We start from the raw sequence: 56092 nt of genomic DNA, 5'->3' as shown, positions 1-56092 counted from the left end.
GGTCAGGAACCCGCGCGCGGACAGCTCACCCCACGGCTGCCCCATCAGGACCACATGGCTGCGCCGGTCGCTGCCGGGTTTGAGCAGCACTGGGTTCATCGCCGCCTCGGGTTCGGCGCCGGCCGCGACTGCCTGGATCCACTGCGCGCGGCCGATCTCGGTGCCGTCCGCGCAGACCATCGAGTTGTTCGACATGTTCTGCGCCTTGTACGGCGCGACCCGGACGCCCTGTCGCGCCAGCCACCGGCACAGCCCGGTGACGACGGTCGTCTTCCCGGCGTCGGACGTCGTACCGGCGATCAGCAGCGAACCCACGACGTCATCTTAGGGTTCCTGTTCGCGCCGCCGTTCAGCCCTCGGCAGCCGCGGCGTCGCGCCCTGGAAGCGGGTGCTCCCGCTCGTCGACGACAGCGGTGTCGCGATGTTCTCCAGCGACTTGCCCTCCGCGTCCACGCCGAAGAACCAGGCGATCAGGCCGCCGATCAGCATCACGGCCGCGCCGATGATGTACCCCACCGTCAGCGGCCCGCGCGCCGGGTGGTCGCCCTCACCGATCAGCGAGGCGAACAGGAACGGCGCGATCACACCGCCGGTCAGCTGCGAGATCGCGAAGAAGAACGAGATCGCCTGCCCGCGCAGCTCGATCGGGAAGATCTCGCTCACCGTCAGGTACGCCGACGACGCGCCGGCCGACGCGAAGAAGAACACCACGCACCACAACCCGGTCAGCGACGCGGCGTTCAGGACGCCGGCGTTGAACAGCAGCGCCGTGAAGAACAACACGACGGCGGCCAGCGTGTAGGTGCCGAGGATCATCTTCCGGCGGCCGATGGTGTCGAACAGGCGCCCGAGCAGCAGCGGCCCGGCCAGGTTCCCGATCGCGAACGGGAAGAAGTACAGCGCGACGCTGGAGTCGTTCAGACCGAAGTACGACTTCAGCACCAGCGCGTAGGTGAAGAAGATCGCGTTGTAGAGGAACGCCTGGGTGACCATCATCGAGAAGCCGAGGAACGAGCGGCTGCGATAGTCGCGCAGCATCACCCGGGCGATCTCGCGGTACGTCACCGGCGGGTAGTCGACCACCTCGATCGCCTCGTCGTCGCCGACCTCGCGCAGCTCGCCGCCTTGCTGCCGGACCTTCGCCTCGATGCCGTCGACGGTCCGTTCGGCCTCCTCGACCCGGCCGTGCGTCATCAGCCAGCGCGGGCTCTCCGGGATGTGCCGGCGCAGGTAGATGATGATCAGCCCCAGCACCGGGCCGATCAGGAAGCACAGCCGCCAGCCCCACTCGATCGGGACGATGTCGGTGTTCAGGAACACCAGGCCGACCGCCGAACCGATCAGCGCGCCGGCCCAGTAGGTGCCGTTCACGCCGATGTCGACCCGGCCGCGGTACCGCGACGGGATCAGCTCGTCGATCGCGGAGTTGATCGCGGCGTACTCGCCGCCGATGCCCATCCCGGCGACGAACCGGAAGAACAGCAGCGACCCGAGGTTCCAGGACAGCCCGGCCGCGCCGGAGGCGATCAGGTACACGAGCAGCGTGACGATGAACAGGCTGCGGCGCCCGAGCCTGTCGGTCAGCCGGCCGAACAGCAATGCGCCGACCACCTCGCCGGCCAGGTAGACCGACGCCATCAAACCGACCTCGGAGGTGGTCAGATGCAGCGTCTCGGGCTCCTTCAGCACGTTCCCGACCAGGGAGACGAGCTGGATCTCGAGGCCGTCCAGGATCCAGGAGACGCCCAGACCGACGACGATCATCCAGTGGAACCGTGTCCACGGCAGCCGGTCCATGCGGGCCGGCACGAGACTCGGTATCGCCTTCCCGTGCTCCAACGCGTGCTCGCTCATCCCAGCTCCTCCCGGACCATGACGGTGATTGTCGAAAGCCCAACGGCCGGTACCCCGGCAGTCACGGTCCTCAAACGCTGGGTGACGGTGGCTAGAGTGGCGATCATGCAGAACGACATCACCGTGGTGGATGCCAAGGAGCAGAGCCGCTACGAGGCGCACGACGCCGACGGCACGCTGATGGGCTTCGTCGACTACCGGTTGCACCCGGGCGTCATCGTCTTCCTCCACGCCGAGACGCTGCCGGAGTTCCGCGGCCGCGGCGTGGCCGGCACGATCGCCACCAAGTCCCTCGACGACGCCCGCGCCGGTGGGCTCCGGGTGAAGCCGGCCTGCCCGTTCTACCAGGACTTCCTCGCCGAGCACACGGAGTACGCCGACCTGGTGAAGGCGGCGCAGCAGTGACCGCACCGGTGCTGGGCAAGGTGGATTGGCAGCCGGCCGCCGAGGTGCCGGAGCTGCTGGCGGCGCCGGTGCGGGACGCGCTCGGCGACCTGCCGGCGTACGCGGCCGGTATCGACCCCGGGCTCGCCGACACCGCGGCCTTCTGCGCGGAGTACGACGTACCGATGGCCGCCTCGGCGAACTGCGTGGTCGTGCTCGGCAAGCGCGCCGGCGAGGAGTCGTACGCCGCGGTGCTGGTGCTGGCCACGGACCGCGCCGACGTGAACGGCGTGATCCGCAAGCACCTCGGCGTCCGGAAGATCTCGTTCGCCGCGCAGGACGACGCGGTCGGCACGACCGGCATGGAGTACGGCGGGATCACGCCGATCGGGCTGCCCGCGGACTGGCCGGTGCTCGTCGACGAGGCGGTCGTGCGGGCCGGGCCGGTGGTGATCGGCAGCGGCATCCGCGGCTCGAAGATCCTGATCGACGGCGCGGAGCTGGCCTCGTTGCCGACCGCGGCCGTGCTGGACCTCGCCCAGCACTGACCCCAGACGAGCCCTGCCTGAGCCCCGATGGAGCAGCACGACTGGCCCGCCGAGTACGCCGAACTGACGGCGGCGGGCCGGCGTGCGCCGTTGCCGCCCGCGGACCTCGACCGGCTCGCGGTCGCCGCCTTCGTGCTCGGGCGCGACGACGAGGTCGCGGCGTACCGGGAGCGGGCCTACGAGGAGCATCTCGCCCGCGGTGACGTGGTGGCCGCGATCCGCAGCGGGTTCTGGCTCGGGTTCCACCTGCAGCAGCACGGCGAGCTCGCGCGGGCCGCGGGATGGCAGGCGCGGATCGAGCGGCTGATCCCCGAAGACAGCCCGCAGCTGGCCGGGATGGTCGCCATGGCCGACGCAGCGCTGCGGATGAACTCCGGTGACCCGGCCACCGCACTCCCCCTCTTCGAGCAGAACATGGGCTGGGCGACGGAGCCGGACGCGATCGTGCTGGCCGCTCTCGGCCGCGGGCACTGCCTGAACATGCTCGGGCGCGGCGCCGAGGCGCTCAAGGCGCTGGACGAGGCGATGGTGCACGTGACCGCCAGCCAGGTCGGCCCGGAGGTCGCCGGGATGGCGTACTGCTCGGTGATCGCGCTGTGTATGAACCTGTACGACATCCGTCGCGCCCAGGAGTGGACGCAGGCGCTGACCGGCTGGTGCGACCAGCAGCCCGGTCTCGTCCCGTACCGCGGGGCGTGTCTGGTGCACCGCGCGCAGATCCTGCAGTACCGCGGCGCCTGGTCCGATGCGGCCGACGCGGCCGAGGACGCGTGCCGCCGGCTCTCGGCCGGCACCGTCGGTTCGGCCTGGTACCGGCTCGCGGAGGTCGAACGCCGGCGCGGGCACGCCGAGGCCGCCGAACGCGCGTACCTGTCGGCAGCCGCGGACGGGATGGACGTCCAGCCCGGTCTCGCCCTGCTGCGGGCCGGGCAGGGCCGGGTCGACCTCGCGATCGCGGGCCTCGAGCGGGCCCTGGCCGAGGACTCGTTCTCGGCGAACCGGCCGATGCTGCTCGCCGCTCGGGCCGAGCTCGCGGTCTCCAGCGGCGACCGCGAGACCGCCCGCAAGGCGGCCGCCGAGCTGACCGAGCTCGCGCGCGCGGACTCGCCGTACCTGCAGGCTCTGGCGGCGTCCTGCGAGGGCGCGGTGCGGATCGCGTGCGGCGATCCCCAGGGCGCGATTCCGTTGCTGCGGCGCGCGTGGTCGCTGTGGCAGCAGCTCGACATGCCGTACGAAGGCGCGCACACCCGGTTGCTGGTCGGGCGCGCGTGCCGAGCGCTCGGTGACGTCGACGCCGAGCAGATGGAGATCGACAGCGCGCGGGCCGTGTTCGAGCGACTCGGCGCGGTGGTCGACCTTGCCGCGTTGGAGTCGGACCGCGGCAGCGGGCTCAGTCCGCGAGAGCTCGAAGTACTGCGTCTGCTCGCGACCGGCGCCACGAACCGGGCCGTCGCCGATCAGCTGTTCCTGAGTGAGCGCACGGTCGCCCGGCACGTCAGCAACATCTTCGCGAAGCTCGGTGTGAACAGCCGGGCCGCCGCAACGGCGTACGCCTACGAGAACGGACTGGCTGGGTAGAAATGACCATTGGCCATTCGGAAAGTGGCGTCATCGGTTGATGTGCGGGTTCACATCCGAGCCCTAACTTGAGGGTTATGAACAAGGTCGGAACAGTGGTGATCGGCGCGGGACAGGCCGGGCTGGCGATCGGGTACTACTTGCACAAGGATCGCGAGGATTTCGTCGTCCTCGACGGGAACGAACGCGTCGGCGACTGCTGGCGGCAACGGTACGACTCGCTGCGGCTGTTCAGCCTGCCGCGGTACGCGAGCCTGCCGGGGCTGCGGATCGGCACGCAGGACTGCCCGAGCCGTGACGAGATGGCCGATTACCTCGAGCGGTACGCCGCACATCACGAGCTGCCGGTGCGGACCGGCGTACGGGTGACGCGGTTGTCGCGGGACGCCGAGGGCTTCCTGGTGGAGACGACAGCCGGCGACTGGCGGGCCGGGAACGTCGTCGTGGCGGCCGGCATGCACACCGTGCCGCGGTGGCCGTCGTTCGCGGATCAGCTCGATCCGTCGATCAAGCAGCTGCATTCGATGGAGTACCGGAACCCGTCGCAGCTCGCGGACGGGACCGTGCTGGTCGTTGGTGCGGCCAACTCCGGGACCGACATCGCGCTCGAGGCCGTGAAGACACACCGCACCCTGCTCGCCGGCCGGCACCCGGGGCAGGTGCCCGTCGACATCGACTCCGCGGCAGGGCACTTCTTCACGCCGATCGTGATGTTCCTGTTCAAGTACGTGCTGACCCGTGGTACGCCGATGGGCCGCAAGGCGATCGCGAACGCAGTCCGCAACGGGCTGCCGCTGACCCGCAACAAGCTCGAGCACCTCGACGCGGCCGGGATCGAGCGGATCGGGCGCATCGAAGGGACTCGAGACGGCAGGCCGGTGACCGCGGACGGCGAGGTCCTCGACGACGTCCGGACGGTGGTCTGGTCCACCGGGTCGGATCCGGATCACCGGTGGATCGACCTGCCGGTCTTCGACGACGCCGGCCGGCCGCGGCAGGAGCGCGGCGTGTCCACCGACGTACCGGGGCTGTACTTCCTCGGGCTGGACTTCCAGTACGCGATCGCGTCCGCGAGCATCCAAGGCGTGGACCGGGATGCTCGCTTCCTCGTCAAACATCTCGCCCGCCGGACCGTCGCCCGGGCGATACCTGTGGACAGCCGGTAGCATCTCCCGCTGAAATGGGTGCGTGGCTGGGCGTGGGTCAGGGTGAGTGAGCAGACGGTGAGTGGCGGCGACGGTGGACCGACGGCACTCCGGATCATGCTCGGCGGGCAGTTGCGGCGGATGCGCGAGTCGGCCGGGATCAGCCGCGCCGACGCGGGCTGGCAGATCCGGGCCTCGGAGTCCAAGGTCAGCCGGATGGAGCTCGGCCGCGTCGGATTCAAGGAACGCGACGTCAGCGACCTGCTCGAGCTGTACGGGATGGCCGACGAGCAGGAGCGGTTCCGGTTGATGGAGCTGGCCCGGGCGGCGAACAACCCGGGCTGGTGGTCGCGGTACGGCGACGTGATGCCGAGCTGGTTCGCGAACTACGTCGGGCTCGAGGTCGCCGCGACGCTGATCCGGACGTACGAGGTGATGTTCGTCCCGGGCCTGCTGCAGACCGAGGAGTACGCGCGCGCCGTCGTCCAGATGGGCAAGTCGTTCCTGCCGAACCAGGAGGTCGACCAGCGGGTGGAGCTGCGGGTCACCCGGCAGCAGATCCTGACGCGGCCGAACCCGGCCCGGCTGTGGGTCGTCATCGACGAGTCCGTGCTGCACCGGCCGGTCGGCGGCGAGGAGGTCATGCGGGCCCAGATCGAGCACCTGCTCAAGTGGTCGCAGCAGCCGAACATCACCCTCCAGGTGATGCCGTTCAGCAGTGTCGGCTACCCGGGCGCGGGCGGCGCGTTCAGCCTGCTGCGGTTCGCGGACGGCGACCTGCCGGACATCGTCTACATCGAGCACGCGGCCAGCGCGATGTACCTCGACAAGCTCGAGGAGGTCGACGAGTACGTCGCGATCATGGAAGGGCTGACGATCTCCGCGGCCCCGGTGTCCTCGACCGAGGGCCTGCTGCTGCGGGCCCTCGCGAGGATGTAGCTCAGGCGACCTTGAGGTCGACCTTGATGTTGCCGCGGGTCGCGTTCGAGTACGGGCACACCTGGTGTGCCTTGGCGACCAGGTCCTCGGCAGCGGGGGTGTCCAGGCCGGGCAGGCTGACCACCAGCGCGACCTCGAGGCCGTAGCCGGCGCCGCCGTTGATCGGGCCGATGCCGACCTCGGCGGTGACGGTCGAGCCGTCCACATCCAGACGAGCCTTGCGCGCAACGACCTTCAGCGCGCTGTGGAAGCAGGCCGCGTAGCCCGCCGCGAACAGCTGCTCGGGATTGGTGCCGTTGCCGGTGCCGCCCATCTCGGCCGGCGGCGCGACCACGACGTCGAGCTTGCCGTCATCGGTGGCGACCTTGCCGTCCCGGCCGCCGTTCGCGGTGGCGTGGGCGGTGTACAGAACCTTCTCGACAGCCATTGTCATAGCTGGTGTTCTCCGTTTCAGCGAATGGGGTCGAGCAGGAGCTTGCCGACGGTCCGGCGAGCTCGCATGTCTTCGTGGGCGGTGGCGACCTCGGACAGCGCATACTCGCCGCCGACGATCGGGCGGAGCTTGCCGGCCGCGGTCAGGTCGAACAGCTCGGCGAGTGGCTCGCCGAGCAGCTGCGGGTTCGCGAAGCAGTCGGCCAGCCAGAAACCGGTGATGGTCTTGGAGCCCTTCATCAACCGCCCCGGGTCGATCGGCGCGGCCTGCTGCCGCGATGCGGCGCCGAAGGTGACCAGGCGGCCGAACCGGGCCAGCGCGGCGAACGACTCGTCCAGCGTCGGGCCGCCGACCATCTCGAGCACGATGTCGACGGGCTTGCCGCCGTTCGCCTCGAGGATGCGATCCTTCAGGCCCTCCGGCGCACCGTCGATGGCCGCGTCGGCACCGAGCTCGAGAACCTGCTTGCGCTTCTCCTCGGTCGAGGCGGTCGCGATCACGCGGCCGGCGCCCCACAGCTTGGCCAGCTGGACGGCGAGTGAGCCGACACCGCCGGCACCGGCGTGCACGAGGACGGACTCCCCCGGCTGCAGGTGCGTGGACGTCTTCAGCAGGTGCCACGCCGTGGTGCCCTGCAGGGCGAGCGCGAGCGCCTGGCCGTCGGTCACACCCTTCGGCACGTCCCACGCGTACGGCGCGTGCGCCACCGTCTGCTCGGCGTACCCGCCGGAACCGACCAGGGCGACCACGCGACGACCGTCGGCTGTGTGCCCGACGACCTCTCCGCCCGGGATGAGCGGAAGCTCGGTCTTCGACAGGTAGCTGTTCTCGACCTGGTGGGTGTCCGCGTAGTTGATACCCGCGCGGTCGACCGTGATCAGGACCTGCCCGTCGCCGGCGACCGGCTCCGGGACGTCGCTGACCTTCAGGACCTCGGGGCCGCCGAACTCGGTGATCTGAATGGCTCGCATACACCGTACTATACACTGTACGTTATAGACGTCGAAGGGAGATGGGTCACATGGCGCGGACGCCGCGGAACACGCTGAGCGCGGAGCTGATCGTGCGGACCGCGCTCGAGCTGATGGAGGCGAAGGGCACCGACGCGTTCAGCCTGCGCGGGGTCGCGGCCGAGCTGGGCGTCGGCCCGATGGCGCTCTACACCTACTTCCGGAACAAGGACGATCTGTACGACGCCGTTCGCGATCACCTGATGGGTCTCCTGCCGGACGTCCCGCAGGACGTCCCATGGCCGGACCAGGTGCGCGCGGTCTGCCGGTCACTGCGGCTGCTGATGCTCGAGCACCCTTGCCTTGCGCAACTACTCGCGGGGCGCCCGTTGAGCGGTCACGAGACGGCCCGGGTCGCGGAGGGACTTCTCGGCGTGTTGCGGGCGGCCGGGTTCGCCCCGGAGACAGCGGCGCGGACGCATACGACCTTGTTCACGTACGTGCTGGGGTCGACGTCGTGGGAGATCCAGATGGCCGCCGAGCGCCGTGATCCCGAGGCGTGGCGGCGGTTGCGGGCGTCGATGGAATCGCTGTCCGCACGGGACTTCCCGTCCGTGGTGGAGCTGGCGCCGGAGCTCGCCCGCACGACCGGCGGTGACGAGCAGTTCGACTACGGCCTCGACCTGCTGCTCGCGGGACTCAGAACACCATCGTGACGATGGCCAGGACGCCGATGCAGACGATCAGCGCCCGCAACGCGATCGGCGGCAGCCGGCGGCCGTAGCGGGCGCCGATGAAGCCGCCGATGGTGGAGCCGCCCGCGATCAGCGCGGCGGCGAGCCAGTCGACGTCGGAGACGATCACGAACAGGATCGCGGCGACGGTGTTCACGACCGTGGCCAGGACGTTCTTCAGGCCGTTCATCCGCTGCAGGTTCGAGTCCAGGCCGAGGCCGAGGATCGCCATCAGCAGCACGCCCTGCGCGGCCCCGAAGTACCCGCCGTACACACCGGTCGCGAAGACCGCCGGGATCACCCACCAGGCCCCGCGGTGCAGGTGCGAGGGCGCGTTGATCCATTTCGACAGCCACGGCTGGAACGCGACCAGCAGACAGCCGAGCAGGATCAGCACCGGTACGACGGCGTGGAACGCGGAGTCGGGCAACGTGAGCAGCAGGACTGCCCCGACGATGCCGCCGGCCAGCGACGCCGGCACCAGCCGGAGCATCCGGCCGCGCTGCCCTTCGAGCTCGCGGCGGTAGCCGATCGCGCCGGCCGCCGTACCGGGCGCCAGGCCGACCGTGTTGCTGACGTTCGCCAGCACCGGAGGGATGCCGACGGCAAGCAACGCGGGGAAGGTGAGCAGCGTGCCCGACCCCACCACGGCGTTGATCGTTCCCGCGCCCATCCCCGCCAGCAGGACGAACACCGCCTCGAACCATGTCATCGCTGACTGACTTTACGCACCTGATCGGGGTTCCCGCTCATCGGTCCGTCCGTTGGGCAGACAGTATGCGATCGACCTGTCGTCAATCGACAGCGCAAGGCCCTCCCCGGGCGGTTCCGGAGAGGGCCTTGGGTACTCGTCTCAGCGCTGCGGCGGCTCAGCAGCCGGCGGCTCCTGCGGCGGCAGGTCCTGGGTGGGAGCCGGCGGCGGGACGGCCGGCGCCGACGGCGCGCCCTGGCTGCGGCTGCTGACGGCCGCGGACTCGGCCGCCGCGATCGCCTCGCGGACGGCGTTGTCGGCCTCGGCCACCGCGGCTCCACCCGAGCCGTTGCCGACGCCGGCGGTGTCGAGCTCCGGCACCTGGCCGTTCTCGATCTGCGGTGCCTCCCAGTTGCCCTCGGCCTGCTGCGCGATGCCGGCCACCTGGCCGACCGCGCTGCCGAGACCCTTGAGCGCGTCGCCGATCTCGCTCGGCACGATCCACAGCTTGTTCGCGTCGCCCTGGGCGATCGACGGCAGCATCTGCAGGTACTGGTACGCGAGTAGACCCTGGTCCGGCTTGCCGGCATGGATGGCGTTGAAGACCGTGGTGATGGCCTGCGCCTCACCCTGCGCCTTCAGGATCCGGGCCTGCCGCTCGGCCTCGGCACGGAGGATGCGGGACTGCTTGTCACCTTCGGCGGTGAGGATCGCGGACTGCTTCTGGCCCTCGGCGGACAGCACGGCCGACTGCCGCATACCTTCCGCGGTGAGGATCGCGGCGCGCTTGTCGCGGTCGGCGCGCATCTGCTTCTCCATCGAGTCCTGGATCGACGGCGGCGGGTCGATCGAGCGCAGCTCGACCCGGTTGACCCGGATACCCCACTTGCCGGTCGCCTCGTCCAGCACGTACCGGAGCTTCTCGTTGATCTCCTCGCGCGAGGTCAGCGTCTGCTCCAGGTCCATGCCGCCGATGATGTTGCGCAGTGTCGTCATGGTCAGCTGCTCGATCGCCTGGATGTAGTTGGAGATCTCGTACGTCGCCCGCACCGGGTCGTTCACCTGGAAGTAGATGACGGAGTCGATCGACACCATCAGGTTGTCCTCGGTGATGACGCCCTGCGGCGGGAACGCGACGACCTGCTCGCGCATGTCGATGGTGTAGCGGACCTTGTCGACGAACGGGGTCAGCAGGTTCAGCCCCGGCTGCAGGCCGGTCTTGAACTTACCGAACCGTTCGACGATGCCGACGGTCTGCTGCTGCACCACCCGGACGGACTTGATGAGTGTGACGATCACCAGTAAGGCGACCAATGCCAGCACTACGAGGAACGCGGTCACTCGACCCTCCACTCGACAGAACGCTCAGGACGGACAGTCTTCCGTATGGACGGGCCATCCCGCGTACCGGTTCCCGGCGCGTCGGGTAGGGCCTGCCGCCCTACTTCCGACAGTACTGCGCGGACAGCTCAGACCTGAGGCGGGTCGTTCGGCTTCGGCGGCTCGGTGGCGTCGAGCTGGTGGTGCAGCGGCTCGCCGACCGGGTACACGACCGCCGTCGCGCCGTCGATCGACATCACCTCGACGCGGGTCCCCGGCGCGATCGTCGACACCTCGTCGTACGGCCGGGCCGTCCAGAGCTCACCGCCGAGCCGGATCGAGCCGCCGCCGTCGGGATGGATCTCCTTCACCACGGTGCCGGTGCGGCCGATCACGTGCGCCGAGCCGGTCTTCAGCTCCTGGCCGTGATGGATCTTCCGGACGATCATCGGACGGATCGCGGCGAGCATCGCGGCCGCGGTGACCAGCCCGACGACGATCTGCAGCCAGAGCAGCCCCGGGAAGAACGCCGCCACCCCGGCCGCGGTGAGCGCCCCGGCGGCCAGCATCAGCAACGTGAAGTCGAGCGAGGCCAGCTCGGCCAGACCGAGGACGGCGGCGATCGTCAGCCACGCCGCCCACATGTTGTCCCGCAGCCAATCCATCATTTCCCAAGCCTATCCACGTCGGGGGCCCCCAGCAGATCTTTCGACGCGCCCCGATCCGCCCCCGCTCCCCCGCATTGGGTTCGGTCAGAGGGCGCGGGCGGTGTAGCGGCCGTCTTCCTGCTTGAGGGTGAGGGCGAGGTCGAAGGTCTCGCTGAGGTTCTCGGCGGTGAGGGCCTCGTCCATCGGGCCGGCGGCGACGATGCGGCCCTGCTTGAGCAGCAGGGCGTGGGTGAAGCCGGGCGGGATCTCCTCGACGTGGTGGGTGACCAGCACCATCGCCGGCGCCCCGACCGCGGTGGCGATCGCGCTGAGCGAGCGGACCAGCTGCTCACGCCCGGTCAGGTCGAGACCGGCCGCGGGCTCGTCCATCAGCATCAGCTCGGGGTCGGTCATCAGCGCCCGGGCGATCTGCACCCGCTTCCGCTCCCCCTCGGACAGCGTGCCGAACGTCCGGTCGGCCAGGTGCCCGATCCCGAGCTCGGTCAGCAGCGCCGCGGCCCGCTCGTGATCCAGCTCGTCGTACTCCTCGATCCAGCGGCCGAGCACGGCGTACGACGCCGAGACCACGACGTCGGACACCCGCTCGCCCTTCGGCAACCGGTCCGCGAGCGCGGCGCTGGTCAGGCCGATCCGCGGCCGCAACTCGAAGACATCGACCGCGCCGAGCACCTCACCGAGCAGGCCGGCGACACCGGACGTCGGGTGCAGCTGTGCGGCGAGCACCTGCAGCAGGGTCGTCTTGCCGGCGCCGTTCGGCCCGATCACCACCCACCGGTCGGCCTCGTCGATCGTCCAGTCGATCCCGTCGACCAGCCGCGAGTCACCCCGGACGATCGTCACCCCGGCCAGCTCCACCACTGCAGTCATGCTCAAAACCTAAGGGGTCGCCCTTGCCGATCGGTGATCGGGTGGTGCGAGACTTGCGGGCGTGCTGACGACCTCCGCCTCGCTTCGGTTCACGGTCTGGACGAACGCGATGCTGACCGGTGCCTGCGATCCCGACACCGCCGCGCAGAAGATCCTCGGCGACGACGTCGGTCACCACGTGGCCGGCCTCGCCGGCCACCCCGAGCCGGCCACGCTGCCGGTCGCGCTGAACCTGTTGCGCGCCGCGGGGACGACGCAGGCGCATCTCGCCCTGCCGATCCCCGGCGACCCGATCGGCCTGGCCGGTCCGCCGCCGTTCAACGAGGCCGCGCTGGAGACCGGCGAGGCCGTCGTCCTGACCGGGCCCGAGCTCGGACTGGTTCCGTCGTACGTCGGTCCTGCGGTGCAGTGGACCGTGCTGCCGGCGGTGTCGCCGCTGCCCGCGGACTTCGGCGAGGCGGACCGCGCGCTGCGGATGGCGCTGATCGACGCGGCCGAGTCGCTGGCCGCGCTGGACGTGGCGCGCTGGAAGCCCGAGGTCGCGGACGCGCTGATCGACATCCGCAAGATCGGGCGCGGGCGCGGCGACGATCTGGCGCCGGGGTACGAACCCCGCGCGGTGAAGACCGCCGCGACCGCGCGCCGCTGCCTCGCGATCGCCGACGCGGCCCTCGAGGACGACGGCGCCGCGGTGACGGGCGCGGAGGCCGATGCCCGCCGCCGGGCGCTGCTCGGCCTCGCCGCCGCCGCCCGCCGCGCCCTCGTCGCCGCCTGCGCCCCACCCGCGCCCTAACCCCACCCCACCCCGCGTCCGGGCCACTTTGTGCACAGGCGCCTCGGCGTACGGATCTCGTGCACAAAGTGGCCGGAATTCGGGCGGTGGGGGCGCCCTGCGCGGGGGTTGGGTAGCGTTCGGGTGAGATGACTGAGCTCAGTGAGGTTGAGATGGCGGCGGCCGGTCGGCCGACGGTGCTGGTGACGTTGACGGGCACCGACCGGCCGGGGCTGACGTCCGCGGTGCTGTCCACGCTCGCGACCCGCGGGCTCGAGGTGATCGACGCCGAGCAGGTCGTCCTCCGGGGCCGGCTGATCCTCGGTGTGCTGCTCTCCGCCCCGCGCGACCACAAGGACCTGAAGGACGAGCTGAAGGCGCTCGCGAACGTCCTGGACGTCGACATCTCGGTGAAGAAGGGTGTCGGCGACAACGAGCCGCGGCGCAAGGGCCGCAGCCAGGTGACGGTGATCGGGCACCCGTTGTCCGCCGCCGGGCTGGCGGCGGTCGCCGGGCGGATCGCCGACACCGGCGCCAACATCGACCGGATCAGCCGGATGGCGCGCTACCCGGTGACCGCGATGGAGTTCGCCGTGTCCGGCGCCGATCCGGACGCGCTGCGGACCGTGCTCGCGCAGGAAGGCGTCCGGCAGAAGCTCGACATCGCCGTCCAGGACGGCGGGCTGTACCGGCGGGCCAAGCGGCTGATCGTGATGGACGTCGACTCGACGCTCATCCAGGGCGAGGTCATCGAGATGCTCGCCGCGCACGCCGGCCGGCTCGCCGAGGTCGCCGCGGTCACCGAGCAGGCGATGCGCGGCGAGCTCGACTTCGCCGAGTCGCTGCGGCACCGGGTCGCGGCGCTCGAAGGTCTGCCCGCGACCGCCCTCGACGAGGTGTACGCCGCGATCGAGCTGGCGCCCGGCGCACGCACGCTGGTCCGGACGCTGAAGCGACTCGGGTACCAGTTCGCGATCGTCAGCGGCGGGTTCAGCCAGATCACCGGGAAGCTGGCCGCGGAGCTCGGGATCGACTACGCGAAGGCCAACGAGCTGGAGATCGTCGACGGCACGCTCACCGGCCGTGTCGTCGGCGAGATCGTCGACCGGCCCGGCAAGGCGACCGCGCTGCGCCGGTTCGCCGAGCAGTCCGGTACGCCGCTGACGCAGACCGTAGCGATCGGCGACGGCGCCAACGACCTGGACATGCTGGCCGCCGCCGGCCTCGGCGTCGCGTTCAACGCCAAGCCGATCGTCCGCGCCGCCGCCGACACCCACCTGAGCGTGCCGTACCTGGACACGATCCTCTACCTGCTCGGTATCACCCGCGAAGAGGTCGAGGCGGCCGACGCCGACACCCCCGCCTGACCACGACGATGCGGCAGGATCGGCCGCATGGACTTCACGCACCGCCCCGCAACCCTTGACGACGCGCCCGCGATCCACCGGCTGATCGCCGCCGCCGAGCAGCTCTGGCACGGACAGACCGACCGGGGTCCGGACGCGGTGGCCGCCGATCTGCGGCGTCCGCTCATCACCCTCGAGCTCGACACCCGCGTGATCGAGGCACCGAGCGGTGAGCTGGTCGCCTGGGCGTGGGTCCACGGCGGGCGGCGCGCGCAGGTCGACGTACACCCGTCGTACGTCGGTCGCGGCCTCGGGACCCAGCTGCTCGACTGGGCGGAGGCGCGCGCCCGCGAGCACGGCAGCGACTGGCTGGCGCAGACCGTCGATGACGCGGACACGGCCGGCACCGACCTGCTCCGCTCCCGCGGGTACGACGTACTGGCGACCAACTGGTTGCTCGAACGCCCAGTCACCGGCGACGCCCCGGTCCTGCCCGAGGGCGTGACGCTGCGGCCGTTCGCGCCGGGTGATGCGCGCGCGGTCCACCAGGTCGTGCAGGACGCCTTCGACGAGTGGCAGCCGCGGCGGCACGAGTACGACGAGTGGGCCGGGACGAGCATCGAACGCGCCGGCTTCGACCCCGAGGCGTCACCGGTCGCGGTCGCCGGCGACGAGATCGTCGGCGCCGTCATCAGCCTCGATCTCCCCGACTCCCCCGACGGGTACGTCGACCAGGTCGCCGTTCGGCGGGACTTCCGCGGCCGCGGGCTGGCGCGGGCACTGCTCACGTACGCGGCGACGGCCGCCGGGCGGCGGGGCAAGCAGACGCTGACGCTCTGGACGCACTCCGGCACCGGGGCGCTCGCGATGTACGAGCGGCTCGGGATGTCGGTCCGCCGCAGCACGACGGTTTACCGGACTGCGCTGTGAGCTGTTGACACACTGCCGTGAGAGCGCTCACATTGGCCTCATCCACCGCCCCTGGAGGTCGACATGCGGATCCGCCCCCTCGCACTCGCCCTGGTCGTCCCGCTGCTCGCCGTCGTCTCGATCGGCGTCGCCGCGCAGGCCGACGTACCCACTCCACCCACCGGCTGGTCCACGGTGTGGAGTGACGACTTCAACGGGCCCAGCGGCAGTCTGCCGTCGGGCTCGAACTGGATCATCGACACCGGCCACGGCTACCCGGGCGGCCCCGGGAACTGGGGCACCGGCGAGATCCAGAACTACACCAACAGCCCGAACAACGTGTCCCTGGACGGCGCCGGGAACCTCCGGATCACGCCGCGCCGGGACGCGGCCGGCAACTGGACGTCGGCCCGGATCGAGACCCAGCGCGGCGACTTCAAGCCGCCGTCCGGCGGGGTCCTGGCGATCGAGAGCCGGATCCAGATGCCGAACGTCACCGGCGACGCCGCCCTCGGCTACTGGCCGGCGTTCTGGGCGCTCGGGTCGCCGTACCGCGGGAACTACTGGAACTGGCCGGGCATCGGCGAGTTCGACATCATGGAGAACGTCAACGGGATCAACTCGGTCTGGGGCGTGCTGCACTGCGGCGTGAACCCCGGCGGCCCGTGCAACGAGACCACCGGCCTCGGCGCCAGCCGCGCGTGCCCGGGCTCGACCTGCCAGTCCGCGTTCCACACGTACCGGTTCGAGTGGGACACGTCGGTCTCGCCGAACCAGTTGCGCTGGTACGTCGACGGCCAGCAGTTCCATTCGCTCAGCCAGAGCCAGTTCCCGGCCGACACCTGGTCGAACATGACCTCGCACGCCGGCTACTTCGTGCTGCTGAACGTCGCGATCGGCGGCGCGTTCCCGGACGCGCTGAACGGGCCGACGCCGCGCGCGTCGACCGTCCCCGACCGGCCGATGGTCGTCGACTACGTCGCGGTGACCGCCAAAGGCGGCGGCACGACGACTCCCCCGACGACACCGCCGCCGGGCGGCTCCTCGGCGTACAGCACCTTGCAGGCGGAGTCGTACGCGCAGCAGTCGGGCATGGGCCTGGAGACCACGACCGACACCGGCGGCGGCCAGAACCTGAAGCAGATCGGTAACGGCGACTGGGCGCTGTACCGCGGGATCGACTTCGGCAGTACCGCGGCGACGCAGTTCGTGGCGCGGGTCGCGTCCGGCGCGGCGGGCGGTGTCAGCGGGCTGGTCGAAGTACGGCTGGACAGTCGCAGCAACGCGCCGATCGGCAGCTTCGCGATCGCCAACACCGGCGGCTGGCAGTCCTGGCGCACCGTCCCCGCCAACATGGCGTCGGTGACCGGCACACACGACGTCTACATCACCTTCACCAGCGGCCAGCCGGCCGACTACGTCAACCTGAACTGGTTCACGTTCGGCCACTGAGGTACCTAGCACCTATTCTTCGGCTTATGTCAGAACTGCAGGGTGGGCCGGGTGCCCTGTTCGCCATCGGCGGCGCCGAGGACAAGCTGAAGAAGCGGACTGTGCTGCAGGAGTTCGTCGAGGCGGCAGGCGGGTCCAAGGCGCGGATCGTGGTGGTGCCCACCGCGTCCGCGCTGGGGCCCGACGTCGTCGACGTGTACCGCGCGCTGTTCGCGGCCCTCGGCGCCGAGAGCGTGGTCGGCGTCCGCCCGGAGAATCGGGAGGACGCCGACGACCCGGCCTTCATCGCCCCGCTGAACGACGCGACCGGCATCTTCATGACCGGCGGCAACCAACTCAAGCTCGCTGGTGTCGTCACCGGCACGGCGTTCGGCCGCGCGGTCACCGCCGCCCATGCGCGCGGCGCGGCCGTCGGCGGTACGTCGGCGGGCGCCAGCATCCTGGCCGAGCACATGATCGCGTTCGGCCGCTCCGGCGCCACCCCGCGGCAGCGGATGAGTCAGCTGTCCGGCGGTCTCGGCCTGGTCCAGGGCGCGATCGTCGACCAGCACTTCGCCCAGCGGAACCGGTACGGCCGGCTGCTGTCGCTGGTCGCGCAGTCCCCCGGCCTGCTCGGGATCGGCGTCGACGAGGACACCGCGGCGGTCGTCCGCGGCAGCCACCTGGAGGTCGTCGGCCGCGGCGCCGTGACGATCTTCGACGGCACCCGGATCACCTCGAACGCCCACAACGCGAAGCGGTCCGAGCCGATCCTGGCGTCCGGCGTCGTCCTGCACGTGCTGCCGGCGACCGCGACGTTCGACCTGCAGAACCGGGTGCTGCTGTCGTACGGCCCGCAGCCGGCCGCCTCGGAGTACGCCGAGCTCGCGGCCGCCGAGGCGGACCTGCGCAAGCTCGCGAAGGAGATCGCCGCGGAGGGGGTGTCACCGGCGTACTACGCCGAGCGGAAGCGGCGGGCGGGCCGCCGGGCGAATAGATCTGCCGCGGCCGGGGAATCCAGACCGGAGGCGACCGAGCCCCTGAACAGACCAACACAGGCGGCCGGTGCCGACCCGCTGCACCCTGCGTCCCCCGACCGCTCGCTCCCAGAACAGTGACCCCCCAATGACCGAAACCCAAGGCACGCCCGCCCCCGACCTGAAGATCATCGAGACCCGCGTGTACCGCGGCCCGAACGTCTGGAGCTACGACCCCGCGATCCACCTGGTCGTGGACCTCGGCTCGCTGGAGAACTTCCCGTCGAACACCATCCCCGGCTTCACCGAGCGGCTGCTCACCGACCTGCCCCGCCTCGACCAGCACCACTGCTCGCGCGGCCGCAAGGGCGGATTCATCGAGCGGCTGTACGAAGGCACCTGGCTCGGCCATATCGCCGAGCACGTCTCGCTGCAGCTGCAGCAGGAGGCCGGCCACGACATGCGGCGCGGCAAGACCCGGCAGGTGAAGGGGTCGCCCGGCATCTACAACATCACCTACGCGTACGCCGACGAAGCGGTCGGGCTCGCGGCGGGTGAACTCGCCGTCCGGTTCGTGAACAACCTCGTCCAGCCGGACCTGGCGTTCGACTTCACCACCGAGCTGGAGAAGTTCATCAAGCAGGCCGAGCGGACCGCGTTCGGCCCGTCCACGCAGGCGATCGTGGACGAGGCGGTGTCCCGCGACATCCCGTGGATCCGGCTCAACAAGGCCAGCCTGGTGCAGCTCGGGCAGGGCGTGCACGCGAAGCGGATCCGGGCCACGATGACGTCGGAGACCGGCTCGATCGCGGTCGACGTCGCCAGCGACAAGGACCTGACCACCCGGCTGCTCGCGTCGGCCGGCCTGCCGGTGCCGCGCTCGGAGTCGGTGCGGACGGTCGAGGAGGCGGTCTCGGTCGCGCACAAGATCGGGTACCCGGTGGTGTGCAAGCCGCTCGACGGCAACCACGGCCGCGGCGTCTGCCTGAACCTGCAGGACGCGGACGCCGTCCGCGAGGCGTTCCCGATCGCCGCCGAGCAGTCCCGGCGCGGATTCGTCATCGTGGAGAACTTCGTCACCGGCAAGGACTACCGGTGCCTGATCATCAACGGCCGGATGGAGGCGATCGCCGAGCGCGTGCCCGCGCACGTCGTCGGCGACGGCATCCACACCGTGGCCGAGCTGGTCGACATCACCAACGCCGACCCGCGCCGCGGGGTCGGCCACGAGAAGATCCTCACCCGGATCACGATCAACAACGCGGCCCGCCAGCTGGTCCGCGACCAGGGGTTCGAGCTCGACGACGTACCGCCCGAGGACGTGATGGTGAAGCTGACGCTCACCGGCAACATGTCCACCGGGGGGATCTCGATCGACCGGACCTGGGAGGCGCACCCGGAGAACGTCGAGATCGCCGAGGAGGCAGCCCGGATGATCGGGCTCGACATCGCCGGGATCGACTTCATCTGCCCCGACATCACCCAGCCGGTCCGCGAGACCGGCGGCGCGATCTGCGAGGTGAACGCGGCGCCCGGGTTCCGGATGCACACCAACCCGACCGTCGGCGAACCGCAGTACATCGCCAAGCCCGTGGTGGACATGCTGTTCCCGCCCGGTGCGGTCAGCCGGATCCCGATCGTCGCCGTGACCGGGACGAACGGGAAGACGACGACCTCGCGGATGATCAGCCACGTCTTCAAGGGCATGGGCCGCAAGGTCGGGATGACTTCCACCGACGGCATCGTGATCGACGAGCGGCTGGTGATCCGGCAGGACGCGTCCGGCCCGAAGTCCGCGCGGATGGTGCTGCAGAACCCGCGCGTCGACTTCGCGGTATTCGAGGTGGCGCGCGGTGGCATCCTGCGCGAGGGCCTCGGGTACGAGCGCAACGACGTCGCCGTCGTGCTGAACGTCCAGCCCGACCACCTCGGGCTGCGCGGCATCGAGACGCTCGAGCAGCTCGCCGACGTGAAGGCCGTGCTCGTCGAGGCCGTGCCGCGGACCGGGTACGCCGTACTGAACGCCGACGACCCGCTGGTGCGGAAGATGCGGCGCAAGTGCTCGGGGCAGGTCGTGTGGTTCAGCATGGCCGAGCAGGGCAGCGAGATCCGCGACTACATCGAGGGCCACTGCCGCCGCGGCGGGCGCGCCGTGGTGCTGGAGCGGTCGGACCTCGGCGACATGATCGTCGTCAAGCACGGCCGCCGGTCGATGCAGCTCGCGTGGACCCACTTGCTGCCGGCAACGTTCGGCGGCCGGGCGATGATGAACGTGCAGAACGCGATGGCGGCCGCGGCGGCGGCGTTCGCGGCGGGTGCTCCGCTGCACGACATCCGGCAGGGCCTGCGGACGTTCAACACGTCGTACTACCTGTCGCCGGGCCGGCTGAACGAGATCGACGTCGACGGGCGCAGCGTGATCGTCGACTACTGCCACAACGCGCCCGCGATGCGGATGCTCGGTGACTTCGTCGACCGGCTCGGCGAGAGCCTGAGCGCGTCGTCCGAGGTCGGGCGGCCGTCGCGGATCGGCGTGATCGCGACCGCGGGCGACCGGCGCGACGACGACATCCGCGAGCTCGGCGAGGTCGCGGCCCAGCACTTCGACGTGGTCGTGGTCCGCGAGGACGCCCGGCTGCGGGGCCGCAAGCGCGGCGAGTCGGCGGAGCTGGTCACGGCCGGGGTACGGGCCGCGATGGACAGCGGCGCGCGGTGCCGGCGGGTGGACGTCGTCCTCGACGAGCTCGAGGCCGTCCGTTTCGCGCTGGAGCGGTCGAACCCGGGTGATCTCGTGGTGTTGTGCGTCGATCAGCACCAGTCCGTGCTCGCCGAGCTCGAATCGGTGTCCCATCTCGCGCAGGCCGGGGCCCGGTCGGGTGACGAGGGCGGCGACCCGGACTTCGTGCAACCCGACGAAGAGATCACCGAGGACCCCGCACGGGAACTTGCCTAGGGCAAGTCTCGTTGGCCGTTGCGTGAAGACGAGGCTATTGCTGTTGTTCGTGCCCTTCCTGCTCGCCGGTTGCGGATCGAATGCGACGCAGGAGGTCGCGGCCGGCACTCCCGGCGTACTCGTGCAGGACGCGTGGGTGCGGGCGACAACCGGCGCCAAGGACACCACGATGACGGCCGCGTTCATGGCGCTGACCAACCCCGGCGACACCGACGTGAAGTTGACCTCGGCAACTTCACCGGTGGCCGGCGTCGTGCAGCTGCACGAGATGGCGACCCAGGACGGCAAGATGGTGATGCGTGAGAAGACCGGCGGGGTCACCGTGCCCGCCGGATCCCACGCCCACCTCTCCCCCGGCGGCGACCACATCATGCTGATGTCGCTGAAGCACCCCCTGAACCCCGGCGACGAGGTGCCACTCACCCTGACGTTCTCCGACAACACCACTCACGACCTCAAAGTCCCCGTCAAAGCCTTCACCGAAGAAGAAGAGCACTACCACCCCACTCCCCGATGACCACTCCCACCGACGGCCCCTCGCGGCGGCGGGTGCTCGGCTTCGGCGGGGTGGCTGCCGCTGGGGTCGTGGCCGGCGCGACAGGTGTTGTTGCCGTTGGCGCCGATCGGACTGCGGTGCAGCCTCCGGCGCGGGCGATCTCGCCGTACGGAACGCATCAGGCGGGGATCGCCCGCGCGGCGCCGGCGTCGGCCGAGCTGGTGGCGTTCAAGCTGTCCACGGATCGGTCCGGGCTGGGACGGCTGATGCGGCTGTGGACCAATGACATCGTCGCGCTGGCGGACGGACGTCCGGCGCCCGGCGACACCGCGCCGGAGTTGGCCGCCGCGAACAAGGGGCTGACCGTGACGGTCGGGTTCGGGCCGCGGGTGTTCGACCTGACCGGACAGCGGCCGGCCGGGCTGGACGATCTGCCGGTGATGCGGCACGACCGGCTGGAAGCCGGCTGGTCGGGCGGGGATCTGCTGGTGATGGTCGGCGCGGACGACGCGGTGAGCGTGGTGCATGCCGTCCGGCGGCTGGTCGCGGACTCGAAGCCGTTCGCGACCCCGGTCTGGCGGCAGACCGGCTTCTGGGACAGCACCGGCCGGAACGGTGAACCGGTCACCGGCCGCAACCTCTTCGGCCAGGTCGACGGCACCGGAAACCCCGCCTTCGGTACGCCGGAGTTCGACCGGACCGTCTGGTCGGCCGACGGCCCCGACTGGTTCCGCGACGGTACGACGCTCGTCGTCCGGCGGATCCGGATGAACCTCGACACCTGGGACGAGCTGACCCGCTCCGAGCAGGAACGCGCCGTCGGCCGCAATCTGTCCACCGGCGCACCGCTGACCGGCACCGCCGAGCACGACGAACTCGACCTCGAGGCCCGCGACGCCGACGGCCGCCCGGTCATCGCGCAGAACGCCCACGCCCGGCTCTCCCATCATTCCGAGAACGACGGCCGGCGGATCTTCCGCAAGGGCCTCAACTACGTCCACGACACCGGCGCGACCCGTGAGTCCGGCCTGATCTTCCTCAGCCACCAGGCCGACATCGCCGGCCAGTTCCTCCCGCTGCTGACCCGGCTGGACGCCGTCGACGCCCTCAACGAGTGGACGACCACCATCGGCTCCGCCGTCTTCGCCCTCCCACCCGGTTTCCGGCCCGGCGAGTGGCTCGGCCAGACGCTGCTGAGCTGACCACCGGCGCCTAACTGACGGTTGAGCCCTCGTCGAGAGAGGGCCCTTCGGCGTGTTGGCGGCGGGCGAGCAGGCGGCGGGGTGGCTCGATCTCGTCGATCCAGTCGAGGTCGTCGGAGAGGACGGCGTCGTTCGACCTGTTGGCGTACGGGTCGACCGGTGGCGGTGGTGGCGGGAGGGCGCGCAGCTTCAGCGCCACCATCGGGATCGCCAGCAGGACGCCGACCACCATCCACGGCCAGTACTCGCGCAGCAGCGGCTCGAAGGACTGGAAGAAGGCCTCGGTCGAGGCGTTGCCGACGGTGTCCATCGGCTTCCCGGTCGACCGGCTGACCAGCCGGACCGACGCCACGATACCGAAGCAGACCAGGTAGAACCCGGCCAGCGGGAGCCAGGCCCCCACCGACCGCCAACCGCGCTTCCAGCACGCGACGTACAGCAGGAGCGCGAGCCCGGCCCCGACCAGCAGCCCGTTGAGCTGCCACAGCCACCGCCAGTCGGCCAGCTGCTCGGCCGGGCGCAGCGCGCTCCAGGCCACCGGCAGCGCCAGGGCGAACGCGGCGACCACCGAGCTCCGGGCGCCGAGGGCGCCGAAGAACCCGCCGAGAGCGCTTGCCACCAGCAACGTGATCAGCAGGTCGCGCTCGCCGAAGGAGTTCCCGGTCAGCCACCACATGCCCGCGGCAACGACCAGCACCACCGGTACGGCGATCCGGATCCGCCCGATCAGCAGCCCCGCCAGCACCCCGCCGGCGAAGCCGCCGAGCACCACGAGGTCGATCCGCGGCGGCACGAAGGACGTCGTACCCTCCGGCAGACCCTTCAGGTAGGTCGCGGAGAAGCCGCCCACGAACCAGGCGACCACCGCGGCCGGGATCGACCACAGGTAGCGCATCACAACCCCGTTCCCACCCCGACAGTCCCGTTGCGGGGCGGAAGGGGCTAGCGCTGGGCTCTCTCGACCTTGCTCTTCAAGGTCTCCGGTGTGTCGACAGTAGCCCCCTCGGACCGCAACCAGTCGTCAAGACTCGCCCGATGCTGCAGAGACATCACCGCCACCACGTCGCCGGGCCGGGCCTCCGCGACCAGCGCCTGCGCCGCCGCCAGCTCGGTCGGGAACGCCGGTACGTCGGTCACGCCGACCGAGGCGGCCCCCTCGCGGAACACCGCCTCGAGCTCCTCCGGCGGCCGTCCGCGCAGGTAGTCGCTCTTGTGGCCGATCGCCACCCGGTCGGTGGCCCGCGCGCCCATGGCGCCGAGCGCCGCGACCATGTCGTCGGCCCGGTCCCCCGGCGATCCGAGCGCCAGCATCAGCCGGCCGCCTTCCGGCCGGACGCCGTTCATGATCTCGAGCAGCGCCTCCAGTCCGGCCTCGTTGTGCGCCAGGTCGATGACGACGGTGAAGCCGCGCAGCGAGTACATGTTCATCCGGCCGGGGTTGTTCTCGTTCGGCGCGAACGTGCTCAGTCCCTCGATCACGGCGGCCCGCGGCAACCCGAGACCGAGCGCCGCCGACGCCGCGGCCAGCGTGTTCTCGACGTTGTAGTGCGACAGCCCGGACAGCGTCATCGGTACGTCGACCACCTTGAGCAGCGGCTCCGGGTCGCGGGCGTTGTCGAGCACCGTGACGAACCCGTCCAGCACGGTCGTCGCGCGGCCGCCCTCGTCGAGCACGGTCCGGATCGACGGCGAGTCGGGGTCGCGGGAGAACACCCAGCACTTGGCCGGCGAGCCCAGCCGCATCGCGAACGTCCGCGGGTCGTCGCCGTTCACCACGCACCAGCCGCGCGGCCGGGTGATCTGGGTGATCACGGCCTTCACCTCCGCGAGCTGGTCGACGGTGTCGATCCCGCCCAGGCCGAGGTGGTCCGCGGTGACGTTGGTCACCACCGACACGTCGTTGTACGCGACGCCGATGCCGCGGCGCAGGATCCCGCCGCGGGCCGTCTCGGTGACCGCGAGCTGGATGCCCGGCTGCGACAGCACCTGTCCCGCGCCGCTCGGGCCCGAGAAGTCGCCGTACTTCACCAGTTCGCCGTCGAAGTACACGCCGTCGGTGCTCGACCAGCCGACGTGCAGCCCGGCGGCCCGCCCGATGTGCGCGATCATCCGCGACGTGGTGGTCTTGCCGTTCGTCCCGGTGACCGCGACCACCGGCACCTTCGGCCGCAGCGTCGGCGGCGGGTTGCCCGGCGGCTCGTCCCGGACCCGTTCCCCGACAGCTGTGATCAGGTCGGTCAGGTCATCGGCCCCGAACGCGTCGAGCACCTCGACGATCGCGGTGCCGAGCGCCCGCGCGCGGCCCTCGTGCGCCCACGGGAACGCCACCACGAGCCGCCGTACGTCGGCCTCCGGCCGGACCCGGACACCGATCCGGCCGATCCCGGCCTCGCGGGCGATCCGCCGGACGACGTGGCCGACGACCCGGATCGCGAACCGCTGCCGGAAGCCGGACCCGATCCGGCCCGGACGGGTGGCGCCGAGACCGATCGCCTGTGCGTACGCCTTCGCCGCTGGTGCGGGCGCGTCCGCGATCGCCGACACGTCCAGCGTCAGCTTGATCGCGGCGCGGCTGAAGTAGAGGTTGGCGCCGTCGAGAACGCGGAGCTCCACCAAGGACGTTGCCACTACGCTCCCATCGCGTGGTAACCGCCGTCGACGTGCACGATCTCGCCGGTCGTCGCGGGGAAGAAGTCACTGAGCAGGGCGACGATGGTCCGCCCGGTGGGCTCGAGGTCCGACGGGTCCCAGCCCAGCGGGGCCCGGTCCAGCCACGGCTCCTCGAACTTCTCGAAGCCCGGGATCGCCTTCGCGGCCAGGGTCTTCAGCGGACCGGCCGAGACCAGGTTGCAGCGGATGCCCCGGGCGCCGAGGTCACGCGCCAGGTACCGGTTGGTGGATTCGAGGGCCGCCTTGGCCACGCCCATCCAGTCGTACCCGGGCCAGGCCACGGTCGCGTCGAAGGTCATCCCGACGACGCTGCCGCCGCGGCTCATCAGCGGCGCGCAGGTGACGGCGAGCGCCTTCAGGCTGTACGCCGACACGTGCACGGCCTGCGCCACGTCGTCCCACGGGCCGTCCAGGAACTTGCCGCCGAGGATCGTCTCCGGGTTGCCGTACGCGATCGAGTGCACGACCCCGTCCAGCCCGTCGACGTGCTCGCGGACGGCGTCCGGCAGCGCGGCCAGGTGCTCGGCGTTCGTGACGTCGAGCTCCAGGACCGGCGGCTCGGTCGGCAGCCGCTTCGCGATCCGCTTGGTGATGCTCAGCGCGCGGCCGAAGTTCGAGATCAGCACGGTCGCGCCCTGTTCCTGCGCGACCTTGGCCGTGGCGAAGCCGATCGACGAGTCGAGGGTGACTCCGGCGACCAGGATCCGCTTGCCGTCGAGGATGCCCACCGGCATGCCCTTTCTAGATGATGAAGTGAGTTAGTTGCCCATGCCGATGCCGCCGTCGACCGGGATCACCGCGCCGGTGATGTAGCCGGCCTCCTCCGACGACAGCCAGCGGACCGCGTTCGCGATCTCTTCGGTCAGGCCGAAGCGGCCGAGCGGGATCTGGCTCAGGTACTGCTTCTGGGTCTCCTCCGGCAGCACCGCGGTCATGTCGGTCTCGACGAAGCCGGGGGCGACCACGTTCGCGGTGATGCCGCGGCTGCCCAGCTCGCGGGCGATCGAGCGGGCCATTCCGATCAGGCCGGACTTGCTGGCCGCGTAGTTCACCTGGCCGGGCGAGCCGAGCAGGCCGACCACCGACGAGATGAACACGATCCGGCCCTTGCGCAGCCGCAGCATGCCCTTCGCGGCCCGGCGGGCGACCCGGAACGAGCCGGTCAGGTTGGTCTGCAGGACCGCGTCCCAGTCGTCGTCGGACATCCGCAGCAGCAGCGTGTCGCGGGTGATGCCGGCGTTGGCCACCAGCACCTCGACCGGCCCGTGCTGCTCCGCGATCGTGTCGAACGCGGCGTCGACCTGCTCCTGGTCGGTGATGTCGCACTTGACCCCGAGGAAGCCCTCCGGCGGCGGGCTGGTGTTGTACGTGACCGCGACCTGGTCGCCCGCTTCCTTGAACGCGGTCGCGATCGCCAGCCCGATCCCGCGGCTACCGCCGGTCACCAACACTGACCTACCCACAAGCCCTCCTCACATCGCCGGACGGAGGAACGCTATCCCACCGGGGCGGGTGCTCCCGACCCCGCGGGACCTGTCAGGAGTCTTCGAGCCGGAAGCCGACCTTCATCGTCACCTGGTAGTGGTCGATCTGGTTGTCGGCGAGGTGGCCGCGGATGTCGGTCACCTCGAACCAGTCGAGGTGCCGCAGCGTCTCCCCGGCGCGGGTGATCCCGTTGGTGATCGCCTGGTTCAGACCCTCTTTCGAGGTGCCGACGATCTCGGTGACCCGGTAGGTGCGGTTACTCATCGCCGTCCTCGCTTCGCTGCGGGCGGCGCTGAGGCACGATCGGACTGCGTTGAATGATTCCCTCGCTTCGCTCGGTCATGACGAACCTCTCTCCAGCCTGGCCACGCCCGGGCTCGGTTGCCGAACCGGCGCGGCGTACCGTTGTTGTGAGGAGGATAGATGTCGAAACGCCACGAGCGGAGCGACGCCACGGTCATCTCGGTGACGAGCGCGCAGCCCGGCCGGTCCGAGGACTTGGACAGCCGGATCGTGCGCTACGCGTGGATGATGTCGATCCGCATCGTCTGCTTCGTGCTCGCCGTCGTCACGCCGTCGCCGTGGCGCTGGCTGTTCGTCGTCGGTGCGATCGCCCTGCCGTACTTCGCGGTGGTGCTGGCGAACGCCCACCGGTCCTCGACCCAGCCCGCCGCGGACCCGTACGTGGCGCCCGCCCGGCCCGCGATCGGGGACCGTCCGACGGTCGTCGTACGGGCCGACAACGACACGTCCGACGCGCCTTCCGGCGACCCTTCCGAGGACCGTCCGGCCGACACCGAAAAGTGATGTCGGCCGGGACTGGAAAACTTGGACTGATCCGTGTCAGAATCTCCCGCGTGCTCTGAAGTTCACCAGTGAAATTCAGGGACTTGATGCGGCGTCGGACGGCTCCCCCCGTGGCTGTCCGACGTCGCTTCATTTTGCCCAGGCTATTGATTATTGAGACATCAGGAATGCAGAGGAATGGCACCCGCGGATGACTGAAGAAGGCACACCTGCGGTCTGCTCCGCCAAGGGCTGCGGGAACCCGGCGACCTGGGCCTTGCTGTGGAACAACCCGAAGATCCACACCCCCGACCGGCGCAAGACCTGGCTGGCGTGCGACGAACACAAGGACAGCTTGTCCGACTTCCTCGAACGCCGGTCATTCCTGCGCGAGGTCGAGCCATTCGTCAGGTGAATATCCGGTACCGAAAAAGTACATTTCCGGATTGGGCCGGTATGACCGTCAACCGCCGATCGCGGACATCGGCCGCGCGGGTTGCAGGAAGCTCGGGTCGTTGATGCCGTGACCCGGCAGTTTGTTGAGCATCGCACGACGCCAGCGATCGGCCAGCTCGGCGTCGTCGGCGCCGGCCCGCAGCGCGCTCCGCAGGTCCGACTCGGTGCGCGCGAACAGGCAGTCCCGGACCTGACCGTCGGCGGTCAGCCGGACCCGGTCGCAGTCCCCGCAGAACGGGCGCGTCACCGAGGCGATGATGCCGACGGTTCGCGGCCCGCCGTCGACCAGGAACGTCTCCGCCGGCGCACTGCCGCGCTTCGACGCGTCGTCCGGTGTCAGGTGGAACCGCTCGGTGAGCATGCCGAGGATCTCGTCCGCGGTGATCATCGTCGTCCGGTCCCAGCCGTGCTGGGCGTCCAGCGGCATCTGCTCGATGAACCGCAGTTCGTAGCCGCGTTCGAGGCAGAACTCCAGCAGCTGCGGCGCATCCGCGTCGTTCACGCCGCGCATGAGGACCGCATTCACCTTCACCGGCGTCAGGCCGGCGTCGTGCGCGGCCTGCAGGCCCGCGAGCACGTCCTTCAGCCGGTCCCGCCGGGTGAGCTTCTGGAACGTCTCCGCGTCGACCGTGTCGAGGCTCACGTTCACGCGGTCCAGACCGGCGTCCTTCAGCGCGGCCGCCGAGCGCGCCAGACCGATCCCGTTCGTGGTCAGCGACACCTCGGGGCGCGGGTCGAGGCTCGTCGTCCGGGCGACGATGTCGACCAGGCCGCGGCGCAGCAGCGGTTCGCCGCCGGTGAAGCGGATCTCGTGCACACCCAGGTGGGTGACGGCGATCGACACCAGGCGGACGATCTCGTCGTCGGTGAGCAGCTCGGGCTTCGCCAGCCAGTCCAGGCCCTCTTCCGGCATGCAGTACGTGCACCGCAGGTTGCACCGGTCCGTGAGCGAGACGCGCAGGTCGGTCGCGACCCGGCCGTACCGGTCCGCCAGCCCTGTTCGCGTCACTTCCGGGGTCACCGTCACGCCCCCAGCGTACGTGCCGCGCGCCGGTCGTTTCAGGGCATGGCTTAAGTTCGAGACGTGGGTCGCTTGATGAACGTCCGCTGGATCGCCGCCGCGCTCGGCGTGCTCCTCCTCGCCGGCGTGTGTGTGCAGCTCGGTCGCTGGCAGCTGCACCGCCTCGACGAACGCAAGGCGCGCAACGAGGTGACCCGGACCAACCTCGCCGCGCCCGCGGCGCCGATCGACCAGATTGTCGGCCCGCCGGGTGTCGTGGGTGACCAGCACGCGTGGCGGACCGCTGTCGTCACCGGGCGGTACGACGCCTCGAAGCAGGTGGTGCTGAAGTACCGCAACGTGCAGGACAAGCCCGGCTTCGAGATCGTCACGCCGCTGGTCCTCGCCGACGGCAAGGCGGTGCTCGTCGACCGCGGGTTCCTGGCCCGGCAGAGCTCGGAGCTGATGCCGCTGCACGTTCCCCCGGTGCCTGCCGGTGAGGTGACCGTCACCGGCCGCCTGCAACGCAGCGAGCGCGGCGGCCGCACGAACGGCGGCACCCCGGACGACGGCACGGCGCGGCTCATCAACGGGCCCGACTACGCGAAGGTGCTCGGGCTGGACCTGTACGACGGCTACCTCACGATCGACAAGCAGGAACCGGCCAACGACCCGGCGTTCAGCGGGTTCCCCGGTCCGGAGATCGACGACGGGCCGCACTTCTTCTACGCGCTGCAGTGGTTCTTCTTCGCGCTGCTGGCGCTCGGCGGCCTGGTGTACTTCTCCCGCCAGCAGACCCGGGACGCCGGTCCGCAACCGCCAGTTGTTGCTGCGCGCAACGAAACCCCGGAACCCGTGAAGCACGGCGACTGACGCGCTGTTTGCCGTCGGCCACGAACGGTCGAGGTGCGCGGCCGGGGGCGGTGCGGCAGGATGGTGGTGTGGACCTTGGACTACGCGACCGCACCTACATCGTCACCGGCGCCAGCGCCGGGCTCGGTTTCGCCACCGCGAAGGCGCTGGCCGCCGAAGGTGCCCGGCTGGTCATCTCCAGCCGCAACGAGGAATCGATCGCGCGCGCGGCCGCCGAGTTCGGCGAGAACGTCGTCGGCATCCCGGTCGACAACGCGTCCCCGGACAGCGCGGAGCGGCTGGCCGCGACCGCGATCGCCAAGTGGGGCGCGCTGCACGGCGCGCTGATCAGCGTCGGCGGTCCGCGCGCCGGGACGGCGCTGGACACCGATGAGGAGGACTGGCGGGCGGCGTTCGACAGCGTGTTCCTCGGCGGCCTGCGGATCGCTCGCGCGGTCGCCCGGGCGGGTGCGGAGGACACCTCGATCGCGTTCGTGCTGTCGTCGTCGGTGAAGTCCCCGATCAACGGGCTGGCGATCTCGAACGGCCTGCGGCCCGGGCTCGCCATGGTGGCCAAGACACTGGCCGACGAGCTCGGGCCGAACGGGATCCGGGTGAACGGGCTGATGCCGGGCCGGATCGCCACCGACCGGCTGAAGGAGCTGGACGGCAGGTCCGCTGACCCCGACGCCGCCCGGCGCGCCGCCGAGAAGACCATCCCGCTGCGCCGCTACGGCTCCCCCGACGAGTTCGGCCGGGTCGCCGCGTTCGTCCTGTCCCCCGCCGCTTCCTACGTCACCGGCGCGATCATCCCGATCGACGGCGGCGCCCTCCGCGCTCTTTGAGAGCCTCCATCACCCCCACTGGCCGGGGACGTAGTCGCCGGCCGGCTGCTGGGTGATGACGTTGAGGCGGTTCCAGGTGTTGATGCCGGCGATGGCCGCGACCAGGGCGCCGAGCTGCTCCTCGTCGTAGTGCTTGGTGGCGTTCAGCCAGACGTCGTCGGGAACGCCGCCGGCGGCGTCGGCGATCCGGGTGCCGGCTTCGGCCAGCGCGAGCGCGGCGCGCTCCGCCTCGGTGTAGACGGTGGCTTCGCGCCAGGTCGCGACCAGGTTGATCCGGACCGCGGTCTCGCCGTGGTGCGCGAGATCCTTCGAGTGCATGTCGACGCAGTAGGCGCAGCCGTTGATCTGGCTGACCCGCAGCTCGACCAGCTCCAGTGTGGCCAGCGGTACGCCGGCGTCCATCGCGCCCCGGGCCGCGGTGTTGAGGTGCTTGACGAACTTGCCGAGGACAGGGTTGGTGAACAGGTCCAGACGAGCGTCCATAACAGGTGTCTCCTAGCGAATGAGCAGGTTGCTGACACCTGTTCCGACAGGGTAGGCCCGCCGGTTGTGAGGTGACGTCAGTCACCTATCCGGTTGCCCTGCTCGTCCCAGTGCTCGGCGACCTTCTTGCTCGGTTGGACCCGCGGCGGCTCCCCCGGCATCTTCGGGTAGTCGGGCGGGAAGTTCAGCTCGCCGCCGGGGAGCTCCTCCCAGAGCCGTAGCAGCGCGTCCAGCGGGTACGCCGTCTCGTCCATGCCGGCCCACGGGTCGCCGTCGGCGAGATACTCCGGGACCGTGTGCAGGTTGAACGCGCGCGGATCATCGGTTTCAGCGAGCTGCTCCCACGTCATCGGCGTACTGACCGGGGCGCCCGGCCGGGGCCGCAGTGACCAGGCGCCCGCGACGGTACGGTCGCGGAGGTTCTGGTTGAAGTCGAGGAAGATCGAGGCCTCGCCGCGCTCCTCCTTCCACCAGGCGGTGGTGACGCCGTCGTCGCGGCGCTCGAGCTCGCGTCCGAGGCCGATCGCGGCGTGCCGGACCTCGTCGAAGGTCCACTCCGGCCGGATCCGCACGTAGATGTGGATGCCCCGGTTGCCGCTGGTCTTCGCGTACCCGCGCAGGCCCAGCTCCTCCAGGAGCTCCCGCGCGACGCCCGCCACCCGGCGCGCGTCGGCGAAGGTCGCCCCCGGCTGCGGGTCGAGGTCGATGCGCAGCTCGTCGGGATGCTCGAGGTCACGGCTGCGGACGGCCCACGGATGGAAGGTCAGCGTGCCCATCTGAGCCGCCCACACGGCCGCGGCGGGCTCGGTCAGGCACAGCTCGTCGATCGGGCGGCCGTTCGGGGTCAGCACCCTGCAGGTCACGAGCCAGTCCGGCGCGCCCTTCGGCAGTCGCTTGGAGTAGAAGCCGTCCCCGGTCTGCCGGCCGATCGCGTCCACCGACAGCGTCATCCCCTCGCGCCACCCGCCGGGCCAGCGCTCCAGCGCGACCGGCCGATCGCCGGACGCGTGCATGAACGCGGGAGCGACGCTGATGAAGTACTCGCAGACCTGCAGCTTCGTGACCTCCGGAGCCCACTCGGTCGCCTCGTAGACCACCCGCTCGGGACTGGACACCCGGACCTCACGGTCCCCCACGGTGAGCATCACCGGTGTGCTCTTCGCCATGCAGCGACCGTATCGCCCCGGCCGGACACAACGGCCGGATTTGCGTGCGCCGCACGGGAAAGGCAACTTTTCTCGACCTCTGGCCACGGTAGGTGACCGAGCGGTAACGTTCCAGCACCTCGTTCCTGGGGCGTGAGGCCCCCGGGACACCTGACAAGGAGCGCGAGGATGAACAGATCCGCCCTGTTCGCCGCTGCGACTGCAGTGGCGACCACCACCGCCCTCGGACTGACCAGCGCCACCACAGCAACAGGAGCGCCGACGGCAACCCCTGTCCCCAGCCCCGCCGCGGCCGTCGCCAAGGCCAAAGAGGCGATCAGCAGCAACCTGACCGCACTGCGGGCCACCACGGCCGACGCGTTCGTGGTCAAGGACGTGATCGTCGACCAGGACGGCTCCAGCCATGTCCGGATGGATCGCACCATCGGCGGCCTCCCGGTCCTCGGCGGTGACGTCGTCGTCCACCAGTCGAAGGACGGCGCCTTCGAGGGCGCCAGCCTGACGCTCAGCAAGAGCGCGAACGTCGGCCGCACGCCGAAGCTCGGCAGCGCGACCGCGACCGCGAAGGCGGTTGCCAAGGGCCTCAAGGCCGACGGCAAACCGAGTCTGGTGATCGAGGCCCGCAAGGGCGCGCCACGGCTCGCCTACCTGGTCACGGCGGTCGGCACCCAGGCCGACGGCACGCCGAGCCGCATCACCACGACTGTCGACGCCCTGACCGGCGCGAAGCTCGTGAGCGAGCAGCACATCGAGACCGCGACCGGCGACGGCAAGAGCCTGTACAGCGGGACCGTGCCGCTGCAGACCTCCACGGCGACCGGCGGCTACACGCTGACCGACGCCACCCGCGGCGGCGGCTACACCGCCGACGCGAACAACAAGACCGACTCGCTGCTGTGCCAGCTGTTCGGGTTCGGCTGCACGGCTCCGACCCGGTTCACCGACGCGGACAACCACTGGGGCACCGGGGTCAACACCGACCGCGCCACGGCGGCCGTCGACGCGCACTACGGCGCCGCGACGACGTTCGACTACTACAAGAACGTGCACGGCCGCAACGGCATCTTCGGCGACGGCAAGGGCGTCCCGAGCCGAGTGCACTACGGCTCGAACTACGTGAACGCGTTCTGGGACGGCAAGCAGATGACGTACGGCGACGGCGACAACGTCGTCGCGGGTCCGCTGGTCTCGATCGACGTGGCCGGCCACGAGATGTCCCACGGCGTCACCGAGCACACCGCGAACCTGACCTACTCGGGTGAGTCCGGCGGTCTGAACGAGGCCACCAGCGACATCTTCGGCACCCTGGTCGAGTTCTACTCCAACAACGCCTCCGACCCCGGTGACTACTACATCGGCGAGGAGATCATGAAGGACCGCCCGGCGCTGCGGTTCATGGACAAGCCGAGCAAGGACGGCAACTCCGCGGACTGCTGGTCGTCCGGGGTCGGCAACCTCGACGTGCACTACTCCTCGGGTGTGGCGAACCACTTCGCCTACCTGCTCGCCGAGGGCACCGGTGCGAAGACGATCGGCGGCCTGCCGCACAACGCGTCGACCTGCAACGGCACGACCCTGGCCGGCATCGGGCGCGACAAGCTCGGCAAGATCTGGTTCCGCGCGCTGTCGACGTACATGACCAGCGGTACGACGTACGCGCAGGCCCGGACCGCGACGCTGAACGCGGCCACCGACCTGTACGGCGCCAGCAGCCCGGAGCGGGCCGCGGTCGCCGCCACCTGGTCGGCTGTGAGCGTCAACTGACGCACTAGGTCTCGTCGGGTCCTGTCCCACTGGGGCGGACAGGACCCGACGAACAAACGCTTTGTCCCTCTTATCGCATTGCCCTCTGCTGTGTGCCGACCTACCGTCACAGACATGGGTGGGGACCCCGGGGAGGGGCCGCGACTACGGACCGCGCGGCCGTTACTGCTCGTCGTCGACGCTGACCCGGAGCGTCTGGAGCGGTGCGAGACAGAGCTGGATCGTGGTTTCGGCGCGGACTTCCGGGTCCGCGGCGAAGTGACGGCCGCGGCCGCGCTCGACTGCCTGCGGCGGGCGCGCGACTGGGAGCAACGGGTCGCGGTCGTGATGGTCGACCATTCGCTGCCCGATGACGAGCGGGCGGAGATCCTCGCGGCGTCGCGGACGCTGCATCCCGACGCCCGCCGCGCGCTGCTGATCGAGTGGGGTGCCTGGGCGGAGCGGACGACGGCGTCGGCGATCCTGTCCGCGATGGCGGTCGGCGACATCAACTACTACGTGCTGAAGCCGTGGATCGCGCACGACGAACTGTTCCACCGGACAGTGGCGGAGTTCGTCCAGGAGTGGTCGCGGTACGAGGTCGCCAACTGGCGCGAGGTGGTCGTGATCGCGGCCCCGAACTCGGTCCGCGGTCAGGCGATCCGCAGCCTGCTGGCCCGCAACGGGATCCCGAGCGCGTTCCGGGAGAGCGGCTCGGCGCTCGCGAACGACGCGCTGGCGTTCATCGGCGAGCCCGATCCCGGCGACGGTGTGCTGGTGTGGATGCCGGCGGTGGGCGGTCCGGTGCTGCACGATCCGACCGACGTGGAGATCGCCGAGGCGTGGGGCGTGCCGACCACACTCGCGCCCGACGCGGACCGGTCCTTCGACCTGCTGGTCGTCGGCGCCGGACCGGGTGGACTGGCCGCGGCCGTGTACGGGTCGTCGGAAGGGCTGCAGACGCTGGTCGTCGAGCGCGAGTCGATCGGCGGGCAGGCGGGCACCAGCTCACTGATCCGCAACTATCTGGGGTTCTCGCGGGGCATCCGCGGCTCGGAGCTGGCCCAGCGCGGCTACCAGCAGGCGTGGGTGTTCGGGGCGCATTTCCTGCTGATGCGCACGGTGGAGCGGCTGGAGAAGCGGGGTGACGTGTTCGTCGCCACCGTCGGCGAGGTGGGCGAGGTCACGGCGCGGGCCGTGGTCCTGGCCAGCGGAGTGTCCTACCGGCGCCTCGGCGTACCGTCGCTGGAGAAGCTCGTCGGGGCCGGGGTGTACTACGGCGCGAGCGTCTCGGAGGCGCACGGCCTGAAGGACCGGGACGCGTGCGTGGTCGGTGGCGGGAACTCGGCGGGCCAGGCGGTTCTGCACCTCGCGCGGTACTGCCGCCGGGTGCTGCTGGTGATCCGTGGCGAGGACCTGTCCGCGAGCATGTCGCGGTACCTCATCGATGCGATCGACGCCGCGGACAACGTCACCGTCCGGGCGTCGAGCGAGGTGGTCGGCGGGGGCGGCGAGGGCCGGCTGCAGGAGATCGTGCTGCGGGACCGGCCGACCGGTGCCGAGGAGACGATCCCGGTCGACGGGTTGTTCGTGATGATCGGTGCGGTTCCCGGGACCGACTGGCTGCCGGAGCAGGTGGGACGGGATCCGCACGGGTTCGTGCTGACCGGGTCGGACGCCGCGGCGGATCCCCGGTGGCACGAGGACCGGCCACCGCAGCCGTACGAGACGACGGTGCCAGGGCTGTTCGCGGTCGGGGACGTGCGGAGCGCGTCGGTGAAGCGGGTGGCGTCCGCGGTCGGTGAGGGATCGGTAGTGGTCTCGCAGATCCACACCCATCTCAAGGTTCGTTCGGATGCTTGAGCGCCGGTTCGTGTACTCGCCGGCGATGGTCGGCCTGACCGCGCTCGTGCTGATGATCCCGCTCGCGGGCCTGATACTGCTCCTGCAAAGGCCACAGCTCGACATGCACTTCGAGCACCACCCCACACACTTCTGGCTGGTGCTGCTGACCGCCGCGCTCAGCGCCGTCCTCGCCTACACGACCGGAGCGGCCGCCGTACGACGGGGTGACGCGCGGGTGCTGTTCGTGTCGCTGGCATTCCTGTCGGCCGCCGGGTTCCTGGGACTGCACGCGCTCGCGACGCCCAAGGTGCTCCTGGACACGCCGAACGCCGGCTTCACGCTCGCCACACCGGTAGGCGTGGCGCTGGCGTCGGTGTTCGCGTTCCTGTCGAGCCTGACCGTCTCCGGCATCGCGTTGGGGCGAAGGCTGCGGGTCGCTCTGCTCGTGCTGATGGCGTTGTGGGCACTGGCGTCGGTGTTGCGGTTGTGGCCGCTGCACGGCCGGGCCGTTCCCGAGGTTGCCGACGGCATCCTCGCCGCGCTCGCCGTACCGACCATCCTGCTGTACGGCGTCGCCGCGGCCCGGTACCTGCGGACGTGGTGGGCGCGGCCCTCGCTCATGCTGCTGTCGATGATCTCCGCGTTCGTGCTGCTCGGCGAGGCGATGGTCGCGCTGGTGTTCGCCCGCAACTGGGCGCTGTCGTGGTGGGAGTGGCACGTGCTGCTGCTCTCCGCCTTCGTGCTGGTCGTGGTGGGCGTCCGGATCCAGTGGTACGAGGAGCGGTTCGCCGACCTGTACCAGGAGGACACGGTGTCCGGGCAGCGCGAGCTGAGCGTGCTGTTCGCGGATCTGCAGGGGTTCACCGCGTTCTCCGAGCAGCACGAGCCGGCCGAGGTCACGGCGATGCTCAACACGTACTTCGAGGTCGTCGTACCGCCGGTGGTCCGGCGGCACGGCGGCGACGTGGACCGGATCATCGGGGACGCGCTGATGGTCACGTTCAACAAGCGCGGGGATCAGCCTGACCACGCGCGGCGGGCGGCCGAGGCCGGTCTGGCGCTGCAGGAGGCGGCCACCGCCGTCCGGGCGGCGCACCCGAACTGGCCGCAGTTCCGGGTGGGGGTCAACAGCGGGATCGCGTCCGTCAGCCTGCTCGGGACGGAGGGCGGACGGACCCACACGGTCATCGGCGACACGGTGAACGTGGCGTCGCGGATCGAGGGCAAGGCTCCGGGCGGGGCGGTCGCGATCGGGGCGGCCACGAAGGCGCTGCTGCCGCAGGCCCGCACCGAATCGCTCGGACTGGTGAGCTTGAAGGGCAAGGCCGAGCCCGTCGAGGTATTCCGGCTGGACGCGCTCGGGTGAATGATCACCCGTGCCTTTCGGACGGGCACCGGGTGTTCACGTGTTGGACCTTGGAACGGCCGCGTGCCGGTGTGAGAATCCGGGCCATGTCTGCCCTGTACCTACCACGGCGCCGCGTGGGCGCTCTCGTGGTCGCTTCAAGTCTTGCCTTAGCCGGCGCCGCCGCACTGGTCGCCCGGCCTGCCGACGCCGCGTCCACCGACGTGGTCGTCACCGAGGTGTACGGCGGTGGCGGCAACAGCGGTGCGCCGTACACGAACGACTTCGTGGAGCTGACCAACAACAGCTCGGCCCCGGTCGACGTGAGCGGCTGGTCGATCCAGTACGCGTCCTCGACCGGCTCGTCGTGGCAGGTCACCAAGCTGACCGGCACCATCGCGCCGGGTGCGGCGTACCTGGTCCAGGAGGGTGGCGGCGCCAACGGCCAGCCGATGCCGACGCCGAACGTGACCGGGACGATCCCGATGTCCGCGAGCGCCGGCAAGATCGCCCTGGTCACCAACCAGACCGCGCTCGCCTGCGGCGCCACCTGCCACGCGGACCCGGCCGTCAAGGACTACGTCGGCTACGGCACCGCGACCGACTCCGAGACCGCGCCGGCGCCGGGCCTGTCGAACACCACCTCGGCCGCGCGGGTCGACCCGAAGCAGGACACCGACAACAACAGCGCCGACTTCGCCGCGGGCAACCCGTCGCCGGGGACGCTCACCGGCGGTCCCGCCGAGCCGCCCGTCGACGCGAAGATCCACGACATCCAGGGTGCCGCGCACCGCTCCCCGCTGGAGGGCAAGAAGGTCGCGAACGTCACCGGTGTGGTGACGGTCAAGGGCAGCAACGGCTTCTGGTTCCAGGACCCGCAGCCGGACGCAGACCCGGCCACCAGCGAGGGCCTGTTCGTGTTCACGAGCTCCGCGCCGACGGTCTCCGTCGGTGACGCCGTCACGGTCGAGGGCTCGGTCGCCGAGTTCCGCCCGGGCGGTTCCGGCGGTACGACGAACCTGACGACCACCGAGCTGACCAACACGAAGGTCACCGTGACCGGTACCGCCGCGGTCCCGGCGCCAACCATCGTCGGCCCGGGCGGCCGGGTGCCGCCGTCGACGGTGATCGAGGACGACGCGTCCGGCGACGTCGAGACGACGAGCACCGCCTTCGACCCGGCCACCGACGGCCTCGACTTCTGGGAGTCGCTGGAGGGCATGTGGCTGGGCATCGACCAGCCCCAGGTCACCGGGCCGACGAGCTCGTTCCGTGAGCTGTCCGTCGTGGCGGCCGGCGCGGGTGTGCGTACGGTGCGCGGCGGCATCCTTCTGCAGAAGACCGACAGCAACCCGGAGCGGGTGCTGCTGGACGATGTCCTGACGCCGATCCCGGACGCCAAGACCGGCGACAAGCTGGCTGGTGTGGTGACGGGTGTCCTGGACTACTCGTTCGGCAACTTCAAGCTGCTGCCGACCACGACGCCGACCGTGATCGACGGCGGCGTCACGCGGGAGACGACCAACGCCTCGTCTCCGGTGCAGCTGTCGGTAGCGACGTTCAACGTGGAGAACCTGGACCCGTCCGACGGTGAGGCCAAGTTCGACGGGCTCGCGCAGGCCGTCGTCCACAACCTCGCGTCGCCGGACATCCTCGGCCTCGAGGAGGTGCAGGACGACGACGGCGCCGTCAACTCCGGCACGACGACCGCGGACAAGACGCTCGGTCTGCTCGCCGCGGCGATCGTGAAGGCGGGCGGCCCGCAGTACGCCTGGCGGCAGATCGACCCGGTGAACAACGCCGAGGGCGGTGAGCCGGGCGGCAACATCCGGGTCGCCTTCCTGTACCGGACGGACAAGCCGTTGAAGTTCGTGGACCGGCCGGGCGGCGGCTCGACGGTCGCCACCACGATCGTCACCGACGCCGCGGGCCGGCCGCACCTGAGCTCGTCGCCGGGCCGCGTCGACCCGGCGAACCCGGCCTGGGCCGCCACCCGGGTGCCACTCGCGGGCGAGTTCAAGTGGCACGGGCAGACCGTGTTCGTGGTCGTGAACCACTTCAGCTCCAAGGGCGGTGACAACCCGCTGTGGGGCCGTTTCCAGCCGCCGGTGCAGGTCACCGCGGAGAAGCGGCACCAGCAGGCCGCGGTGGTGCGCGGGTTCGTGGACCAGATCCTGGCCAAGGACACGGGCGCGAACGTCGTCGTGCTGGGTGACCTGAACGACTTCGACTGGTCCGAGACCGCGGACATCCTGGTCGGCTCGGGCAAGACCGCGCTGATCGACCTGCCGCGGACCCTGCCGCTGCCGGAGCGGTACAGCTATGTGTTCGAGGGGAACAGCCAGATCCTCGACCAGATCCTGATCTCGCAGAACCTGCGGCCGGCGTCGGCGTACGACGTCGTGCACATGAACGCGGAGTTCCCGGACCAGATCTCCGACCACGACCCGCAGGTGGTGAAGCTGATCCCGCTGCCGTCCTGGGTGCGGTAACCGGAGTCTTACGTCGGTCGTCCGGGCGGGGTTTTCTTGCCCGGGCGACCGATACTGGTGTCGTGACTGATGACACCAAGCAGTACGCCGTACAGAAGTCCGACGCGGAGTGGAAGGCGCAGCTGTCCCCCGCCGAGTTCCACGTGCTGCGGCAGGCCGGCACCGAGCGGCCGTTCGTCGGCGAGTACACCGACACCAAGACGGTCGGCGTCTACAAGTGCCGGGCCTGTGACGCCGAGCTGTTCCGGAGCGAGACCAAGTTCGACTCGCACTGCGGGTGGCCGTCGTTCTTCGCGCCGCTGGCCGAGGACCGTGTCGAGTACATCGAGGACAGCACTCTCGGCATGAAGCGCGTCGAGGTCCGCTGCGCCAACTGCGGCTCCCACCTCGGCCACGTCTTCGAGGGCGAGGGCTACGGTACGCCCACCGATCTCCGCTACTGCATCAACAGCATCAGCCTGACCCTCACCCCGGCCTGACCTGCGCTCCGTTCGCCCGGTCGGGTCCTAGACTGGGTCGGCTGGTGGACGCAGGGGAAGGAAATCGGTGGCTGACGACGTCCGTGGACCGCGGGTTCTCGATGTGCTGGCGGCGGAGGAACCGTGGGAGGTGCCGGGCGCGTGGCTGTCCCAGGTCCGGGCGCAGCTGAAGACCTGGGCCGACGATCCCGAGGCGTTGCGGCCGTTGCGGCCGGAGGCGTTCCCGGACTTCGTGAAGGGCACACCGGCGGCGGTCTGGTTCACCCACCAGGCCGCGCCGCTGCTGACCGGGTGGCTCCCGGTCCTGCACGGTGAGTACGCCGACCTGCCGACCGAGCTGACCCGCGAGTTCTACCGGCCGTCGTCGCGGCTCGGCGGCAACGGCCACGTCATCTATGTGGCGCCGACGGACTGGCACCTGCAGGCGATCGCCGGCGCCCGCGGGTTCCGCGAGAACGGCCGCCGGCACGCGCTCCAGCTGTCCCGCAACGTCGTCGGGATGTTCGTCGACGCTCCCCCGATGGCGGCCCGCGCCACCGCCCTGACCGCCGCGTTCGACCGGGTGCTGGCCGACCGCGAGCTGACCGAACTGCACGTCACCGGCGAGTACGACGAGATCGCGAAGTACTGGCGCACCGACGCACTCAAGGACTCCGAGCGCGCCGTGCTGCCGGAGCTCGCCGGCCCCACCGCGGCGCTGCGCTACTCGCTCAACTCGGTCCGCGACACGCACGCGCGGATGCTGATGGCCAGCCCGGACGAGTACGCCGGCGACTTCGCCCAGGTGCTGGCCGAGCTGATCCTGGCCACCGGCCTGCGCGGTATCCCGCAGTCGGTGGCGAACATCCTCGGCGACGCCACGCTCGACGTCCACAAGGCGCTCGAGGACATCCACGAGGCCTTCACGCTGCCGATCTGGCACGGCCATGTCAACCAGTGGATGTCCCGTGCGATCCGCGGCGGGCAGTCGGCGCTCGCCCGGTCCTGGGGCGCCGCCGCGGCCCGCGTCGGCGTGCACCTGTCCGGCGTGCTGGCCAAGGGCCCGTGGCCGGAGGCCGAGGTCCCGGATCTGACCACGCTGTTCCGGATGCTCGACCGCGAGCGCTGGAGCATCATCGAGAACGCGGCCGCGGCCGACCAGGAGGCGTCGCTGTCGGCCGCCTGGAAGACCGTCAAGGACGACGAGGAGCCGAAGGCGCGTCCCAGCAGCAGCGGTGGCACCCTCGACGATCCGATGCCCGAGGTCGTCGACTTCAGCGACGATCCGCTGGCCGAGCTGGACTCGCTGATCGGCCTGGAGTCGGTGAAGGACGCGGTCCGCCGGATGGTCGCCGAGGTGAAGACCAACCTGCGCCGCACCGAGCTCGGCCTGCCGAGTCACGAACGCGCGCGGCACATGGTGTTCGTCGGGAAGCCCGGTACGGCGAAGACCACGATCGCCCGGCTGCTCAGCCGGATCTACCACCAGCTCGGCGTCCTGGAGAAGGGCCATGTGGTCGAGGTCGACCGCTCCGACCTGGTCGGCGCCGCCGTCGGCTCGACCGCGCCGATGACCGCGGCCAAGTTCCGTGAGGCGCTCGGCGGCGTGCTGTTCATCGACGAGGCGTACAGCCTGACGCCGGAGAACACCCCCGGCGACTACGGCCTGGAAGCGGTCTCGACGATCCTGAAGATGATGGAGGACCACCGCAACGACTGCATCGTGATCGTCGCCGGGTACCACCGCGAGATGCAGCGCTTCATGGAGTCGAACACCGGTCTGCAGTCGCGGTTCCCGAAGCTGCTGTCGTTCAGCGAGTACGACACCGACCAGCTGGTCGCGATCTTCGAGCTGCAGGCGCGGCAGAAGGGCATGATCTACGGCGAGGAGGTGCTGGACAAGGTCCGCACCGTCATCCCGCCGGCGCCGCGCGGCCACAGCTTCGGTAACGGCCGGTTCATCCGGAACGTGCTCGAGGAGGCCGTCTCGAACCAGGCGACGCGGCTGTCCGCGAGCGACCCGGACACGCTCACCGAGCGGGACCTGCGCGAGCTGATCCCGTCCGACGTCCGGCCGCCCACGTCGATGCGCGCCGAGGACTACCTGCTGCAGAAGCCGGGCACCTAGACCGGCCTCAGATCGGCATGGCGAGTGCCACCGGGTTGCCGTCGGGGTCGGCGAGGTACGCCTGGCGTTCGCCCCACGGCATCGTGGCCGGCTCCTGCAGGACCGGGTGGCCGGCCGCGCGGAAGCGTTCCACCTCGGCCTCGACGTCGTCGACGTACACGAACAGCTCGAAGCGCGGCGCCGTCCCGACCGTGATGCCGAGCTGCGCCTCGGGCCAGTTCGCGTCGGACAGGCCGAGGGACGACTCGCCGCGCTCCAGGCCGACGTAGTGCGGGTCGCCCTCCAGCGGGAACTGGTACGTCGGCTCGTACCCGAGGAGCGTGTAGAACCCGACGGCCCGGCGGACGTCGCTGACGTAGAGCACCGGGAACGCCTTGCGGTGCATCCCTAGACCAGGTTGGCGATCAGGTCGCCGAGCTCGGTCCGCTTGCCGGTGAAGAACGGGACCTCCTCGCGCACGTGCCGGCGCGCCGTCGACGCCCGCAGGTCGCGCATCAGGTCGACGATCCGGTGCAGCTCGTCGGCCTCGAAGGCCAGCATCCACTCGTAGTCGCCGAGCGCGAACGACGCCACCGTGTTCGCCCGTACGTCGGGGTAGCCGCGGGCCATCTTGCCGTGCTCGGCGAGCATCGCGCGGCGCTCCTCGTCGGGCAGCAGATACCACTCGTAGGACCGGACGAACGGGTACACGCAGATGTAGGGCCGCGGCTCCTCGTCGGCGAGGAAGGCCGGGATGTGGCTCTTGTTGAACTCGGCCGGCCGGTGCAGCGCGAACTGCGACCAGACCGGGACCAGGTGCCGCCCCAGCCGTGACCGGCGCAGCGCGTGGTAGGCCTGCTGCAGCGCGTCCGACGTCGGCGCGTGCCACCAGATCATGAAGTCCGCGTCCGCCCGGAACCCCTCGACGTCGTAGATCCCGCGAATCACCACGTCGTCGGCCGCCAGCTTCCCGATCAGGTCGTTGAGCTCGGCGGTCAGCTCGTCGCGGTCCGCGTCGCCGAGCGGCGTCTCGACCTTGAACACCGACCACAAGGTGTAGCGGATGACGTTGTTGAGCTCGCGGGCCTTCGGCTTACCAGTCACGGTTTCATTGTCTCCGATGCGTCCAGGTGCTCCCGCACCCGGGTGGCCGCGTTGCCACCCGATGCCACACACGCGGCGATCCCGACACCCCGGTACGCCGCTCCGCACACCGCCAGGCCGGGGACGCCGGCCACCGCGGCCTCGACCCGATCGACCCGGTCGAGGTGCCCCACGGCGTACTGCGGGAGGCCGCCGCCCCAGCGCGTCACCAGCGAGCCGACGACCGGCGCATCGAGCCCGATGGCCTGCTTCAGGTCGGACACCGCGAGCTGGACCAGCTCCTCGTCGGACCGCTGCAGCACGTATTCCTCGCCGAGGCGGCCGACCGAGGCACGCAGTACGGCGAGCTCTCCCCCGGCCTCCGCCGACCACGCCCACTTGGCGTGCGAGTACGTCGAAGCCTTGATCGTCCGGTCCTCCACCGACGGGACGAGGAACCCGGAGCCGGTCGCGCCGGCAGGCCAGTCACGCTTGCGGACCGCGAGTGTGACGATCGCCATACTCGCGTACTCGATCGCCGCCAGCTCGGCCGACGCCGCCGGCGCCAGCTCCGCCAGCATCCGGCCCGCCGGAGCAGCCGGTACGGCGACCACGACCGCGTCGGCGGTGAACAGCGTCGGCGCGGGCACCGGTCCCGCCTCCAGCTCGAACCCGTCGGCGGTCCGCGAGATCCGGCGGACGGCGAGCTTGGTCCGGATCTCCACGCCGCGGGCGGCCAGGTCCTGTTCGAGGGCGCCGATCAGCCGGTTGATGCCGCCGACGAGGCCCGCGAACACCGGCTGGCCGGCCCGCTTCTGACCCAGTGCGCGCAGCTCGGCCGTGGCCGCGAGCAGGCTCGGCGCGGTCCGCAGCTTCGCGTACAGATCGGGTATTGCCGCGGCGAGCGAGATCTCCTCGGCCTTCCCGGCGTACACCCCGCCGAGCAGCGGGTCGATCAGCTTGTCGGTGACCGCGGAGCCCATGCGCTCGGCAACGAACCGGCCGATCGCCACATCCCTGGTCAGCGCGGGAGCCGGCAGTTCGGCCTCGTGCGCGACCTGCTCGGCGGCCGCGGCCCCGAGCACGTCGGCGGTCGCCGCCGGGTCCACCGGAACGCCCATCACGGTCGGCGGGAGGGCCCGGATCCGGTCGCCGACCCACAGGCCGGCCGAGGTCGTCGCCGGGTGCACGAGATCGTCCCCGAGGCCGACGGCGCGGATCAGGTCGACCGCCTCCGGCCGCCGCGCCAGCACGGACTCGGCGCCGAGATCGACCGGCACGCCCTCGATCGCGTCCCCGGCCAGCTTCCCGCCGAGCCGCGGCGAGCCCTCCAGCACCGTGATGTGCGGCGGGTTCGGCCCGGTCGCCAGCGCGTGCGCGGCCGCGAGCCCGCTGATCCCGCCGCCGACGACCACGACCCGGTTCATACCAAGCTCATTTCGTACTTCTTCCCCGGTCCCAGATCGGTGCTGCTGCTCCCGACCGCCCGGAACCCGACACGCGTCAGCACCGTCTGCGAGGCAGGGTTGTGATTCGAGGCCCCGGCCCGGAGCGCGGTCAGTCCGTACGTCGGCGCGAGCTCGATCACCGCGCGCACCGCGGCCGTCGCCAGCCCCTTGCCCGCCCACTTCTCCGCGATCCGGTAGCCCAGCTCGGCCGATCCGTGCTCCAGATCGATGAGGTTCACCCGCCCGACCACGGCGCCGGTGCCGTCGACCAGCACGTGGAAGCGGCAGATCCCGGCCTCCTGCTCGGCGAGCAGGGCCGCGTGACGGGTCGCGAAGTCGGCGAAGTACTCGTCGCCGCGGTCCCAGATCCAGGCCGCGAAGTACGCCCGGTTCTCGCGCTCGAAGGCGAGGACTGCGTCCGCGTGGTCCGCGCGCAGCGGCTCCAGCGTGACGCCCTGGTCAGGCAGGTACATGGGCCGCCTGCACGTACTTGGTGATCCGGCGCAGCACCTCGGGGTCGGCGTCCGGCGGGACACCGTGGCCGAGGTTGAAGATGTGACCGGGCGCGGCCCGGCCCTCGGCGAGGATCCGGTCGATCTCGGGCTCGATCGCGTCCCAGCCGGCGAACAGCAGGGCCGGGTCGAGGTTGCCCTGGACCGGTTTCGGCGCGCCGCCGGCGGCCGTGATCCGGCGGACGGCCTCGTCGAGCGGGACCCGCCAGTCGACGCCGACGACGTCCGCGCCGACCTCGCTCATCAGCCCGAGCAGCTCGCCGGTGTTCACGCCGAAGTGCACCCGCGGGACGCCGTACCCCGCCATCGCGTCGAACACCTTCGCGGAGTGCGGCAGCACGAACCGCTCGTAGTCCCGAGGCGACAACCCGCCGGCCCAGGAGTCGAACAGCTGGATCGCCGACGCGCCCGCCTCGACCTGCACCGCCAGGTACGCGATCGCGACGTCGGCCAGCCGGTCCGCGAGCGCGTGCCACAGCGCCGGGTCGCCGTGCATCATCGCCTTGGTCTTCGCGAAGTCCTTGCTCGGCCCGCCCTCGACCAGGTACGACGCGACGGTGAACGGCGCGCCGGCGAACCCGATCAGCGGCGTACCGCCGAGCTCGGAGACCAACTGCTGCACGGACTCCGTGGTGAACGACACATCGGCCGGCGTGACCGGACGGACCCGGGCGAGCCCGGCGGCGTCCCGGATCGGGTCGGCGACGACCGGACCGACGCCCGGCTTGATCTCGATGTCGAACCCGGCCGCCTTCAGCGGGAGCACGATGTCGGAGTAGAAGATCGCCGCGTCGACGCCGTAACGGCGGACCGGCTGCAGCGTTATCTCGACGACGAGGTCGGGCCGCATACACGACTCCAGCATCGAGATTCCCTCCCGCACCGCACGGTACTCGGGCAGCGCCCGGCCGGCCTGCCGCATGAACCACACCGGCGTGTGCGGCACCCGCTCACCCCGGGCAGCGAGCAGATAGGCGGAATCGTCCAGAGCGGAGGGTCGCGTCACACAGCGATGATCCCACGCGCTCCCGAACGCCCGGACAGCCCCCGACCACGCCGCGCCGCACGCGCGGCCACACACAGCTACCGGCGCGTCTTGACGCGCGGCGGTGAGTAATCGGTCGTAGGCTGCCGATATGGGTGCCCGCAAGCAGGTCGACGCGCCACCCGCGGAGTTCACCGAGGCAGTCTCGCAGTTACGAGGTGCCCGGTTCCGGCCCGAGGTTTTCGTCGAGGAGATGCCCGCACCGCAGCGGATCGCACCGCATGCGGCGGCGGTCAGCGCCGACGTGACGGTCGACGGTGACGATGTCGCCACCGGCCGTCTGGTCGTCCTCTACGACCCGGCCGGGAACGACGCCTGGCAGTCGACCTTCCGTTGTGTCGCGTACGTGCGTGCCGCCGTCGAACCGGAGATGGTGACCGACGCGCTGCTCGGCGGCGTGGGCTGGACGTGGCTGATGGAGGCCTTGGCGGACCGGGGTGCCGACTTCCTGGCGCCGAGCGGTACCGTCACCAGGGTGGTATCGGAAAGCTTCGGCGGCATGGCCGACGACGACGCGACGGCGGAGATCGAGATCCGCGCGTCCTGGAGTCCCGTGCCCGGCCCCGGCGGCCTCGTCGACGTGACCCGCCACGCCGAGGCGTGGGGCGAGGTGCTGTGTACGGCGGCCGGACTGCCGCCCGTTCCGCCGGGGGTAGTCGCGATGCCGACCCGGCGCGGACAGCGGGGCCGATGAGCCCAGCCACCCAACAGCCGTCCGTCCCCGACGACCCGACCGCGCATCTGCCCCTCCTGGAGCTGAGGGACGGACTCTCCGACGTCATCGACACCGACTCTGCCCTGACCGGCACGGTCGAGGCGTTCGGGTCCGGCAGCGGCCCGGTCGCGGTCGACGCCGAGCGCGCCTCCGGCTACCGCTACTCGCACCGGGCGTACCTGGTCCAGCTGCGCCGTGAGGGCTCCGGCTCCGCGCTCGTCGACCCGATCCCGTTCGGGGACCTGTCGGCGCTCGGCGACGCGATCGTCGACGCCGAGTGGATCATCCACGCCGCGAACCAGGACCTGGCCTGCCTGGCCGAGGTCGGCATGGTGCCGCGCCAGGTGTTCGACACCGAGCTGGCCGGCCGCCTGCTCGGCTACCCGAAGGTCGGGCTCGCCTCGCTCGTCAGCGAAGTGCTCGGCTACCGGATGCGCAAGGAGCACTCGGCCGCCGACTGGTCGACCCGGCCGCTGCCGGCGCCCTGGCTGGTGTACGCCGCGCTCGACGTCGAGATGCTGATCGAGCTGCGGAACGCGATCGAGCAGGAGCTGCTCCGCGAGGGCAAGTGGGAGTGGGCGGCGCAGGAGTTCGCCGCGATCCTCGACGCGCCGCCGCGGGAGCCGAAGCCGGACCCCTGGCGCCGTACGTCGGGCATGCACCGGGTCCGGAACCGCCGCAGCCTGGCCGTCGTCCGGGCGCTGTGGGAGGCCCGGGACCAGATCGCCGAGTCCGCCGACATCTCCCCCGGCCGGGTGCTGCCGGACGCCGCGATCGTCGAGGCGGCGTCCGCGATGCCGACCGACCGCGACACGCTCCAGCGGCTGACCGCGTTCAAGGGCCGCGGCGCGCACCGCCACATGCGGACCTGGTGGGAGGCGATCGACCACGCCCGCCGGCTCCCCGACTCCGAGCTCCCCAAGCAGGGCCCGCGGTACGACGGCCCGCCGCCGGCCCGCGCCTGGGCCGACCGCGACCCCGACGCGGCCGCCCGGCTGTCGGCCGCCCGCGCCGCGGTCGCCGAGATCGCCGAGGCGCACCGCCTCCCGACCGAGAACCTGCTCGCGCCCGACACGATCCGCCGGCTCGCCTGGTCCCCGCCCAAGGAGGTGAACCTCGAGGTGGTCACGACCTTCCTCCGCGACCACCACGCCCGCGCCTGGCAGATCGCCCTCACCGCGGAGGTCCTCACCGACGCGATGGCATCCGAAGCCACGGTCAAACCGCTGGACTGACCACGTCCTCCGCCGTCGTCAGATCCCGCCGGATCTCGGGGTGGAGGGTGAGGACGATCTGGAGTGCGCCGAGCAGGATCACCGTCGCGATGACGACAAAGATCTGGCGGTAGCTGAGCAGGCTCACCAGCAGGCTGCCGAGGGCCAGTGAGATCGCCTGCGGCGTCGCCACGAGGACCTCGACGGCGGTCGACACGCGCCCGATCAGGTGACCCGGCGAACGGCGCTGCATCAACGTCGTGAACGAGACGAACGTCCACGGCAGGCCGACACCGCAGATCGCGGCGCCGGCGAGCACCACGACGATGCTGGGGGCGACCACACAGACGACGGTCGACGCGGCGAGCACGACCAGTCCGAGGGCGCAGGTGGCGATCTCGCCGAGACGGCGTACGGCGCGGCTCGCGGTCAGGCCGCCGACGACCGCGCCGACGCCCTGACACGTCACGAAGACGCCGGAGAACGTCGGCGGCTTGCCGAAGGCGTCCATCAGCGCGTAGATCGACGACTCGAAGAAGCCGATGACGAGGATCGAGATCGCCAGCCCGGCCAGCACGTGGCGGAGCACCCGGTCGCCGGCGAGGAAACGGACACCGCCGAGCAGGTCCTCGCGGAAGGTGCTCTTCGACGGCGCCGTTGTCTCGGAGACCTTGATCGTCGCGATCAGCAGGCCGGCCAGCACGAAGGTGGCCGCGTCGACGATCGCGACGAGCCAGCCGCCCGCGGTGGCGAAGATCGCGGCGCCGGCCAGCGGGCCGAACAGCCGGTAGCCCTCCTTGATGGTGGCCAGGCTGGAGTTCGCCTCGACGAGCAGTTCGTCCGGCAGCAGGTCCTTCAGCAGTCCGTTCAGCGCCGCGGGCAGCACGACGAACGAGACGCCGTACAGGAAGGCGACCAACCAGATCAGCCACACGTCGCCGGAGTCCCGAACGAGTACGAGCGGGAGTACGGCGGCGCCGCTGGCGACGTTGCCCCAGACCAGGATCGGCTTGCGCGGCAGCCGATCCACCCAGACGCCGAGCACCGGAGCAGCCAGCGCCGGCAGCACCATGAAGAAGAACGTCAGGCCGGCCAGTGCGTTCGAGCCGGTGAGGGTCTTCACCCACATACTCAGCACCAGCAGCATCACCGAGTCGCCGAGCATCGACGTACTCAGGCCACCGAACAGGCGCGGGAACCCGGGCTGCGCGAACAGTCTCCTCATGAGGTCTCCACCCCCGGGAAGTACGTCGGCACGCCCCAGGCGACGAACTCGCACAGCCGCGCGTTCGCCGGGCGTTGGGACGGATCGGTCAGCCGCTCGGCATGGCGGTCGAGCACCGCGTTGATCGCGTCGTTCATCTCCTCGAGCTCGTCCGCGGTCAGCCAGGCGACCATCTCGGTGTTGCTCCGCGCGGCACGCCACTCCTCGGTGTCCTCCGGGGCGCGCTGCTGCGACTCCCGCAGCCGGTCGATCGCCCGCCCCATCATCACGTCGGACAGTGCCTGCGCCGCGCGGCGTTCCTCGAGCGACGGCGATGCATGCTCCTCGTCCCAACGGAACCCGAGTCCGGGCACCTTCCAGGGGCGTTGCCGGCCCTTCCCGCCCTCGGCCTCCTCGACGAACCCGTGCTGCGCCAGCTTGCGGAGGTGCCACGAGCAGTTCGCCGGGGTCTCGTCCAGCCGGTCGGCCAGCTCGGTCGCGGTCAGTGGCCCGCTGAGCGACAGCAGCTCGATGATCGCCATCCGCACAGGGTGCGCCAGGGCGTTCAGTTCCCGCGGGTCGCTGAGTCGGCGGTGAGGATTCGGCATCCATCGAAAGTACGCTTTCGAAAGAGTTGTTGCAATGCCGCTCAGAAAAGATCCCCGCCGCGCGCCTGCGGCGGGGATCTCCGGTGGTCAGGCTGGGAGCTGGGCCTCGATGGCGGTGACGATCTCGTCGGACTCCGGCTCGGTGCGGGGGCGGAAGCGGGCGGCGACGGTGCCCTCGGGGCTGAGGAGGAACTTCTCGAAGTTCCACTGGATGTCGCCGGCTTCGCCGTCGGCGTCGGGGGTCTGGGTGAGTTCGGCGTACAGCGGGTGCCGGTGGTCGCCGTTCACCTCGAGCTTGCCGAGCATCGGGAACGTCACGCCGTACGTCGTCGAGCAGAAGGTCTCGATCTCCTCGGCCGACCCGGGCTCCTGACCGCCGAACTGGTTGCACGGGGCGCCGAGCACGGTGAAGCCGCGGGACGCGTACTTCTCCTGCAGGTTCTCCAGGCCCTCGTACTGCGGCGTCAGACCGCACTTCGACGCCACGTTCACGACCAGAACGGCCTTGCCCTTGTACTCGCCGAGGGAGGTCGGCGCACCGGACAGAGTGGTCAGCGGAATGTCGTACAGGCTCATGCTCATCCTTGGGAGGTTGGGAGGTGACAGGCAAGGAAGTCTTCGGTACGGCGCCAGGCCAGCGCGGACGCCTCGGCGTGGTGGAACATCGGCAGGGGGTTGTCGAACGCGTGACCGGCGCCGTCGTAGCGGTGGATCTCGGCGTCACCCAACCCCGGCACCACCGCATCGACGTCCAGGTAGGCGTCGTTGTTGCCGAAGTGGTGCAGGCTCGCCGCCCGCACCTTCGGCGCGAGCTCGAGCAACCCAGGCAGGGCAGAGCCGTAGTAGCTGACCAGGACGTCGGGCGACGACACCGCGGCCACGTTGAAGCCCAGTCCGCCGCCGAAGCAGAAGCCGACCACCCCGGTGCCCCGGCCGCGCGCCCGCAGCCGGTCCAGCACCGCAACAGCGTCCTTGACCGCCAGGTCCCAGTCGAGGCGCCCGACGATGCCCATCGCCCGTGGCAGCAGGTCCGGCGAGGACTCGTCCAGGTCGGTGTCGTCGAGGCGCCAGTAGATCTCGGGCGCGATCACGTAGTACCCGAGGGCGTGCAGATCCGCCGCGCGGCGCCTGATGTAGTCGGAGACTCCGAAGATCTCCTGCAGCACAAGGATTCCAGGCGCCCCGGAATCAGCGGATCCCCACTCGTGGACTGGTATCTCCGACGTCACACAGTGAAGCGTACGACCTCAGGAGTAACCGGCTCCGTTGCGGGCTCGGGCGCGGGCTCGGGTACGGGCGCCGGCATCCACGCCGTCGTCTCCGCGATCGCGTCGACGAGCAGCTTGTAGAGCCGGTCGTCCGGATCCGTCACGCACGCCTGCGAGATGCCCTCGACCGCGCACGACACCGCGCGTGGCGCCGTCCGGCGGGCGAAGTCCGGGGTCGCACGGCGCGCGCGGGCGGTGAACGACCGCGCCCACTTGGTCGCCGACGGCACCGATTCCAGCACAGCGAGCGAATCCGGCTCGACGTCGTCGAGCGGCCTCCCGTCGAGCGCGGCCAGTTGCTTCTCCCCCACCAGCAGCGCGACGGCCAGGATGTACTGCCGTTCCTGCGAGACGACCGGCAGCGCGTGCTGGATGCAGCGCGCGGTCACCCGCGGTACGACGTGCGGGTCGTCCGGGGTCAGCCCGATCACCGACGGGATCAGCGGAGCCAGGCGGGAGCGCCCGGCGTCCGTGGTGCAGTCGTTGACGTCGCGGGCGACGCCCGCGAGCAACGGATGCGTGCAGGACGGATGGTCCGACCACGGCTCACCGGCCAGGTAGGACGCGAACTCCATGAAGCAGGCACCCTTGCGTGGGTTCCGATGTTTCCCCCGGCTCAGGACCGGCACGGACAGATCAAAATTGTTCATGGAACAACTCCAGTAACGCGGACCTTGAACACAGCATGCGCTCATTCGCGTCGCTTTTCCACGGGTCACGCTTTTGTGAGCGGACCCACACGCGCGGCTACTTTGGCGGTTCTGTTACTCACGGGTAGCATCGGGGTAGCTTTCCCGACCCCAGAGGAGGGCCCTCGTGCCCCGTGAGATCCGCGATGTCGTGTACGTCGACGGCGTTCGCACCCCGTTCGGCAAGGCCAAGGGCCAGTACGCCGAGACCCGCGCCGACGACCTGGTGATCAAGTGCATCCGGGAGCTGCTGCGGCGCAACCCGGGCCTCCCGCCGGAGCGGGTGGACGAGGTCGCGATCGCGGCCACCACCCAGATCGGCGACCAGGGCCTGACCATCGGCCGGACCGCCGCGCTGCTGGCCGGCCTGCCGAACACCACGCCCGGCTACGCCATCGACCGGATGTGCGCCGGCGCGATGACCGCCGTCACCACCACCGCCGCCGGGATCGCCTTCGGCGCGTACGACGTGGTCGTGGCCGGCGGTGTCGAGCACATGGGCCGGCACCCGATGGGCGAGGGCGTCGACCCGAACCCGCGGATCATCGCCGAGAAGCTCGTCGACACGTCCGCGCTGGTGATGGGCTCCACCGCCGAGAACCTGCACGACCGGTACCCGGGCATCACCAAGGAGCGTGCCGACGCGTACGCCGTGGCGTCCCAGGAGAAGGCCGCCAAGGCCTACGCGAACGACCTGATCCAGCCGGACCTGGTGCCGGTCGCGACCCGGTCCGCCGAGCAGGGCTGGGGTTACGCCAGTACCGACGAGCCGATGCGCCCGGGCACCTCGCTCGAGGACCTGGCGGGCCTGAAGACGCCGTTCCGTCCGCACGGGCGGGTCACCGCCGGCAACTCGGCCGGTATCAACGACGGCGCGACCGCCTGTGTGCTGACGTCGGCGGAGACCGCCGAGGAGCTCGGCCTCACCCCGAAGATGAAGCTGGTCTCGTACGCCTTCGCCGGTGTCGAGCCCGAGGTGATGGGCGAAGGCCCGATCCCCGCCACCGAGAAGGCGCTGCGGCTGGCCGGCCTGACCATCGACGACATCCAGGCCTTCGAGGTGAACGAGGCGTTCGCCGTGCAGGTGCTGGCGTTCCTGGAGCACTACGGCATCGCCGACGACGACCCGCGGGTGAACCCGTACGGCGGCGCGATCGCGTTCGGCCACCCGCTGGCGTCGTCCGGGGTCCGGCTGATGAACCAGCTGGCCAAGCAGTTCGAGCAGCGCCCCGAGGTCCGCTACGGCCTCACCACCATGTGCGTCGGCCTCGGCATGGGCGGCACGGTCATCTGGGAGAACCCGAACTGGGAAGGTGCGGTCGCATGAGCCTGCAGGAACTGATCGACAGCGCTTCTGCTTTGTCGACCGACGAGGTCGTCACGCTCGCACATTCCCGGGACGTCGTACTGCCCGGCAAGGCCGGCACGATGGCGCTCATCACGCTGGACAACGGGCACGACCACACCAAGCCGAACACCTTTGGGCCCAAGGGTCTGGGGTCGTTGAACGCGGCTCTGGACGCGGCGCTCGCCCGCGACGAGATCGTCGCGATCGGCGTCACCGGCAAGCCGTTCATCCTGGCCGCGGGCGCCGACCTGACCGGCGTACCGAAGCTCACCGACCGGGAGCAGGCGCTCGCGCTCGGCAAGATCGGACACGGCGTGATGCGCAAGCTCGTGGACGGCGGCAAGCCGTCGTTCGCGTTCGTGAACGGCGTCGCGCTCGGCGGCGGACTCGAGGTCGCGCTGCACGCCACCTACCGGACCGTCTCGACGGCCGCGGGCATGCTGTCGACGCCCGAGGTCTTCCTCGGGCTGATCCCGGGCTGGGGCGGCAACTTCCTGCTGCCGAACCTGATCGGCGCGGACAACGCGGTGAAGGTCGTCGTCGAGAACGCCCTCAACCAGAACAAGATGCTCAGCGGGCCGGAAGCGGTGAAACTCGGCATCGGCGACGTGCTGCTGGAGTCGGCGGACTTCCTCGAGCAGTCGCTGCTGTGGGCTTCGAAGGTCCTCACCGGTGCTGTCACCGTCGAGCGGCCTTCGGTGGACCGCGGCGACGCGTGGGACGCTGCCGTTGCCCGGGGCAAGGCCTTCGCCGACGTCAAGGTGAGCGGCGCGGCGCCCGCGCCGTACCGGGCACTGGAGCTGATCGCGGCCGCTCGCGACAACGATCGGGACCGTGGGTTCGCGGCCGAGGACGAGGCGCTCGCCGACCTCATCATGAGCGAGGAGCTGCGCAGCGGGCTGTACGCGTTCGACCTGGTGAACAAGCGGGCCAAGCGGCCGGCCGGTGCGCCGGACAAGTCGCTCGCGCGGCCTGTTTCCAAGGTCGGCGTCGTCGGTGCGGGCCTGATGGCGGGTCAGCTCGCGCTGCTGTTCGCGCGGCGGCTCGAGGTTCCCGTCGTACTCACCGATCTCGACCAGGAGCGGGTGGACCGCGGCGTCGGGTACGTGCACGGTGAGATCGACAAGCTGCTCGCGAAGGGCCGGGTGCGCCCGGACAAGGCGAACCAGCTGAAGGCGCTCGTCACCGGGTCGGTGGACAAGGGCGTGTTCGCGGACGCCGACTTCGTGATCGAGGCCGTGTTCGAGGAACTGCAGCTGAAGAAGGCGATCTTCGCCGACCTGGAGAAAATCGTCCGGCCGGACGCGATCCTGGCGACCAACACGTCGTCGTTGTCCGTGACCGAGATGGCCGCCGACCTGGAGCACCCGGAGCGGGTCGTCGGGTTCCACTTCTTCAACCCGGTGGCGGTGCTGCCGCTGCTGGAGATCGTCCGCGCGGACCGGACCGACGACGCGTCGCTCGCGACCGCGTTCGCCGTCGGCAAGCAGCTGAAGAAGTCCTGCGTGCTGGTGAAGGACGCGCCGGCCTTCGTGGTGAACCGGCTGCTGACCCGCTTCCTCGGCGAGGTCAGCGCGGCGGTCGACGAGGGCACGCCGATCCCGGAAGCCGACCGCGCCCTGTCTGCGCTCGGGCTGCCGATGCCGCCGTTCGTCCTGCTGCAGCTGGTCGGGCTGCCGGTCGCGCTGCACGTCGCCGAGACGATGAACCGGGCGTACCCGGACCGGTTCGCGGTGTCGGAGAACCTGGCCAAGGTAGTTGCCGCCGGCAAGAGCTCGTTCTACGTGTGGCCGGAGGGCAAGCCGGTCGTGGACCCGGAGGTCGAGGCGCTGGTGACGGTCGGCGACACCCCGTCCACCGCCGACGAACTGCGCACCCGGGTGCTGACCGCACTCGCCGAGGAGATCAAGATCATGCTCGACGAGGGCGTGGTCGCGGAAGCCCAGGACATCGACCTGTGCCTGCTCCTCGGCGCCGGCTGGCCCTTCCACCTCGGCGGCATCACGCCGTACCTGGACCGCACCGGCATCGCCGAGAAGGTCAACGGCACCCGCTTCCTCCCCCGAGGCGCAGCCAGCCTCGCCTGACAGACCTGCTGGGGGGCGGTACGGAGCCGGAAGCCCGCTCCGTCCCCCAGCAGCAATACAGCAGAGATCTGGGTGGCTGGGTGCTCTGTTCGCCCTCCAAGCAGCTAGCCGGGACTGGGGCTCACGGGTTGATACACACCAAGCCGCCGACGGCGTCGCAGTCCGAGAATGCCAAGCCCCCAGGGCTGTTGCGCGTTCACATCCGAGCGGTGCCACATCACCAACGGACACCTGAACGCTCCTCGCCGCCTCCAGAAGAACACCCCACGGCTTCGGCGCCCCGTTGCGCGGCACCCGCCCGCACAACCCCGAACGCCGGCAACGCCGGGGCACCGCAGGTACGCCGGGGCACCGCAGGTACGCCGGGCACCACAGGTACGCCGGGCACCACAGATACGCCCGGGCAGCGGCGGGTGCGGCGGGTGCGGCGGGAACGCCGCACGTCGGGCACGTCGGGCACGTCGGGCACCTCGGGTACGTCAGACCGGCAGCTACCGCGGGCCCCGGCACGGCAGGTACCCCGGCCCGGGCACCTCGGGTATGGCAGGCACCTCGGGTACGGCAGGCACCTCGGGTACGGCGGGGCACGGCGGGCGCTCCCCGGCACGGCAGCAACGCCCGGCACGGGTACCTCGGGTACGGCGGGTACCTCGGGTACGCCGGGGCACCGTAGGTACGCCGGGCACCGCAGGTACGCCGGTACCACTCGAACGGCAGGAACCGCGGGCTCGCCGGCTACACCGGGCACCGCAGGCATGGTAGGCACGGCACGCACGTCGGGCACCTCGGGCACGTCAGACCCGGCAGGTACAGCGGGCGCCACCCCGGCACGGCAGCAACGCCCGACACGGGCATCTCCAGTACGGCAGGCACCTCGAGTACGGCGGGGTTCGGCGGGGCACGGCGGGCGCCACCGCAACAAAGCAGCGACGCCCGGCACG

54 protein-coding genes (1 of these 54 running past the window's edge) are annotated in these 56092 nt (G+C 70.7%); 28 read left to right on the top strand and 26 right to left on the bottom strand.

The window, feature by feature from the left end:
* Both AB0L64_RS16655 and AB0L64_RS16650 read right to left on the bottom strand, forming a co-directional pair.
* Positions 1 to 315, bottom strand: partial view of a cobyric acid synthase gene (locus AB0L64_RS16655; RefSeq protein WP_363710972.1) — the 5' end (the start) only. It extends 1137 nt beyond the left edge of the window; only the first 315 of its 1452 coding nucleotides appear in the window; it begins with the start codon at positions 313 to 315; the stop codon falls past the left edge of the window.
* Positions 316 to 324: 9 nt separating this feature from the next.
* A complete protein-coding gene (locus AB0L64_RS16650) occupies positions 325 to 1854 on the bottom strand; it encodes an MFS transporter (protein WP_363710971.1) in 1530 nt (509 codons plus the stop codon).
* A gap of 105 nt (positions 1855 to 1959) precedes the next feature.
* On the opposite strand from AB0L64_RS16650, the gene AB0L64_RS16645 reads away from it, so the two are divergent.
* The 5 genes from AB0L64_RS16645 to AB0L64_RS16625 all read left to right on the top strand — a co-directional run bounded on the left by AB0L64_RS16645 (position 1960) and on the right by AB0L64_RS16625 (position 6448).
* A complete protein-coding gene (locus tag AB0L64_RS16645) occupies positions 1960 to 2259 on the top strand; it encodes a GNAT family N-acetyltransferase (protein ID WP_355690603.1) in 300 nt (99 codons plus the stop codon).
* Entirely contained in the window at positions 2256 to 2786 is a 531-nt protein-coding gene (locus AB0L64_RS16640; RefSeq protein ID WP_363710970.1) for a YbaK/EbsC family protein, read from the top strand. Before AB0L64_RS16645 ends, AB0L64_RS16640 begins: the two co-directional genes overlap by 4 nt.
* Before the next feature lie 27 nt (positions 2787 to 2813).
* Complete coding sequence (locus AB0L64_RS16635; protein ID WP_363710969.1) at positions 2814 to 4364, top strand: LuxR C-terminal-related transcriptional regulator; 1551 nt, start codon at positions 2814 to 2816, stop codon at positions 4362 to 4364.
* Between the two features lie 77 nt (positions 4365 to 4441).
* The gene (locus AB0L64_RS16630) at positions 4442 to 5530 is read left to right on the top strand and encodes an NAD(P)/FAD-dependent oxidoreductase (protein ID WP_363710968.1); all 1089 of its coding nucleotides are present in this window, start codon (positions 4442 to 4444) and stop codon (positions 5528 to 5530) included.
* 96 nt (positions 5531 to 5626) lie between these two features.
* Positions 5627 to 6448, top strand: a complete 822-nt coding sequence (locus AB0L64_RS16625) for a helix-turn-helix transcriptional regulator (protein ID WP_363711144.1) — start codon at positions 5627 to 5629, stop codon at positions 6446 to 6448.
* Between the two features lies 1 nt (position 6449).
* Here AB0L64_RS16625 and AB0L64_RS16620 read toward each other — a convergent pair whose 3' ends face one another.
* A complete protein-coding gene (locus tag AB0L64_RS16620; protein WP_363711143.1) occupies positions 6450 to 6875 on the bottom strand; it encodes an organic hydroperoxide resistance protein in 426 nt (141 codons plus the stop codon).
* Between the two features lie 23 nt (positions 6876 to 6898).
* The gene (locus AB0L64_RS16615) at positions 6899 to 7852 is read right to left on the bottom strand and encodes a zinc-binding dehydrogenase (RefSeq protein WP_363710967.1); all 954 of its coding nucleotides are present in this window, start codon (positions 7850 to 7852) and stop codon (positions 6899 to 6901) included.
* A gap of 50 nt (positions 7853 to 7902) precedes the next feature.
* On the opposite strand from AB0L64_RS16615, the gene AB0L64_RS16610 reads away from it, so the two are divergent.
* On the top strand, positions 7903 to 8547 hold the full coding sequence (locus tag AB0L64_RS16610) for a TetR/AcrR family transcriptional regulator (RefSeq protein ID WP_359929374.1): 645 nt from the start codon (positions 7903 to 7905) through the stop codon (positions 8545 to 8547).
* On the opposite strand, the gene AB0L64_RS16605 is transcribed toward AB0L64_RS16610, so the two are convergent.
* The 4 genes from AB0L64_RS16605 to AB0L64_RS16590 form a co-directional block, all read right to left on the bottom strand.
* Positions 8531 to 9277 (bottom strand): sulfite exporter TauE/SafE family protein, encoded by a 747-nt coding sequence (locus tag AB0L64_RS16605; RefSeq protein WP_363710966.1) that lies wholly within the window; start codon positions 9275 to 9277, stop codon positions 8531 to 8533. The two genes, AB0L64_RS16610 and AB0L64_RS16605, sit on opposite strands and share 17 nt — an antisense overlap.
* Positions 9278 to 9418: 141 nt before the next feature.
* Positions 9419 to 10597: an SPFH domain-containing protein gene (locus AB0L64_RS16600; protein ID WP_363710965.1), complete on the bottom strand. Its 1179-nt coding sequence runs from the start codon at positions 10595 to 10597 to the stop codon at positions 9419 to 9421.
* Positions 10598 to 10725: 128 nt separating this feature from the next.
* Complete coding sequence (locus AB0L64_RS16595; RefSeq protein ID WP_355690588.1) at positions 10726 to 11244, bottom strand: NfeD family protein; 519 nt, start codon at positions 11242 to 11244, stop codon at positions 10726 to 10728.
* Between the two features lie 84 nt (positions 11245 to 11328).
* Positions 11329 to 12111: an ABC transporter ATP-binding protein gene (locus AB0L64_RS16590; protein ID WP_355479411.1), complete on the bottom strand. Its 783-nt coding sequence runs from the start codon at positions 12109 to 12111 to the stop codon at positions 11329 to 11331.
* Between the two features lie 61 nt (positions 12112 to 12172).
* Here AB0L64_RS16590 and AB0L64_RS16585 point away from each other — a divergent pair, with 61 nt between their 5' ends.
* The 8 genes from AB0L64_RS16585 (at position 12173) to AB0L64_RS16550 (ending at position 22197) form a co-directional block, all read left to right on the top strand.
* Complete coding sequence (locus tag AB0L64_RS16585) at positions 12173 to 12904, top strand: hypothetical protein (protein WP_363710964.1); 732 nt, start codon at positions 12173 to 12175, stop codon at positions 12902 to 12904.
* A gap of 128 nt (positions 12905 to 13032) precedes the next feature.
* Positions 13033 to 14250, top strand: coding sequence for a phosphoserine phosphatase SerB (gene serB, locus AB0L64_RS16580; RefSeq protein WP_363710963.1), 1218 nt, complete (start codon positions 13033 to 13035; stop codon positions 14248 to 14250).
* Between the two features lie 27 nt (positions 14251 to 14277).
* A complete protein-coding gene (locus AB0L64_RS16575; RefSeq protein WP_363710962.1) occupies positions 14278 to 15159 on the top strand; it encodes a GNAT family N-acetyltransferase in 882 nt (293 codons plus the stop codon).
* A gap of 63 nt (positions 15160 to 15222) precedes the next feature.
* Positions 15223 to 16590 carry a glycoside hydrolase family 16 protein gene (locus tag AB0L64_RS16570; protein ID WP_363710961.1) on the top strand — a complete coding sequence of 456 codons (1368 nt, stop codon included), beginning with the start codon at positions 15223 to 15225 and terminating at the stop codon, positions 16588 to 16590.
* A 26-nt stretch (positions 16591 to 16616) separates the two neighbouring features.
* The gene (locus AB0L64_RS16565) at positions 16617 to 17687 is read left to right on the top strand and encodes a cyanophycinase (protein WP_363710960.1); all 1071 of its coding nucleotides are present in this window, start codon (positions 16617 to 16619) and stop codon (positions 17685 to 17687) included.
* A gap of 7 nt (positions 17688 to 17694) precedes the next feature.
* Positions 17695 to 20499, top strand: a complete 2805-nt coding sequence (gene cphA / locus AB0L64_RS16560) for a cyanophycin synthetase (protein ID WP_363710959.1) — start codon at positions 17695 to 17697, stop codon at positions 20497 to 20499.
* Between the two features lie 49 nt (positions 20500 to 20548).
* Positions 20549 to 21016, top strand: a complete 468-nt coding sequence (locus tag AB0L64_RS16555; protein ID WP_363711142.1) for a copper chaperone PCu(A)C — start codon at positions 20549 to 20551, stop codon at positions 21014 to 21016.
* The gene (locus AB0L64_RS16550; protein ID WP_363710958.1) at positions 21013 to 22197 is read left to right on the top strand and encodes a Dyp-type peroxidase; all 1185 of its coding nucleotides are present in this window, start codon (positions 21013 to 21015) and stop codon (positions 22195 to 22197) included. Before AB0L64_RS16555 ends, AB0L64_RS16550 begins: the two co-directional genes overlap by 4 nt.
* A gap of 10 nt (positions 22198 to 22207) precedes the next feature.
* Here AB0L64_RS16550 and AB0L64_RS16545 read toward each other — a convergent pair whose 3' ends face one another.
* The 5 genes from AB0L64_RS16545 to AB0L64_RS16525 form a co-directional block, all read right to left on the bottom strand.
* Positions 22208 to 23092, bottom strand: coding sequence for a hypothetical protein (locus tag AB0L64_RS16545; protein WP_363710957.1), 885 nt, complete (start codon positions 23090 to 23092; stop codon positions 22208 to 22210).
* 47 nt (positions 23093 to 23139) lie between these two features.
* Positions 23140 to 24825, bottom strand: coding sequence for a Mur ligase family protein (locus AB0L64_RS16540; protein ID WP_363710956.1), 1686 nt, complete (start codon positions 24823 to 24825; stop codon positions 23140 to 23142).
* Positions 24825 to 25601, bottom strand: coding sequence for an enoyl-ACP reductase FabI (gene fabI, locus AB0L64_RS16535; protein WP_363710955.1), 777 nt, complete (start codon positions 25599 to 25601; stop codon positions 24825 to 24827). The genes AB0L64_RS16540 and fabI overlap by 1 nt, the downstream gene beginning before the upstream one ends.
* A gap of 24 nt (positions 25602 to 25625) precedes the next feature.
* Entirely contained in the window at positions 25626 to 26330 is a 705-nt protein-coding gene (gene fabG, locus AB0L64_RS16530; RefSeq protein ID WP_355690565.1) for a 3-oxoacyl-[acyl-carrier-protein] reductase, read from the bottom strand.
* A gap of 73 nt (positions 26331 to 26403) precedes the next feature.
* The gene (locus AB0L64_RS16525) at positions 26404 to 26616 is read right to left on the bottom strand and encodes a dodecin (protein WP_363710954.1); all 213 of its coding nucleotides are present in this window, start codon (positions 26614 to 26616) and stop codon (positions 26404 to 26406) included.
* Positions 26617 to 26775: 159 nt separating this feature from the next.
* On the opposite strand from AB0L64_RS16525, the gene AB0L64_RS16520 reads away from it, so the two are divergent.
* The gene (locus AB0L64_RS16520; protein WP_363710953.1) at positions 26776 to 27159 is read left to right on the top strand and encodes a DUF3099 domain-containing protein; all 384 of its coding nucleotides are present in this window, start codon (positions 26776 to 26778) and stop codon (positions 27157 to 27159) included.
* A 190-nt stretch (positions 27160 to 27349) separates the two neighbouring features.
* Entirely contained in the window at positions 27350 to 27553 is a 204-nt protein-coding gene (locus AB0L64_RS16515) for a hypothetical protein (RefSeq protein ID WP_359929410.1), read from the top strand.
* Between the two features lie 48 nt (positions 27554 to 27601).
* Here AB0L64_RS16515 and moaA read toward each other — a convergent pair whose 3' ends face one another.
* Positions 27602 to 28621: a GTP 3',8-cyclase MoaA gene (moaA, locus tag AB0L64_RS16510; protein ID WP_363710952.1), complete on the bottom strand. Its 1020-nt coding sequence runs from the start codon at positions 28619 to 28621 to the stop codon at positions 27602 to 27604.
* A 57-nt stretch (positions 28622 to 28678) separates the two neighbouring features.
* Here moaA and AB0L64_RS16505 point away from each other — a divergent pair, with 57 nt between their 5' ends.
* Positions 28679 to 29467: an SURF1 family protein gene (locus tag AB0L64_RS16505; RefSeq protein ID WP_359929414.1), complete on the top strand. Its 789-nt coding sequence runs from the start codon at positions 28679 to 28681 to the stop codon at positions 29465 to 29467.
* 68 nt (positions 29468 to 29535) lie between these two features.
* Positions 29536 to 30291 (top strand): SDR family oxidoreductase, encoded by a 756-nt coding sequence (locus AB0L64_RS16500; protein ID WP_363710951.1) that lies wholly within the window; start codon positions 29536 to 29538, stop codon positions 30289 to 30291.
* A 9-nt stretch (positions 30292 to 30300) separates the two neighbouring features.
* Here AB0L64_RS16500 and AB0L64_RS16495 read toward each other — a convergent pair whose 3' ends face one another.
* Both AB0L64_RS16495 and AB0L64_RS16490 read right to left on the bottom strand, forming a co-directional pair.
* Positions 30301 to 30774: a carboxymuconolactone decarboxylase family protein gene (locus AB0L64_RS16495; protein WP_363710950.1), complete on the bottom strand. Its 474-nt coding sequence runs from the start codon at positions 30772 to 30774 to the stop codon at positions 30301 to 30303.
* Between the two features lie 77 nt (positions 30775 to 30851).
* Positions 30852 to 31940: a DNA primase small subunit domain-containing protein gene (locus AB0L64_RS16490; protein ID WP_363710949.1), complete on the bottom strand. Its 1089-nt coding sequence runs from the start codon at positions 31938 to 31940 to the stop codon at positions 30852 to 30854.
* Positions 31941 to 32108: 168 nt separating this feature from the next.
* On the opposite strand from AB0L64_RS16490, the gene AB0L64_RS16485 reads away from it, so the two are divergent.
* The 6 genes from AB0L64_RS16485 to AB0L64_RS16460 all read left to right on the top strand — a co-directional run bounded on the left by AB0L64_RS16485 (position 32109) and on the right by AB0L64_RS16460 (position 41951).
* A complete protein-coding gene (locus AB0L64_RS16485; RefSeq protein ID WP_363710948.1) occupies positions 32109 to 33704 on the top strand; it encodes a M4 family metallopeptidase in 1596 nt (531 codons plus the stop codon).
* Positions 33705 to 33818: 114 nt separating this feature from the next.
* Entirely contained in the window at positions 33819 to 35546 is a 1728-nt protein-coding gene (locus AB0L64_RS16480; RefSeq protein ID WP_363710947.1) for an FAD-dependent oxidoreductase, read from the top strand.
* Positions 35539 to 36894, top strand: coding sequence for an adenylate/guanylate cyclase domain-containing protein (locus tag AB0L64_RS16475; protein ID WP_363710946.1), 1356 nt, complete (start codon positions 35539 to 35541; stop codon positions 36892 to 36894). The genes AB0L64_RS16480 and AB0L64_RS16475 overlap by 8 nt, the downstream gene beginning before the upstream one ends.
* Positions 36895 to 36980: 86 nt before the next feature.
* Positions 36981 to 39365 (top strand): lamin tail domain-containing protein, encoded by a 2385-nt coding sequence (locus AB0L64_RS16470; RefSeq protein WP_363710945.1) that lies wholly within the window; start codon positions 36981 to 36983, stop codon positions 39363 to 39365.
* A gap of 62 nt (positions 39366 to 39427) precedes the next feature.
* Entirely contained in the window at positions 39428 to 39844 is a 417-nt protein-coding gene (msrB, locus tag AB0L64_RS16465) for a peptide-methionine (R)-S-oxide reductase MsrB (protein ID WP_359929427.1), read from the top strand.
* 67 nt (positions 39845 to 39911) lie between these two features.
* A complete protein-coding gene (locus AB0L64_RS16460; protein WP_363710944.1) occupies positions 39912 to 41951 on the top strand; it encodes an AAA family ATPase in 2040 nt (679 codons plus the stop codon).
* A gap of 7 nt (positions 41952 to 41958) precedes the next feature.
* Here AB0L64_RS16460 and AB0L64_RS16455 read toward each other — a convergent pair whose 3' ends face one another.
* From AB0L64_RS16455 to hemE, 5 genes are read right to left on the bottom strand one after another with little or no spacing between them, the layout of a single operon-like run.
* Positions 41959 to 42336: a VOC family protein gene (locus tag AB0L64_RS16455; RefSeq protein WP_359929431.1), complete on the bottom strand. Its 378-nt coding sequence runs from the start codon at positions 42334 to 42336 to the stop codon at positions 41959 to 41961.
* A gap of 2 nt (positions 42337 to 42338) precedes the next feature.
* On the bottom strand, positions 42339 to 43034 hold the full coding sequence (gene hemQ / locus AB0L64_RS16450; protein WP_363710943.1) for a hydrogen peroxide-dependent heme synthase: 696 nt from the start codon (positions 43032 to 43034) through the stop codon (positions 42339 to 42341).
* Positions 43031 to 44440: a protoporphyrinogen oxidase gene (hemG, locus tag AB0L64_RS16445; protein WP_363710942.1), complete on the bottom strand. Its 1410-nt coding sequence runs from the start codon at positions 44438 to 44440 to the stop codon at positions 43031 to 43033. Before hemG ends, hemQ begins: the two co-directional genes overlap by 4 nt.
* Positions 44437 to 44934, bottom strand: coding sequence for a GNAT family N-acetyltransferase (locus AB0L64_RS16440; RefSeq protein ID WP_363710941.1), 498 nt, complete (start codon positions 44932 to 44934; stop codon positions 44437 to 44439). Before AB0L64_RS16440 ends, hemG begins: the two co-directional genes overlap by 4 nt.
* Positions 44921 to 45979 (bottom strand): uroporphyrinogen decarboxylase, encoded by a 1059-nt coding sequence (gene hemE, locus AB0L64_RS16435; RefSeq protein WP_363710940.1) that lies wholly within the window; start codon positions 45977 to 45979, stop codon positions 44921 to 44923. Before hemE ends, AB0L64_RS16440 begins: the two co-directional genes overlap by 14 nt.
* Positions 45980 to 46109: 130 nt before the next feature.
* Between hemE and AB0L64_RS16430 the strand changes: the two genes are divergently transcribed.
* Both AB0L64_RS16430 and AB0L64_RS16425 read left to right on the top strand, forming a co-directional pair.
* Complete coding sequence (locus tag AB0L64_RS16430; RefSeq protein ID WP_359929441.1) at positions 46110 to 46712, top strand: DUF3000 domain-containing protein; 603 nt, start codon at positions 46110 to 46112, stop codon at positions 46710 to 46712.
* Positions 46709 to 47968: an HRDC domain-containing protein gene (locus AB0L64_RS16425; RefSeq protein ID WP_363710939.1), complete on the top strand. Its 1260-nt coding sequence runs from the start codon at positions 46709 to 46711 to the stop codon at positions 47966 to 47968. Before AB0L64_RS16430 ends, AB0L64_RS16425 begins: the two co-directional genes overlap by 4 nt.
* Here AB0L64_RS16425 and AB0L64_RS16420 read toward each other — a convergent pair.
* From AB0L64_RS16420 to AB0L64_RS16400, 5 genes are all read right to left on the bottom strand, one after another.
* Complete coding sequence (locus tag AB0L64_RS16420; protein ID WP_363710938.1) at positions 47952 to 49172, bottom strand: MFS transporter; 1221 nt, start codon at positions 49170 to 49172, stop codon at positions 47952 to 47954. The genes AB0L64_RS16425 and AB0L64_RS16420 overlap by 17 nt on opposite strands.
* Entirely contained in the window at positions 49169 to 49759 is a 591-nt protein-coding gene (locus tag AB0L64_RS16415) for a helix-turn-helix domain-containing protein (RefSeq protein WP_363710937.1), read from the bottom strand. Before AB0L64_RS16415 ends, AB0L64_RS16420 begins: the two co-directional genes overlap by 4 nt.
* An 87-nt stretch (positions 49760 to 49846) precedes the next feature.
* Positions 49847 to 50335: a glutathione peroxidase gene (locus AB0L64_RS16410; RefSeq protein WP_363710936.1), complete on the bottom strand. Its 489-nt coding sequence runs from the start codon at positions 50333 to 50335 to the stop codon at positions 49847 to 49849.
* Positions 50336 to 50337: 2 nt separating this feature from the next.
* Complete coding sequence (locus AB0L64_RS16405) at positions 50338 to 50988, bottom strand: dienelactone hydrolase family protein (protein ID WP_363710935.1); 651 nt, start codon at positions 50986 to 50988, stop codon at positions 50338 to 50340.
* Positions 50985 to 51602 carry a hypothetical protein gene (locus tag AB0L64_RS16400; RefSeq protein ID WP_363710934.1) on the bottom strand — a complete coding sequence of 206 codons (618 nt, stop codon included), beginning with the start codon at positions 51600 to 51602 and terminating at the stop codon, positions 50985 to 50987. Before AB0L64_RS16400 ends, AB0L64_RS16405 begins: the two co-directional genes overlap by 4 nt.
* A gap of 241 nt (positions 51603 to 51843) precedes the next feature.
* Between AB0L64_RS16400 and AB0L64_RS16395 the strand changes: the two genes are divergently transcribed.
* Both AB0L64_RS16395 and AB0L64_RS16390 read left to right on the top strand, forming a co-directional pair.
* Positions 51844 to 53043 (top strand): acetyl-CoA C-acyltransferase, encoded by a 1200-nt coding sequence (locus tag AB0L64_RS16395; protein ID WP_363710933.1) that lies wholly within the window; start codon positions 51844 to 51846, stop codon positions 53041 to 53043.
* Positions 53040 to 55151 carry a 3-hydroxyacyl-CoA dehydrogenase NAD-binding domain-containing protein gene (locus tag AB0L64_RS16390; RefSeq protein WP_363710932.1) on the top strand — a complete coding sequence of 704 codons (2112 nt, stop codon included), beginning with the start codon at positions 53040 to 53042 and terminating at the stop codon, positions 55149 to 55151. Before AB0L64_RS16395 ends, AB0L64_RS16390 begins: the two co-directional genes overlap by 4 nt.
* Positions 55152 to 56092 lie beyond the last annotated feature (941 nt).

It is taken from the genome of Kribbella sp. NPDC051936 (assembly GCF_040680955.1).
Lineage (GTDB): Bacteria > Actinomycetota > Actinomycetes > Propionibacteriales > Kribbellaceae > Kribbella.
This window is presented reverse-complemented; position numbering and strand designations above follow the sequence as displayed.

Excerpts from the sequence above, each read along its gene's own strand:
- cphA (WP_363710959.1), top strand. The coding sequence starts at position 17,695 with ATGACCGAAACCCAAGGCACGCCCGCCCCCGACCTGAAGATCATCGAG.
- AB0L64_RS16550 (WP_363710958.1), top strand. The coding sequence starts at position 21,013 with ATGACCACTCCCACCGACGGCCCCTCGCGGCGGCGGGTGCTCGGCTTC.
- AB0L64_RS16515 (WP_359929410.1), top strand. The coding sequence starts at position 27,350 with ATGACTGAAGAAGGCACACCTGCGGTCTGCTCCGCCAAGGGCTGCGGG.
- AB0L64_RS16400 (WP_363710934.1), bottom strand. The coding sequence starts at position 51,602 with ATGGAGTTCGCGTCCTACCTGGCCGGTGAGCCGTGGTCGGACCATCCG.
- AB0L64_RS16490 (WP_363710949.1), bottom strand. The coding sequence starts at position 31,940 with ATGGCGAAGAGCACACCGGTGATGCTCACCGTGGGGGACCGTGAGGTC.
- AB0L64_RS16610 (WP_359929374.1), top strand. The coding sequence starts at position 7,903 with ATGGCGCGGACGCCGCGGAACACGCTGAGCGCGGAGCTGATCGTGCGG.
- AB0L64_RS16390 (WP_363710932.1), top strand. The coding sequence starts at position 53,040 with ATGAGCCTGCAGGAACTGATCGACAGCGCTTCTGCTTTGTCGACCGAC.
- fabI (WP_363710955.1), bottom strand. The coding sequence starts at position 25,601 with ATGCCGGTGGGCATCCTCGACGGCAAGCGGATCCTGGTCGCCGGAGTC.
- AB0L64_RS16455 (WP_359929431.1), bottom strand. The coding sequence starts at position 42,336 with ATGCACCGCAAGGCGTTCCCGGTGCTCTACGTCAGCGACGTCCGCCGG.
- AB0L64_RS16480 (WP_363710947.1), top strand. The coding sequence starts at position 33,819 with ATGGGTGGGGACCCCGGGGAGGGGCCGCGACTACGGACCGCGCGGCCG.
- AB0L64_RS16595 (WP_355690588.1), bottom strand. The coding sequence starts at position 11,244 with ATGATGGATTGGCTGCGGGACAACATGTGGGCGGCGTGGCTGACGATC.
- AB0L64_RS16410 (WP_363710936.1), bottom strand. The coding sequence starts at position 50,335 with ATGAGCCTGTACGACATTCCGCTGACCACTCTGTCCGGTGCGCCGACC.
- AB0L64_RS16430 (WP_359929441.1), top strand. The coding sequence starts at position 46,110 with ATGGGTGCCCGCAAGCAGGTCGACGCGCCACCCGCGGAGTTCACCGAG.
- AB0L64_RS16590 (WP_355479411.1), bottom strand. The coding sequence starts at position 12,111 with ATGACTGCAGTGGTGGAGCTGGCCGGGGTGACGATCGTCCGGGGTGAC.
- AB0L64_RS16420 (WP_363710938.1), bottom strand. The coding sequence starts at position 49,172 with ATGAGGAGACTGTTCGCGCAGCCCGGGTTCCCGCGCCTGTTCGGTGGC.
- serB (WP_363710963.1), top strand. The coding sequence starts at position 13,033 with ATGACTGAGCTCAGTGAGGTTGAGATGGCGGCGGCCGGTCGGCCGACG.
- AB0L64_RS16620 (WP_363711143.1), bottom strand. The coding sequence starts at position 6,875 with ATGGCTGTCGAGAAGGTTCTGTACACCGCCCACGCCACCGCGAACGGC.
- AB0L64_RS16495 (WP_363710950.1), bottom strand. The coding sequence starts at position 30,774 with ATGGACGCTCGTCTGGACCTGTTCACCAACCCTGTCCTCGGCAAGTTC.
- AB0L64_RS16415 (WP_363710937.1), bottom strand. The coding sequence starts at position 49,759 with ATGCCGAATCCTCACCGCCGACTCAGCGACCCGCGGGAACTGAACGCC.
- AB0L64_RS16565 (WP_363710960.1), top strand. The coding sequence starts at position 16,617 with ATGTCAGAACTGCAGGGTGGGCCGGGTGCCCTGTTCGCCATCGGCGGC.
- AB0L64_RS16635 (WP_363710969.1), top strand. The coding sequence starts at position 2,814 with ATGGAGCAGCACGACTGGCCCGCCGAGTACGCCGAACTGACGGCGGCG.
- AB0L64_RS16440 (WP_363710941.1), bottom strand. The coding sequence starts at position 44,934 with ATGTACCTGCCTGACCAGGGCGTCACGCTGGAGCCGCTGCGCGCGGAC.
- AB0L64_RS16605 (WP_363710966.1), bottom strand. The coding sequence starts at position 9,277 with ATGACATGGTTCGAGGCGGTGTTCGTCCTGCTGGCGGGGATGGGCGCG.
- AB0L64_RS16485 (WP_363710948.1), top strand. The coding sequence starts at position 32,109 with ATGAACAGATCCGCCCTGTTCGCCGCTGCGACTGCAGTGGCGACCACC.
- AB0L64_RS16625 (WP_363711144.1), top strand. The coding sequence starts at position 5,627 with ATGCTCGGCGGGCAGTTGCGGCGGATGCGCGAGTCGGCCGGGATCAGC.
- AB0L64_RS16520 (WP_363710953.1), top strand. The coding sequence starts at position 26,776 with ATGTCGAAACGCCACGAGCGGAGCGACGCCACGGTCATCTCGGTGACG.
- AB0L64_RS16650 (WP_363710971.1), bottom strand. The coding sequence starts at position 1,854 with ATGAGCGAGCACGCGTTGGAGCACGGGAAGGCGATACCGAGTCTCGTG.
- hemG (WP_363710942.1), bottom strand. The coding sequence starts at position 44,440 with ATGAACCGGGTCGTGGTCGTCGGCGGCGGGATCAGCGGGCTCGCGGCC.
- AB0L64_RS16470 (WP_363710945.1), top strand. The coding sequence starts at position 36,981 with ATGTCTGCCCTGTACCTACCACGGCGCCGCGTGGGCGCTCTCGTGGTC.
- AB0L64_RS16615 (WP_363710967.1), bottom strand. The coding sequence starts at position 7,852 with ATGCGAGCCATTCAGATCACCGAGTTCGGCGGCCCCGAGGTCCTGAAG.
- AB0L64_RS16575 (WP_363710962.1), top strand. The coding sequence starts at position 14,278 with ATGGACTTCACGCACCGCCCCGCAACCCTTGACGACGCGCCCGCGATC.
- AB0L64_RS16545 (WP_363710957.1), bottom strand. The coding sequence starts at position 23,092 with ATGCGCTACCTGTGGTCGATCCCGGCCGCGGTGGTCGCCTGGTTCGTG.
- AB0L64_RS16475 (WP_363710946.1), top strand. The coding sequence starts at position 35,539 with ATGCTTGAGCGCCGGTTCGTGTACTCGCCGGCGATGGTCGGCCTGACC.
- AB0L64_RS16630 (WP_363710968.1), top strand. The coding sequence starts at position 4,442 with ATGAACAAGGTCGGAACAGTGGTGATCGGCGCGGGACAGGCCGGGCTG.
- AB0L64_RS16645 (WP_355690603.1), top strand. The coding sequence starts at position 1,960 with ATGCAGAACGACATCACCGTGGTGGATGCCAAGGAGCAGAGCCGCTAC.
- AB0L64_RS16525 (WP_363710954.1), bottom strand. The coding sequence starts at position 26,616 with ATGAGTAACCGCACCTACCGGGTCACCGAGATCGTCGGCACCTCGAAA.
- AB0L64_RS16425 (WP_363710939.1), top strand. The coding sequence starts at position 46,709 with ATGAGCCCAGCCACCCAACAGCCGTCCGTCCCCGACGACCCGACCGCG.
- AB0L64_RS16570 (WP_363710961.1), top strand. The coding sequence starts at position 15,223 with ATGCGGATCCGCCCCCTCGCACTCGCCCTGGTCGTCCCGCTGCTCGCC.